This is a genomic window from Streptomyces sp. CBMA123 (genome assembly GCF_014596465.1).
Lineage (GTDB): Bacteria > Actinomycetota > Actinomycetes > Streptomycetales > Streptomycetaceae > Kitasatospora.
This window is the reverse complement of the sequence record NZ_MECK01000235.1, coordinates 1-54,368: the sequence shown is the minus strand read 5'-3', so window position 1 is coordinate 54,368 and position 54,368 is coordinate 1. Positions and strand designations below refer to the sequence as shown.

51 protein-coding genes and 2 pseudogenes are annotated in these 54,368 nt (G+C 70.7%); 23 read left to right on the top strand and 30 right to left on the bottom strand.

Going from position 1 to position 54,368, the window contains the following annotated elements:
- The 4 genes from BG452_RS24810 to rimP form a co-directional block, all read right to left on the bottom strand.
- On the bottom strand, positions 1-276 hold a 276-nt coding region (locus tag BG452_RS24810), incomplete at its 3' end, for a translation initiation factor IF-2 N-terminal domain-containing protein (RefSeq protein ID WP_188306573.1).
- A gap of 230 nt (positions 277-506) precedes the next feature.
- A complete protein-coding gene (locus tag BG452_RS24805) occupies positions 507-749 on the bottom strand; it encodes a YlxR family protein (protein ID WP_317621212.1) in 243 nt (80 codons plus the stop codon).
- A gap of 154 nt (positions 750-903) precedes the next feature.
- A complete protein-coding gene (nusA, locus tag BG452_RS24800) occupies positions 904-1,896 on the bottom strand; it encodes a transcription termination factor NusA (RefSeq protein WP_188306571.1) in 993 nt (330 codons plus the stop codon).
- Positions 1,897-1,949: 53 nt separating this feature from the next.
- Positions 1,950-2,489, bottom strand: coding sequence for a ribosome maturation factor RimP (gene rimP, locus BG452_RS24795; RefSeq protein ID WP_188306570.1), 540 nt, complete (start codon positions 2,487-2,489; stop codon positions 1,950-1,952).
- A 303-nt stretch (positions 2,490-2,792) separates the two neighbouring features.
- On the opposite strand from rimP, the gene BG452_RS24790 reads away from it, so the two are divergent.
- The 4 genes from BG452_RS24790 (at position 2,793) to BG452_RS24775 (ending at position 6,666) form a co-directional block, all read left to right on the top strand.
- Positions 2,793-3,770, top strand: coding sequence for a ferritin-like domain-containing protein (locus tag BG452_RS24790; protein WP_188306569.1), 978 nt, complete (start codon positions 2,793-2,795; stop codon positions 3,768-3,770).
- Positions 3,771-4,243: 473 nt separating this feature from the next.
- Positions 4,244-5,779: a recombinase family protein gene (locus tag BG452_RS24785; protein WP_188306568.1), complete on the top strand. Its 1,536-nt coding sequence runs from the start codon at positions 4,244-4,246 to the stop codon at positions 5,777-5,779.
- Between the two features lie 138 nt (positions 5,780-5,917).
- Positions 5,918-6,166 (top strand): hypothetical protein, encoded by a 249-nt coding sequence (locus BG452_RS24780; protein ID WP_188306567.1) that lies wholly within the window; start codon positions 5,918-5,920, stop codon positions 6,164-6,166.
- A 224-nt stretch (positions 6,167-6,390) separates the two neighbouring features.
- Positions 6,391-6,666, top strand: a complete 276-nt coding sequence (locus BG452_RS24775; RefSeq protein ID WP_188306566.1) for a hypothetical protein — start codon at positions 6,391-6,393, stop codon at positions 6,664-6,666.
- Positions 6,667-7,726: 1,060 nt separating this feature from the next.
- Here the strand turns inward: BG452_RS24775 and BG452_RS24770 are convergent.
- The 3 genes from BG452_RS24770 to BG452_RS24760 all read right to left on the bottom strand — a co-directional run bounded on the left by BG452_RS24770 (position 7,727) and on the right by BG452_RS24760 (position 9,633).
- The gene (locus BG452_RS24770; RefSeq protein ID WP_188306565.1) at positions 7,727-8,095 is read right to left on the bottom strand and encodes a hypothetical protein; all 369 of its coding nucleotides are present in this window, start codon (positions 8,093-8,095) and stop codon (positions 7,727-7,729) included.
- 1,105 nt (positions 8,096-9,200) lie between these two features.
- Positions 9,201-9,437: a hypothetical protein gene (locus BG452_RS24765; protein WP_188306564.1), complete on the bottom strand. Its 237-nt coding sequence runs from the start codon at positions 9,435-9,437 to the stop codon at positions 9,201-9,203.
- The gene (locus BG452_RS24760) at positions 9,430-9,633 is read right to left on the bottom strand and encodes a hypothetical protein (RefSeq protein WP_188306563.1); all 204 of its coding nucleotides are present in this window, start codon (positions 9,631-9,633) and stop codon (positions 9,430-9,432) included. Before BG452_RS24760 ends, BG452_RS24765 begins: the two co-directional genes overlap by 8 nt.
- A gap of 321 nt (positions 9,634-9,954) precedes the next feature.
- Here BG452_RS24760 and BG452_RS24755 point away from each other — a divergent pair, with 321 nt between their 5' ends.
- The gene (locus BG452_RS24755) at positions 9,955-11,769 is read left to right on the top strand and encodes an NHL domain-containing thioredoxin family protein (protein ID WP_188306562.1); all 1,815 of its coding nucleotides are present in this window, start codon (positions 9,955-9,957) and stop codon (positions 11,767-11,769) included.
- A gap of 56 nt (positions 11,770-11,825) precedes the next feature.
- Here the strand turns inward: BG452_RS24755 and BG452_RS24750 are convergent, their stop codons facing one another.
- On the bottom strand, positions 11,826-13,139 hold the full coding sequence (locus BG452_RS24750) for a M18 family aminopeptidase (RefSeq protein WP_188306561.1): 1,314 nt from the start codon (positions 13,137-13,139) through the stop codon (positions 11,826-11,828).
- A gap of 626 nt (positions 13,140-13,765) precedes the next feature.
- Positions 13,766-15,595, bottom strand: coding sequence for an acyl-CoA dehydrogenase (locus BG452_RS24745; protein WP_188306560.1), 1,830 nt, complete (start codon positions 15,593-15,595; stop codon positions 13,766-13,768).
- Between the two features lie 215 nt (positions 15,596-15,810).
- Between BG452_RS24745 and BG452_RS24740 the strand changes: the two genes are divergently transcribed.
- From BG452_RS24740 to BG452_RS24730, 3 genes are all read left to right on the top strand, one after another.
- Positions 15,811-16,314: an SseB family protein gene (locus BG452_RS24740; RefSeq protein WP_375896745.1), complete on the top strand. Its 504-nt coding sequence runs from the start codon at positions 15,811-15,813 to the stop codon at positions 16,312-16,314.
- A gap of 140 nt (positions 16,315-16,454) precedes the next feature.
- On the top strand, positions 16,455-17,414 hold the full coding sequence (locus BG452_RS24735) for a pirin family protein (protein ID WP_188306559.1): 960 nt from the start codon (positions 16,455-16,457) through the stop codon (positions 17,412-17,414).
- Positions 17,415-17,604: 190 nt separating this feature from the next.
- Positions 17,605-17,973 (top strand): hypothetical protein, encoded by a 369-nt coding sequence (locus BG452_RS24730; RefSeq protein ID WP_188306558.1) that lies wholly within the window; start codon positions 17,605-17,607, stop codon positions 17,971-17,973.
- Between the two features lie 98 nt (positions 17,974-18,071).
- Here the strand turns inward: BG452_RS24730 and BG452_RS24725 are convergent, their stop codons facing one another.
- A complete protein-coding gene (locus BG452_RS24725; RefSeq protein ID WP_188306557.1) occupies positions 18,072-18,893 on the bottom strand; it encodes a protein phosphatase 2C domain-containing protein in 822 nt (273 codons plus the stop codon).
- A 203-nt stretch (positions 18,894-19,096) separates the two neighbouring features.
- Here BG452_RS24725 and BG452_RS24720 point away from each other — a divergent pair, with 203 nt between their 5' ends.
- Entirely contained in the window at positions 19,097-19,240 is a 144-nt protein-coding gene (locus BG452_RS24720; RefSeq protein WP_188306556.1) for a hypothetical protein, read from the top strand.
- On the opposite strand, the gene BG452_RS24715 is transcribed toward BG452_RS24720, so the two are convergent.
- Both BG452_RS24715 and BG452_RS24710 read right to left on the bottom strand, forming a co-directional pair.
- The gene (locus BG452_RS24715) at positions 19,237-19,842 is read right to left on the bottom strand and encodes a TIGR03086 family metal-binding protein (protein WP_188306555.1); all 606 of its coding nucleotides are present in this window, start codon (positions 19,840-19,842) and stop codon (positions 19,237-19,239) included. The two genes, BG452_RS24720 and BG452_RS24715, sit on opposite strands and share 4 nt — an antisense overlap.
- A complete protein-coding gene (locus BG452_RS24710; protein ID WP_188306554.1) occupies positions 19,839-20,705 on the bottom strand; it encodes an alpha/beta hydrolase in 867 nt (288 codons plus the stop codon). The genes BG452_RS24715 and BG452_RS24710 overlap by 4 nt, the downstream gene beginning before the upstream one ends.
- Before the next feature lie 150 nt (positions 20,706-20,855).
- Between BG452_RS24710 and BG452_RS24705 the strand changes: the two genes are divergently transcribed.
- Positions 20,856-21,497 (top strand): TetR/AcrR family transcriptional regulator, encoded by a 642-nt coding sequence (locus tag BG452_RS24705; protein ID WP_188306553.1) that lies wholly within the window; start codon positions 20,856-20,858, stop codon positions 21,495-21,497.
- A 55-nt stretch (positions 21,498-21,552) separates the two neighbouring features.
- On the opposite strand, the gene BG452_RS24700 is transcribed toward BG452_RS24705, so the two are convergent.
- Together BG452_RS24700 and BG452_RS24695 are read right to left on the bottom strand one after the other, a co-directional pair.
- Positions 21,553-22,881, bottom strand: a complete 1,329-nt coding sequence (locus tag BG452_RS24700; RefSeq protein WP_188306552.1) for an amidase — start codon at positions 22,879-22,881, stop codon at positions 21,553-21,555.
- A gap of 25 nt (positions 22,882-22,906) precedes the next feature.
- Positions 22,907-23,137, bottom strand: a complete 231-nt coding sequence (locus tag BG452_RS24695) for a hypothetical protein (protein WP_188306551.1) — start codon at positions 23,135-23,137, stop codon at positions 22,907-22,909.
- A gap of 239 nt (positions 23,138-23,376) precedes the next feature.
- Here BG452_RS24695 and BG452_RS47775 point away from each other — a divergent pair, with 239 nt between their 5' ends.
- Both BG452_RS47775 and BG452_RS24685 read left to right on the top strand, forming a co-directional pair.
- Positions 23,377-24,339, top strand: coding sequence for an LAETG motif-containing sortase-dependent surface protein (locus BG452_RS47775; RefSeq protein WP_188306550.1), 963 nt, complete (start codon positions 23,377-23,379; stop codon positions 24,337-24,339).
- 100 nt (positions 24,340-24,439) lie between these two features.
- A complete protein-coding gene (locus tag BG452_RS24685) occupies positions 24,440-25,120 on the top strand; it encodes an LPXTG cell wall anchor domain-containing protein (protein WP_188306549.1) in 681 nt (226 codons plus the stop codon).
- Positions 25,121-25,455: 335 nt separating this feature from the next.
- On the opposite strand, the gene BG452_RS24680 is transcribed toward BG452_RS24685, so the two are convergent.
- The 10 genes from BG452_RS24680 to BG452_RS24635 form a co-directional block, all read right to left on the bottom strand.
- Positions 25,456-26,106, bottom strand: a complete 651-nt coding sequence (locus tag BG452_RS24680) for a hypothetical protein (RefSeq protein ID WP_188306548.1) — start codon at positions 26,104-26,106, stop codon at positions 25,456-25,458.
- Between the two features lie 131 nt (positions 26,107-26,237).
- Positions 26,238-28,394 carry a hypothetical protein gene (locus tag BG452_RS24675; protein WP_188306547.1) on the bottom strand — a complete coding sequence of 719 codons (2,157 nt, stop codon included), beginning with the start codon at positions 28,392-28,394 and terminating at the stop codon, positions 26,238-26,240.
- Positions 28,391-29,173, bottom strand: a complete 783-nt coding sequence (locus tag BG452_RS24670) for a hypothetical protein (RefSeq protein WP_188306546.1) — start codon at positions 29,171-29,173, stop codon at positions 28,391-28,393. The genes BG452_RS24675 and BG452_RS24670 overlap by 4 nt, the downstream gene beginning before the upstream one ends.
- A 438-nt stretch (positions 29,174-29,611) precedes the next feature.
- The gene (locus BG452_RS24665; protein ID WP_188306545.1) at positions 29,612-30,565 is read right to left on the bottom strand and encodes a hypothetical protein; all 954 of its coding nucleotides are present in this window, start codon (positions 30,563-30,565) and stop codon (positions 29,612-29,614) included.
- Between the two features lie 167 nt (positions 30,566-30,732).
- Positions 30,733-31,170: an NUDIX hydrolase gene (locus tag BG452_RS24660; protein ID WP_188306544.1), complete on the bottom strand. Its 438-nt coding sequence runs from the start codon at positions 31,168-31,170 to the stop codon at positions 30,733-30,735.
- A gap of 35 nt (positions 31,171-31,205) precedes the next feature.
- Positions 31,206-32,045, bottom strand: a complete 840-nt coding sequence (locus BG452_RS24655) for an SDR family NAD(P)-dependent oxidoreductase (protein WP_188306543.1) — start codon at positions 32,043-32,045, stop codon at positions 31,206-31,208.
- Positions 32,023-33,153, bottom strand: coding sequence for a hypothetical protein (locus BG452_RS24650; protein ID WP_188306542.1), 1,131 nt, complete (start codon positions 33,151-33,153; stop codon positions 32,023-32,025). The genes BG452_RS24655 and BG452_RS24650 overlap by 23 nt, the downstream gene beginning before the upstream one ends.
- Positions 33,150-35,072 carry a nucleotidyltransferase domain-containing protein gene (locus BG452_RS24645; RefSeq protein WP_317621211.1) on the bottom strand — a complete coding sequence of 641 codons (1,923 nt, stop codon included), beginning with the start codon at positions 35,070-35,072 and terminating at the stop codon, positions 33,150-33,152. Before BG452_RS24645 ends, BG452_RS24650 begins: the two co-directional genes overlap by 4 nt.
- 283 nt (positions 35,073-35,355) lie before the next feature.
- The gene (locus tag BG452_RS24640) at positions 35,356-35,505 is read right to left on the bottom strand and encodes a hypothetical protein (protein WP_188306541.1); all 150 of its coding nucleotides are present in this window, start codon (positions 35,503-35,505) and stop codon (positions 35,356-35,358) included.
- Positions 35,506-35,537: 32 nt separating this feature from the next.
- A complete protein-coding gene (locus BG452_RS24635; protein WP_317621210.1) occupies positions 35,538-35,966 on the bottom strand; it encodes an ATP-binding protein in 429 nt (142 codons plus the stop codon).
- A 224-nt stretch (positions 35,967-36,190) separates the two neighbouring features.
- Here BG452_RS24635 and BG452_RS24630 point away from each other — a divergent pair, with 224 nt between their 5' ends.
- The 5 genes and pseudogenes from BG452_RS24630 (at position 36,191) to BG452_RS24610 (ending at position 41,604) form a co-directional block, all read left to right on the top strand.
- Positions 36,191-37,555: a hypothetical protein gene (locus BG452_RS24630; RefSeq protein ID WP_188306540.1), complete on the top strand. Its 1,365-nt coding sequence runs from the start codon at positions 36,191-36,193 to the stop codon at positions 37,553-37,555.
- A gap of 160 nt (positions 37,556-37,715) precedes the next feature.
- A complete protein-coding gene (locus BG452_RS24625; RefSeq protein WP_188306539.1) occupies positions 37,716-38,690 on the top strand; it encodes a hypothetical protein in 975 nt (324 codons plus the stop codon).
- Between the two features lie 304 nt (positions 38,691-38,994).
- Positions 38,995-39,960 (top strand): hypothetical protein, encoded by a 966-nt coding sequence (locus BG452_RS24620; RefSeq protein WP_188306538.1) that lies wholly within the window; start codon positions 38,995-38,997, stop codon positions 39,958-39,960.
- Between the two features lie 32 nt (positions 39,961-39,992).
- Positions 39,993-40,211 (top strand): annotated as a pseudogene (locus BG452_RS24615) (transposase); the annotation flags it as partial.
- Positions 40,212-40,566: 355 nt separating this feature from the next.
- A complete protein-coding gene (locus tag BG452_RS24610; RefSeq protein WP_188306537.1) occupies positions 40,567-41,604 on the top strand; it encodes a RelA/SpoT domain-containing protein in 1,038 nt (345 codons plus the stop codon).
- On the opposite strand, the pseudogene BG452_RS24605 reads toward BG452_RS24610, so the two are convergent.
- The 5 genes and pseudogenes from BG452_RS24605 to BG452_RS45940 form a co-directional block, all read right to left on the bottom strand.
- Positions 41,596-42,436, bottom strand: a pseudogene (locus tag BG452_RS24605) (IS5 family transposase). The gene BG452_RS24610 and the pseudogene BG452_RS24605 overlap by 9 nt on opposite strands.
- A 181-nt stretch (positions 42,437-42,617) precedes the next feature.
- Positions 42,618-44,201, bottom strand: coding sequence for a relaxase/mobilization nuclease domain-containing protein (locus tag BG452_RS24600; RefSeq protein ID WP_223242679.1), 1,584 nt, complete (start codon positions 44,199-44,201; stop codon positions 42,618-42,620).
- Between the two features lie 103 nt (positions 44,202-44,304).
- Positions 44,305-44,748 (bottom strand): plasmid mobilization relaxosome protein MobC, encoded by a 444-nt coding sequence (gene mobC / locus BG452_RS47770; protein ID WP_188306536.1) that lies wholly within the window; start codon positions 44,746-44,748, stop codon positions 44,305-44,307.
- Between the two features lie 364 nt (positions 44,749-45,112).
- Entirely contained in the window at positions 45,113-46,612 is a 1,500-nt protein-coding gene (locus BG452_RS24590; RefSeq protein ID WP_317621209.1) for a DUF3631 domain-containing protein, read from the bottom strand.
- 127 nt (positions 46,613-46,739) lie between these two features.
- Positions 46,740-46,958, bottom strand: coding sequence for a helix-turn-helix domain-containing protein (locus BG452_RS45940; protein WP_317621208.1), 219 nt, complete (start codon positions 46,956-46,958; stop codon positions 46,740-46,742).
- A gap of 652 nt (positions 46,959-47,610) precedes the next feature.
- Between BG452_RS45940 and BG452_RS24580 the strand changes: the two genes are divergently transcribed.
- Positions 47,611-48,906 (top strand): tyrosine-type recombinase/integrase, encoded by a 1,296-nt coding sequence (locus BG452_RS24580; protein WP_188306535.1) that lies wholly within the window; start codon positions 47,611-47,613, stop codon positions 48,904-48,906.
- 71 nt (positions 48,907-48,977) lie between these two features.
- Here the strand turns inward: BG452_RS24580 and BG452_RS24575 are convergent, their stop codons facing one another.
- A complete protein-coding gene (locus tag BG452_RS24575) occupies positions 48,978-49,604 on the bottom strand; it encodes an ATP-binding protein (protein ID WP_188306534.1) in 627 nt (208 codons plus the stop codon).
- Between the two features lie 229 nt (positions 49,605-49,833).
- On the opposite strand from BG452_RS24575, the gene BG452_RS24570 reads away from it, so the two are divergent.
- The 5 genes from BG452_RS24570 to BG452_RS24550 all read left to right on the top strand — a co-directional run.
- A complete protein-coding gene (locus BG452_RS24570) occupies positions 49,834-50,643 on the top strand; it encodes a hypothetical protein (RefSeq protein WP_223242677.1) in 810 nt (269 codons plus the stop codon).
- A gap of 203 nt (positions 50,644-50,846) precedes the next feature.
- Positions 50,847-51,605, top strand: a complete 759-nt coding sequence (locus BG452_RS24565) for a YcnI family protein (RefSeq protein ID WP_188306533.1) — start codon at positions 50,847-50,849, stop codon at positions 51,603-51,605.
- 82 nt (positions 51,606-51,687) lie between these two features.
- Positions 51,688-52,365, top strand: a complete 678-nt coding sequence (locus BG452_RS24560; RefSeq protein WP_188306532.1) for an SCO family protein — start codon at positions 51,688-51,690, stop codon at positions 52,363-52,365.
- Complete coding sequence (locus BG452_RS24555; RefSeq protein WP_317621207.1) at positions 52,362-52,892, top strand: copper chaperone PCu(A)C; 531 nt, start codon at positions 52,362-52,364, stop codon at positions 52,890-52,892. Before BG452_RS24560 ends, BG452_RS24555 begins: the two co-directional genes overlap by 4 nt.
- 13 nt (positions 52,893-52,905) lie before the next feature.
- The coding region (locus BG452_RS24550) for a copper resistance CopC/CopD family protein (protein ID WP_188306531.1) at positions 52,906-54,368 on the top strand (1,463 nt) is incomplete at its 3' end.

Here is a 54,368-nt window from a genome sequence, read left to right as displayed (position 1 = left end):
GCTGGGGCGCGGACCCGGGGTCGGGGCACCCGGCTTGGGTGCACCCGCGGCACCTGCCGCGGGCTGGGGCGCCGCGGGCTTCCGCGGGCCAGGCTTGGCAGCGCCACCACCGGTGGGGGCCACACCAAGCGCGTCAGTCAACTTGCGTACGACCGGCGCCTCGATGGTCGAGGACGCCGAACGGACGAACTCACCGAGCTCGGTGAGCTTGGCCATGACGGCCTTGCTCTCCAAACCAAGCTCCTTGGCGAGTTCATAAACCCGGACCTTAGCCACTTCACTCCTGTCTATGAGTCCGGGGGTCTCGTCCGCCGGACTGTCGCTACTTCATGGGCGTACCCATCGCGTACTCATCGCGTACTCATCGAGTGCTCATCGCAATCTCGACCTACTTCCACATCGCGAGGTACCTGACTGGTGGCACGGCGCGCGGCTGCCCAAGCGCTGTGCTTGTTGCGGTGGTTCTCCGCCGCGATGAGCGGCGGTTGTCGCGTGAGGCGGCCCGCCTAGGAGGCTCCGCCCGCCCGCTCCTCGATGAACCCGCGGAGCCGCTCCGTGTCGAGCGTCCCCTGGAGCCGGAAGGCCCGGGGGAACGCCCGACGGCGGACCGCGAGGTCGAGGCAGGCCGGATCGAGGTGCAGGTGCGCGCCCCGGCCCGGCAGTGCGCCACGGGGATCAGGGACGCAGACGCCCTCGACCGCCGTGACACGCAACAGCTGGTGCTTGGCCGCGCGCTTGCGGCAGCCCACGCAGGTGCGTTCCGGGCGTGCTCGGACGTGCGTCCGGCCAGACGAAGGCAAGTCTACCCCTCCGAAGGGAGATGGCGCCGCCCCGCAGATCCCGGAGGACCGGCGGGGGCGCCGGGAACAACGCTGACTACCGGGCCGGGGGCCCTCCGTCTTCCTACTGGGGCTCGCCCTGACCCTCGGTGTCCGGCCGGATGTCGATCCGCCACCCGGTGAGGCGCGCAGCCAGACGGGCGTTCTGCCCCTCCTTGCCGATCGCCAGGGACAGCTGGTAGTCCGGCACGATCACCCGGGCGGAACGCTGGGCGGCGTCCACGATCTCCACGCTGGTCACCCGCGCGGGGGACAGCGCCGCGGCGACCATCTCGCCCGGGTCCTCGGACCAGTCGACGATGTCGATCTTCTCGCCGTGCAGCTCGCCCATCACGGCGCGCACCCGGGAGCCCATCGGTCCGATGCAGGCGCCCTTGGCGTTCAGCCCGGCCCGGCGCGACCAGACCGCGATCTTGGTGCGGTGGCCGGCCTCACGGGCGATCGCCGCGATCTCCACGCTGCCGTCCGCGATCTCCGGGACCTCCAGCGCGAACAGCTTCTTCACCAGGCTCGGGTGGGTGCGCGACAGCGTCACCGACGGGCCGCGGACACCACGGCGCACCGCCACCACGTAGCACTTCAGCCGGGTGCCGTGCCGGTAGTCCTCGCCCGGGACCTGCTCCTGCGGCGGCAGGATGGCCTCCAGCTTGCCGATGTCGACCAGCACGCTCTTCGGGTCGTTGCCCTGCTGGACGACGCCGGTGACGATGTCGCCCTCCTTGCCCGCGTACTCACCGAAGGTCTGGTCGTCGGCGGCGTCGCGCAGGCGCTGCATCATCACCTGGATGCCGATGCTGGACGCGATCCGGCCGAAGCCGTTCGGGGTGTCGTCGAACTCCTTCGGCTCGACGCCCTCGTCCAGCTCCGCCGGGTCCTCCATGGCCCACACGGTGACGTGGCCGCTCTTGCGGTCCAGCTGCACCCGGGCGCGACGGCGCGAGCCCTCGGTGCGGTGGTACGCGGTGAGGAGGGCGGACTCGATGGACTCGACCAGCAGGTCGAAGGGGATGTTCTTCTCGTTGACCAGCGTGCGCAGGGCACTCATGTCGATGTCCACGGCTACGCCTCCTCGTCTTTCGTCACGTTCATGATGGTCGTACGGCGGCCGGCTCACTCGGCGCCGTCGTCCCCCTCGTCGAAGTCGGCGGCCTCGTCCAGGAGCTGCTCGTCGTCCTTGCGGTTGAACTCGACCTGGACCCGCGCCCGGGCCACCTCGACGTACTCCAGGCGGCGCTCCTTGGGACGGCCCCGCCCCTTCACCGGCTGCACCTCGACCAGCGCGCCGGCCTCGTCCGCCTCCAGCACCCGGGCGACCAGCTCCCCGCCGTCGACCAGGTGGATCTTGGCGAGCCGGCCCTCGGCGCGCTGCCAGTGCCGCGGCAGGACCAGCGGACGCTCCGCCCCCGGCGAGCCGACCTCCAGCAGGTACGGCTCGTCCCCCATCACGTCCGAGGCGTCCAGGGCCTCACCGACCGCCCGGCTGAACTCGGCGATGGCGTCCATGTCCACGCCGCCGTCGGTGTCGACGTCGATCTGCACCTGCCGGCGGTTGCCCGCCTTGGTGACCTTGACGTCCTCCAGGTCCAGTCCGGCCTGGACGGCCAGCGGCTCCAGCAACGCGCGCAGCCGGTCGGTGTGGGTGGTGCTCATCCGGGTGGACTCCTCGGCCGCGTCTGCTGTTGTCAGAGGTCGCCCCGCACCCTCCGCGCCCCTCGGGGCGCACACCGGGTCACGGCAGCTCGGCCCAAAGCCTAGCCGGTGAAGCCGCGAACCACCGATTCCGGACCTCCCCCGACCAGCCGCACGCCACTCACTGCGAGCAAGCTCACACCGCCCCACCCACCGCACCGAACCCTCGAACACCACCCGCAAACGTGGGGGTTCTGCGAAGATTCATTCCCTCGAGGGCAGGCGGGGAGGCCGTCCTCCCGTACCCGCTCCGGAGTGACCCCGATGCAGCCGCCCAGCCGAAGGACCTTCCTGGCCCTCGGCCTGATCACCCTCACCACCGCCTGCACCAACTCCGGCACCGACCCCGACGGCGACGTCCTACCCGGCGCCAAGGGCCCCGGCCCCGACCCGGACGCCCCCGTCCGCCTGCGCGCCGTCGCCGCCACCGACACCCTGCTGGCGGCCTACGACACCCTCCTCGCCGCGCCCGGGGCCCAGACCGCCCTGCTCAGGACCCTCCGCGCCGAGACCGCCCAGCACCGCGCCGCCCTCGCCTACGGCATCCCGGCCGCCTCCGTCCCCCCGACACCCACCACCACGACCCCCACCACACCCCCCAGCGGCACCCCCACCCCCGCCACCCTGGCCACCCTGGAACGCCAGACCGCCCAAGCCCGCCTGGCCGACCTCGGCGCAGCCCGCCCACCCCTCGCCCGCCTGCTCGCCTCGGTGGCCACCGCCAACGCCCTGCACGCCGCCGCCCTCGGCGCCCCCGCCGACCAACCCGCCCCGGCCACCACCCCCACCCCCACCCCCGGCGCGGCACTCCCCGCCCTCCAGCAGGCCCTGAGCGCCGAACACGCCGCCATCTACGGCTACGGCGTCGTCGGCGCCCACCTCCCCGACGACCAACAGCGCGCCGACGCTCGCACCGCCTACGCCGCCCACCAAGCCCAACGCGACGCCTGGCAACGCCTCATCACCGGCCTCGGCGCCACCCCCGCCCCCGCCGCCGGCGGCTACCAACTCCCCTTCCCCGTCACCGACACCACCACCGCCACCCAACTCGCCGCCCACCTGGAAACCCGCCTTACCACCGTCTACGCCGACCTGGTCGCCGAGTTCCCCACCCCCCACCGCCCCACCGCAGCCACCGCCCTCCGCGACTGCGCCCTCCGAGCCCACCACTGGGGCGCCCCCGACACCCCCTTCCCCGGCATCCCCGAGCCCCTCCCCACCCCCACCACCACCCCCAACTGACCCACCCCCCGCTCCCCCACCCTCCCTCCACCTCCCCCGCCCACCCACCCCCTCACCCGACCAGGCGAGAGGGACGCGCTGCGGAAGGGGGCGGCGCAGGGGGTGGCTGCGGAGAGGGGCGTGACGGGTGATTTTCAGACTGCCAACGGTCTCAACCCCCCGCGATGAGGGTCGGCAGTCGGAAAATCACCCAGCCCCCGGAGCGGCCACCCCCGGAGCCGCCCCCGGCACCCACCCACCCGAGAGCCCACCCCCACGAACACACCCCCGCGTCAGCGTCCCCCCACCCCACATGAGGTTGGATAACCCCCATGGCATCTCGTGCACGCGTACGCGCCCCCGAACTCGTCGGCGCCGGCGGTTAGCTCAACACCGGCGACAAGGACCTCACCCTCGCCGACTTCCGGGGCAAGATCACCATCCTGGACTTCTGGAAGTCCTACACAATGTAGGGATCTTCAGAGGGGGCGTACGTGCACCACCACACCCTGTGTGACCTGTACCTTCGGCTGTCCTTGGACCGCGACGGCAAGACGGCGATCGAACGGCAGGAAGCCGACTGCCGCGCATGGGCCGAGCGCAACGGCCTGACGGTCCGCAAGGTCCACATCGACCGGGGTCGCTCCGGCTTCAAGGACGTTGAGCGCAAAGGCTTCGACTCCGCCCTTGCCGCCGTCACGGCGGGCGTCGTCGGGACCTTGATCGTGTGGAAGCTCGACCGCCTGTCCCGCAAGGGCATCGGCCAGGTCGGCAAGGTCCTGGACGACATCGAGAAGGCGGGTGGCCGTCTGGTCTCCGTCGTGGACGGTCTCGACACCTCGAACGACTCGGCCCGCATGGTCGTCGCCATGCTCGCCGAACTCGCCCGCTCCGAGTCGAAGAACCTCGGCACCCGCGTGGCCCACGCGAAGCAACACCTGCGCCGACAGGGCCAGTGGATCGGCGGACAGCCTCCGTACGGGCTGCTGGTCGACCCCGCCACGAAGAAGCTGGTGCACGACCCCGAGACGGCCGTCTACGCCCGGCTGATCGCGGATGACGCGTTGGCCGGCAAGTCCCTCGTACAGATCGCCCGGCTGCTCAACGAGTACGACATCCCCTCGGCTCGGGGTGGCCAGTGGAACGCCGCGAGCATCATGAACCTGGTCAAGTCGCCTGCCTTTGCCGGTCTCATGCCCGAGACCGAAACCATCGAAGCGGAAGACGGCAGCCGCAAGTTCACAAGCCGCGTGTTCCCCTACCGCGACCCCGAGACGCTGGACACCGTGAGCATCGGCGAAGGGATCATCACGGTCGGCGAGCGCGAGCGGATCATCCGGCAGCTCGAATCCCGGACCCGCGCCCACGCTGGCAAGCGGATGCCGAAACCGAACGGCACGGCGCTTCTCACCAGCCTGATCTTCTGCGATGTACCGGGGTGCGGTCGTCGGATGCACAAGGTCGGCAACAGCTATCAGTGCATGGCTCGCCGAGCAGGCAACCAGTGCCCCGGGGCCAGCGCCATGGCCGACCGGGTGGACGAGTACGTCTCCGAGTGGTTCCTCTCGCTGCTCCCCACGCTGGATCTCGATGACCCCCTGCTGGTGGCGATAGCCGACCGTTGGACGAAGCGGACCGACCCCGAAACCTTCGCCAAGCGGGACGCGATCGCCTCCGAAATCACCGATCAGGAAGCCCGGTTGGCCGACCTGGAGGATGCCCGCTACGTTCGTGGCGAGTTCGACCGCCCCGGCGCCCTCGACCGCTACGACCGCCTCGCCGCCCGGCTCCAGAGCCGTATCGATGGTCTGCGCTCCGACCTCGCCAACATCCCGCTCCCTGCCGTCGACATCACTCCGCTGCTGGACAGCGAGTTGTTGCTCCCCGCCTGGGCGGCTTCAACGCAGGACCAGAAACGGGACCGCCTGTCCCTGGCCATAGACGGCGTGCTCATCAGCAAGGGCGAACGCGGCAAGCGCTTCGTCCCGGAGCAGCGAGTCCGTATCAAGTGGGCCGAAATCAAGCAGTAGCGAGGGGCAAGCCCTCTCCCCTACCTAGAGCGCCCAAGACAGCCCCGGCATGGCCCCTGAGCGTGCCGGGGCTTCTTCATGCCCGCAGACGGCCGCACAGCGGGCGCGGAAGGGGCCGCTGGAATGCAGGATCGAACCATGGCCTCGATCGTCGTGCTCTTCGAGCTGGACGCCGACCAGGCCCCGCCCGCCGTCCTCATGGTCCACGCAGCCGGCGCCGACCCGGACGCCCCGGAGGACCCCCAGGACCGGACGCTCTGCGGTCGAGACACCACGCCCATGGAGCACTCCCATTACCGGCCTGAGGGGCCCGGAGAGCCCTGGTACCCGATCTACCTACGGGACAGGCGCTGCGCGGCCTGTGAGGAGGTCCTGAGGCGGGTCTGAGGGCCCCGGGAGCCCGCCTGTGCCCAAGTTGCCCCTCGCCGCACTTGCCGGTCAGGCCGTTCGGGGTGACGCTGGATAAGGACCTGGCTAGTGATCACCGGCCACTCCTCCCTGAGAGCCTGGAGGTAGTGGTGCCAAAATCATTCCGACTTCGGTATCGGGGCCTGCATGGCCGTATACCTATGAACGTGCGGCTGCCTGGCGTCATAAAGACGAGGCATGCCGTGGTCCACATCACCGCCGGCCAGGTTATAGATGCAGCTCCGAGTGAAATCTTCCCCGGTGGCCAATCGCTCGAACAGGACTTCATCTACAACCTAGGCGACGCCGACGTGTGGATCAGCAACATCTCACCCCACGGTGAAAACGATCATTTCTCCGGCGAGCCTGGCGGCGTCGAGTTCATCCTGCATGTGGACTACCCGGAACCACTTGACGTCGCTGTCACGATCTGTGTCGATGACGCGCCGCCTGTCTCTATAAGCGACGCCGACCGCTGAACCTGCATCGCTGCTCCGGTCAGCCTCAGGCAGGGGAGCTGACACCTTGGCTGTGTGAGGCCGCCCTGAGGCGGCTCTGAGAAGTACGCCGCGCAACAGAAGATGCCCGCCGGCGCACGAGCATCGGCGGGCAATCCTGAGGGATCAGAGAACGTCCTCATGGGGGTTGTCGAGCCAGCCCTCTGCGTTCACATGAGCATGCCACCAATCAGCCGGGGTGGCAGCAGAAGCGCTTCCCCCGTTTGCGTGGTGCGAGGAGTGGTTCCACCAGGCCGAGGTGACATCAGCGCTGCTGCCCCCCACTAGCGCAGACTCTGTCATGGCGGGGGGCGTCGACACTGGAGTTGTATAACTGGCGGTCGGCCGGGCGGCGCTGTCCACGCCTGCGTTTGCGAGCGCCACGCCGGTGCCGAGGCCAACCAGCGCGGCCGTCGCCACGCCTATTACTGCACGCTTGATCACGATGGTCCTCCAAGGGCCCGAAGCGGTTCGGTGTCCAACAGTCGACCGGCCTCCGGTAGACGATTGATCAACGCGGGGCTATACGGTGCTTGCCACCGATGCTCGCCGAGGTCATGTGCATGCCAGTGCAGCGGGAAGCCGTGGTGTTCTGGTGTTTTGATACCCGATCCCGAAACACCATAGAGATTTCTAAAGAGAGCCGGGATCAGCCTTCAAAACAGCAGAACGCCAGGAAGGGCTTGCGCTCTAGAGGGGGCAGAGCCGCAGCGCCCCGGGGAACGGGGGGACACGGGGGAGCCCCGGGAAGTCGTTGCGCTCTGGGGAAGGTAGGACGGCGGGGAGTTCCGCACACCCCTCTGTGGCAGGTGGTCAGAGAACCCAGCCGTGGCCTTTCGCCCATGTACCACGAGCCCCGCGCTACCGGGGTTGCCGCCGGAGTCGTGCGGCGAAGGGGCCGCGTCGCCCACGAGTAGCCATTGCCGAAAGCGGGCGTGGACGACGCGGCGGCTCCGCCAGCTAGCTTCGGCGGGGGATGTTCTCCACAAAGACGCGAAGCAAGTGTTCGAAGTCTCCGCGCATCCGCCACAGACTGATGCGGTCATCTTTCGACATTCCCATAGTCGCGATGTCGTCTAGAAAGTCTGCCAGCCCTGCCGCTTCGACTTGAAGTTGACGAAAGTACTGTCCCGCTGACTGGGGCACGGACCACGACATCGGGCTCGTGGGCTTCGAAGTATGAAGCGGCGTCTAACCGTAGGTGCGCACGGCGCCGCATCGTCGCCCCGTGGATGGCTACGGGCATCGCGGGTAGTGCATCTATCAGGCGCTTCGTTCGCACATAGATCTCGCGGTAGATGCCGGTCATCTCGTCCCTGTCGCGGGGCGTACCTAAGTAGATGCCGCCGTTCACAATCTCGGCCTGAACCGCTAACTCGACGTCGCTGCCGTTGATCTGATTCTCAGTCACGATCCTCCCGCCCTGTCTGCAACAGGATAGGGCGGATGCCCGATACCACATAACTGTAAATTAATTAGGGTGCGGCTTGGTGAACCATGGCATGAGGCCACGGATCACGTGATCCGTGACTCAAGGGGGGAGGGGGTCATGCGCACACGGTGCCTTGACTGTAGGGGGTGGGCCACCCGCAACGGCCGGTGCGACGAGCACCACCAGACCTATGAGGCCGGTCGCACGGTGCAGTCACATCGCAAGCGGCGGGCAGCCATAGCGGCTGGTATGGATGCGGCGGCGCGTCTGCGCAAGGCGGTGCGTCGCACTGGACATGGTGACTGTGCCGCGTGTGGTGGGCGGTTCCTGCCCGGCGGCGTGGACATCGACCACCGGCAGCCGCTCGCACTCGGTGGCGAAGACGTGGACGGCAACGTTCAGTGCTCTGCAAGTCGTGTCATCGGACCAAGACTCGACGCGACTTCGACCACCAGCGTCCGCCGTTCTAACGGCTCGTCCTGGGCCTGAGTGGGGCGCTCCGGAAGTTCACAGCCTGGCCGCTCAGCGATCCCGGTCCCAGCTCGAAACACGCGCCCTGGGTGTGATGCCGTTTTCATGCCCACAAACGATCAACTAGCCACCCTTGCAGTGGAGTCCATACCGAGAGGCTCGGAAATTGGACTCCCAAAGACGCCGCAAAGCACGGTTAGCGCGTGCTTAGGCACCGGCAACAGGCTGTGAACCAAGTGACCCCCGGGACACCCTCGCCGTGAGGGGCCCGGGGGTTCTTGCGTTTCGGGCACGAGGAAGCCCCGGCCGCCCGTCGTGAACTGAGACAGGGGCCGGGGCCGACCCGGCTGCGCTCGGCGTGCCTTCCCCGGCAGCGGGAGACGTGGCCCGGCCGCTCTGTGGAGGACGCATCGGCGACCGGGCTCGGAATCAGGGCAGGGCGTTCCCGGGACCGTCCAGCCAGGCCGTCTGTCCGGTGGGGGGCACCGTGAGCCCGTACCGCTCGTATCCGGGCTGTCCGGCGACTGCCCGTCGGTTGTGGGCGGCCTCCATCTCGTCCCAGAGCCGCCAAGACCCAGACCGCCGGACCTCGAGCCGGGATTCCCCGGGCGCCTCAGCGTCTCGGGTAGTGGTTGGCGTCGCGCACCTTCGCCAGCAGCTCGGCCCGCCGTCGGCAGTCCTCCGGCGAGAGCGGCGCCTCGCTGAACTCCTCCGGGGTCAGAACCGGCCGGGACTCGGTGCGCCGCTTCGGGGGCCAGGGGTGGACGTGAAGCCACTCGAACGGGTCCACCGGGCCCGCGTCCTCGGCGGGCTCGTCCGGGGCGGTCTTCGGGGCGTCCTGGTCACTCACCGGGCATCCCCGGCCTCGCGCACTCCCCGTCCTGGATGTGCTGGGCACGGTTGCGGGTGAGCATCCGTCGAATGGTCGGGTACTGCTCGTCCGAGTACTGGGCTTCCGCCCGGTCGAAGTAGTCGCACGTCACGCACGCGTCAGCGTCCGACGCCAGGCCCTCGGACGGCTGTCCGGCGATCTCTCGAAGACTCACGACGCGCCCTCGCAGTCCGGCGCGTGAAGCTGCCGCTTCTCCTCGCCGGCCATCCATAGCCCAAGGACCTGGACGTCCTAACGGTGGCGGATTTACTCGGCTCTGATCCGGGTCGTAGCCCGCAGCCTCCGTGAGCACACCGAAGGACGCCTCAGGCAGCACCAGCACCCGGCGGCAGGTCCGTGAGCCCCAGCAGCATGACCCCCCTGGCGGCGCTCCCCCGGCTCCTGACGTGCCTCACCTCTGTCGCCAGCCGGGTGCCGCTTCCCCTTCATGGCCCGCACGGAATGCTTCCACGACCTGATGGGGTTGGATGAGGACATGGCTTCTCGTGCACGTGTCCGCGCCCCCGAGCTGGTCGGCGCCGGTGGATGGCTCAACACAGGCGGCAAGGAACTCAGGCTTGCCGACCTGCGAGGTAAGTGTGTCGTACTAGACTTCTGGACCTTCTGCTGCATCAACTGTCTGCACGTCCTCGACGAGCTCCGCGAGCTCGAGGAGCAGCACCGCGACACCGTGGTGATCGTCGGGGTGCACTCGCCGAAGTTCGTGCACGAGGCCGACCACCAGGCCGTCGTCGACGCCGTGGCCCGCTACGAGGTGCACCACCCGGTGCTGGACGATCCGGCGCTGGCGACCTGGAAGCAGTACGCCGTCCGCGCCTGGCCGACGCTCGTCGTGATCGACCCCGAGGGCTACGTGGTGGCCCAGCACGCCGGTGAGGGCCACGCCCACGCGATCGCCCGCCTGGTGGCCGAGCTGGAGGCGGAGCACGAGGCCAAGGGCACCCTGCGCCGCGGCGACGGCCCGTACGTGGCGCCGGAGCCGAGCAGCGACGACCTCAAGTTCCCCGGCAAGGCGGTGCGGCTGCCGAACGGCCACTTCCTGGTCGCCGACTCCGGCCACCACAGCCTGGTCGAGCTGGCCGAGGACGGCGAGACGGTGGTGCGCCGGATCGGTGACGGGCAGCGCGGTCTGGTGGACGGCACCAGTCCGCGGTTCAGCGAGCCGCAGGGCCTGGCGCTGCTCCCCGAGGGTGGCGACTACGACGTGGTCGTCGCCGACACGGTGAACCACGCGCTGCGCGGTGTGCGGCTGGCCGACGGCAGCGTCACCACCCTGGCCGGCACCGGCCGTCAGTGGTGGCAGGGCTCACCCACCGCGGGCCCGGCCCGCGAGGTGGACCTCTCCTCGCCGTGGGACGTCGCCTGGTTCGACGGCCGGGTGTGGATCGCGATGGCCGGCGTGCACCAGCTGTGGGCGTACGACCCGGCGGCCGGTACGGTCGGCGTCGCGGCCGGCACCACCAACGAGGGCCTGGTGGACGGCCCGGTCGCCGAGGCCTGGTTCGCCCAGCCGTCCGGCCTGGCGGTCTCGGCGGACGGCGGGAAGCTCTGGGTGGCCGACTCGGAGACCTCGGCGCTGCGTTTCGTTTCACGTGAAACCAGGACCGTCCACACCGCCGTCGGCACCGGCCTGTTCGATTTCGGTCACCGTGACGGCGCCGCCGACCAGGCGCTGTTCCAGCACCCGCTGGGCGTGACGGTGCTGCCGGACGGCTCGGTGGCCGTCAGCGACACCTACAACCACGCGCTGCGCCGCTTCGACCCGGCGAGCGGCGAGGTCACCACCCTGGCCACCGACCTGCGCGAGCCCTCCGGGGCGGTGCTGGTGGACGACGACATCGTGGTGGTCGAGTCGGCCCGGCACCGGCTGACCAGGCTGCGGCTGCCGGAGGAGGCGGTGCGGGTCGAGTCGGTGGCGCACCGCACCCAGCGGGCGGCCACCGAGGTCGCCCCCGGCGCCCTCCGGCTGGACGTGGTCTTCGAGGCGCCGAGCGGCCAGAAGCTGGACGAGCGCTACGGCCCGTCGACCCGACTGCTGGTCAGCTCGACCCCGCCCGAGCTGCTGGTCTCCGGCGCGGGCGCGGACACCGACCTCTCCCGCGAGCTGGTGCTCTCCGACGAGGTCACCGAGGGCGTGCTGCACGTCTCCGCGATGGCCGCCTCCTGCGACGACGACCCGGCGATCGAGTTCCCGGCCTGCCACGTGCACCAGCAGGACTGGGGCGTGCCGGTGAAGCTGGTCGCCGACGGCGTCCGCCGCCTCCCGCTGGTGCTGGCGGGCATGGAGTAGCCGGGCAGCGCGGAGGGGGCCCGCCGAGAACGGGCCCCCTCCGGGTGTCGGCGTCCTCAGCCCTCCAGGAACGCCTTGATCGCGCTCGCCAGCAGGTACGGGTCCTCCGCCCCGCACAGCTCGCGCGCCGAGTGCATGGACAGCGCCGCGATGCCGCAGTCCACCGTCTTGATGCCCAGCCGCGCCGCCGTGATCGGTCCGATCGTCGTACCGCAGGGCATCGCGTTGTTGGACACGAAGCTCTGCCACGGCACGCCGGCCTTCTCGCAGGCGGCCGCGAACACCGCCCGGCCGACGCCGTCGGTCGCGTAGCGGTTGTTGACGTTGACCTTGAGGATCGGCCCGTTGTTCGGCAGCGGGTGGTGGCCCGGCTCGTGCCGCTCGGAGTAGTTCGGGTGGACGGCGTGGCCCATGTCCGAGGACAGGCAGACGGTGCCGGCCAGCGCCCGGGCGCGGTCCTCCGGGGAGCCGCCGCGGGCGTGGACCGTCCGGTCGAGCACGTTGCCGAGCAGCGGGCTCTGCGCGCCGGTGTCGGACTCGCTGCCGGTCTCCTCGTGGTCGAAGGCGGCCAGCACCGGGATGTACGGCAGCGCGACCCCGCCCTCGGCGGCGGCGACGGCCACGGCGGCCAGCGCGGCGGTGGCCGCGTGCACCGACAGCAGGTTGTCCAGGCGCGGGCCGGCCAGCAGCTCCCGGTCGCGGCCCAGGTAGGAGGCGGGCTGGACGTCGTGGGTCATGAGGTCCCAGCCGGCCACGTCCTCGGCGGCGAGCCCGGCCCGCTCGGCGACGTAGGCGATCAGCGAGCCCTCGTCGACCGGCCCGAGACCCCAGATCGGGGTGAGGTGCCGCTGCCGGTCGAGCTTCATGCCGTCGTTGACCTGGCGGTCCAGGTGGATGGCGAGCTGGGGCACGCGCAGCAGCGGCTCGTCCAGCTGGACGAGCCGCGCGCTGCCGTCCTTCAGCGCCAGTCTGCCGGACAGGCCCAGGTCACGGTCGAGCCAGGAGTTCAGCGGAACGCCGCCGTAGATCTCCACCGCGACCTGCCGCCACCCGGCCGAGCCGGCGTCCGGCACCGGCTTCACCCGCAGGTTGGGCGAGTCGGTGTGGGTGCCGACGATCCGGAACGGTGTCTGCGGCCCGACCCCCTCCGGCAGGTACCAGGCGATCAGCGCGCCCCCGCGGATCAGGTAGCGCCCGCCGGCCGTCGCGTCCCAGGCGTCCGTCTCCGCGACCTGACGGAACCCCGCCTTCTCCAGGCGCTCGGCGGCGCTCGCGACCGCGTGGTACGGGGACGGCGACGTGCCGAGGAACGCGATCAGATCGTCGGTGTGCGTCCGGTCGAAGAATGCCTGGCGGGCGGCGGTCGACATACTGCTCCAGGGTCGAGGGAGGGCCGAAGCCGGATGGGGGATCGGCTTCGCACCTTGAGCATATGCCCGTACACGGACATGGCATTCGTGACCTCGCATGCGATGCGGAACACCCACACAACCCCGAACCCGCACCTCACCGACCCCCCTTCACCGCCCGGTCCCCCGCCGTCGCACACCGTCAGCAGGCCCGTCCGGCCGCCCTCCCAGCCGACCCCGGAGGAGTCCCGCCGGGCCGCGCGGCCCGTGGCCGACCGTCAACAGGGCCGAGCGGAACGGAAATCCCGGGAACCCGTCCCCCTTCCCGGCGGCCGGTGATCACACTCGTCCCAGTGAAGTCCCCCGGGAGAGGCCTCCGTTGACCACGACGACGACGGCCTCCTGGCCTGCCTCTACCCGGCCCTGCGCGCCGCCCGCACCGACCCGCTCACCGCGCTCCGCGGCACGTAGTTTCAGAACTGTCCGAAAACACTGAAACCCCGAGAACACCGGAACCACGCGGAAACACCGAAGGGCCCGGTGGCAGCCGGGCCCTTCGGTGTGAGGGTGTCGTCAGGCGGTTCAGGAGGTGCCGCGCGCAGCGTGTCCCACGAAGGGAGGTGGCGGGCGACGGGTGGGTACGGGCCTTAGAAGGCCTCCTCCGCCAGCTCCATGATCTCGTTGTCGATGCCCTCGGCGATCGCCCGCTGCGGGGCGATGGTCGGGAGGACGTTCTTGGCGAAGAAGCGGGCGGCCGCGACCTTGCCCTGGTAGAACGGCACGTCCTTCTCGGAGGCGCCGGCCTCCAGCTTGGCCAGGGCCACCGCGGCCTGGCGCAGCAGCAGCCAGCCGACGACGACGTCGCCGGAGACCATCAGCAGGCGGGTGGTGTTGAGGCCCACCTTGTACATGTTCTTGACGTCCTGCTCGACCGAGGTCAGGTCGGCGATGAGCTTGCCGACGATGGCCTCCAGGTCGGCGGCGGCCTTGGCGAGCAGCTCGCGCTCGGCGGCCAGGGCGTCGCCGCCCTCGGCGGAGGCGAGGAACTTCTGGATCTGCTCGGACAGCGCGGCCAGCGCCTGGCCGCCGTCCTTGACGATCTTGCGGAAGAAGAAGTCCTGGCCCTGGATCGCCGTGGTGCCCTCGTACAGGGTGTCGATCTTGGCGTCGCGGATGTACTGCTCGATCGGGTACTCCTGCAGGTAGCCGGAGCCACCGAAGGTCTGCAGGGACTGGGCGAGCTGCTCGTAGGACTTCTCCGAGCCGTAGCCCTTGACGATCGGCAGGAGCAGGTCGTTGAGGCGCTCGGCGGCCTCGTCGGTCTCGCCGCGCAGCTTGGCGGCGGTCATGTCGTCCTGGACGGACGCGGTGAACAGGACCAGCGCGCGCATGCCCTCGGCGTAGGCCTTCTGGGTGAGCAGCGAGCGGCGCACGTCGGGGTGGTGGGTGATGGTGACGCGCGGGGCGGTCTTGTCCAGGAACTGCGAGATGTCGGCGCCCTGCACGCGCTCCTTGGCGTACTCCAGGGCGTTCAGGTAGCCGGTGGAGAGGGTGGCGATGGCCTTCGTGCCGACCATCATCCGGGCGAACTCGATGATCTTGAACATCTGGCGGATGCCGTCGACCTTCTCGCCGAGCAGCCAGCCCTTGGCCGGGTGCTTGGCGCCGAAGGTCATCTCGCAGGTGTTCGAGGCCTTGAGGCCCATCTTGTGCTCGACGTTGGTGGCGTAGACGCCGTTGCGCTCGCCCAGCTCGCCGGTCTCCCAGTCGAAGTCGAACTTGGGGACGATGAACAGGCCCAGGCCCTTGGTGCCCGGCTTACCGCCCTCGGGGCGGGCCAGCACCATGTGGATGATGTTCTCGGACATGTCGTGCTCGCCCGAGGTGATGAAGCGCTTCACACCCTCGATGTGCCAGGAGCCGTCCTCCTGCTGGATCGCCTTGGTGCGGCCGGCGCCCACGTCGGAGCCCGCGTCGGGCTCGGTGAGGACCATGGTGGAGCCCCACAGGCGGTCGGTCATCCGCTTGGCGACCTCGAGCTGCTCCTCGGTGCCCTCGTCGGCGATGACGCCGGCGAAGGCCGGGCCGGAGGAGTACATCCAGATGGCGGGGTTGGAGCCCAGGATCTGCTCGGCGAAGGCCCAGATCAGCGAGTTCGGGGTGACCTGGCCGCCGATGGACTCCGGGATGCCCAGGCGCCACCACTCGGCGTCCATGAAGGTCTGGTAGCTCTTCTTGAACGCGGCCGGGACCGGCGCGGTGTTGGTCTCCGGGTCGAAGACCGGCGGGTTGCGGTCGGTGTCGGTGAAGGACGCGGCGAGGTCGTTCTCGGCGAGGCGGGCGATCTCGCTGAGGATGTTCTTCGCGGTCTCGACGTCCATGTCCGCGTACGGGCCGGTGCCGTACACCTGGTCGCGACCGAACACCTCGAAGAGGTTGAACTCCACGTCCCGCAGGTTGGACTTGTAGTGACCCATGGCCGTTTTCTCCGGTTCGTCGCTTCCGGGAGACCGCCGCGTTTCGGGCGCCCCGTACCCACCAGTAGGCATCATGATGCTACCCAGCGGTAACTTGGGCAAGCCCCCGGCGGTGAATCCGCTATGAACGTGGTCACGTCCCACAAGCCGGGGCGGCCACTCCTTGTCAGGATCGACGCCAGCGCGGGCGGGTGCGCTCCCGCTAGCCTGTCCGTGTGTACGGATATGACCAGAACGCATACCCGGGTGACCCCTACCAGCAGCAGGCGGGTCCGCAGCCGGGCATGAACGGCATGCCCGGACCGGACGCGTACGGCACCCAGGGGCAGGCGCCCCAGCAGTCCCTCTACCCGGAGCCGTCCCCGCCGTCCCTGGCGGACGCGGTGCGGGCCTTCACCACCGGCTCGATGGCGGTCGAGGACTTCCAGGCCATCTTCATCACCTCGAAGGTGCACTGCCCGCGAGGTGAGCGCCCCGGCTTCCTGGCGCTGCACAACACCCCGACGCCGGTGATCCCGATGTTCAGCTCGCTCAAGGAGCTGCGCCGCTACGCCGGCAAGGACTCCAAGCACTTCACCGTCACCGGCGCCGAGGTGCTGGACCTGCTGCCGACCGGCTACGGCTTCGCGCTGGACATGGAGGGCGAGCACCGGATGGTGTTCGACGCCAAGGCGGTCGAGCAGATGGTCGACTTCACCATGCGCCGGATGTACGGCTGACCCATCCTGAGAGGGAGTCCCCGGGCCGGAAGGCCCGGCTCCCCCGTCACTACATAGTTCAACTTTCAACTTGCTTGTTGTTGAGGATTGAACTAACCTCGTGCACGTAGGCCAGAGAACCCCCCTCGAAGGAGGCCGACATGCCCGCCGTGACCGTCGACAACCCGCTGACCCTCCCGCGCGTCACCACGCCGGACCCGGCCGTCGCGAACGCGCGGCCGGTACTCACCGTCGCCACCGCCCCCGAGGGCTACGAGGGCGAGGGCTTCCCCGTCCGCCGTGCCTTCGCCAAGATCAACACCAAGTACCTCGACCCGTTCATCATGATGGACCAGATGGGTGAGGTGGACTACGCGGCCGGCGAGCCCAAGGGCACCCCCTGGCACCCGCACCGCGGCTTCGAGACCGTCACCTACATCATTGACGGAACGTTCATTCACCAGGACTCGCACGGCGGCGGCGGCACCATCACCGACGGCGACACCCAGTGGATGACGGCCGGCTCCGGCCTGCTGCACATCGAGACCCCGCCCGAGTCGCTGGTGAAGTCCGGCGGTCTCTTCCACGGCCTCCAGCTGTGGGTCAACCTGCCCGCCTCGGACAAGATGATCGCCCCGAAGTACCAGGACATCCGCGGCGGCAGCGTCAAGCTGCTCAGCACCGAGGACGGCGGCGCGCTGCTCCGGGTGATCGCCGGTGAGCTGGACGGCCACCAGGGCCCCGGCACCACCCACACCCCGATCACCATGATCCACGCCTCGATCAGCCCCGGCGCCCAGATCACCCTGCCCTGGCGCGCGGACTTCAATGCCCTCGCCTACGGCCTGGCCGGCAGCGGCTCGGCGGGCACGGAGCACCGCCCCTTCCACCGGGGCCAGGCCGTCGTCTTCGGCGACGGCGACTCCCTCACCATCCGCGCCGACGAGAAGCAGGACTCCCGCGACACCAACTTCGAGGTCGTGCTCCTCGGCGGCCTCCCGATCCGCGAACCCGTCGCCTGGTACGGCCCGTTCGTGATGAACAGCCACCGCGAACTCCAGCAGGCCATGGAGGACTTCCAGGCCGGCCGGCTCGGCACCATCCCGACCAGCGCCAGCTGACCCACCGCGCGAAGAGGGCCCGGACCACACGGTCCGGGCCCTTTCGCATGCTCCGTACCGGAAGCGCTCCGAAGCCTCATCTCCCCCTTGCCGCACGGGTATTGACACCAGATCCAGGCGCGTCGGGATAATGCGATTGGTCTGAACCACTGGCCAGATTGGTCGAGACCACAACGGGAGGAACCCAGCCATGCGCCGTACCGTCCGGCGGCTCGCCGTACTCGCCGCAGCCCCACTGATCGCCCTGACCGGCGCCACCGCGGCCCAGGCCCGACCGGCCATCGACACCAGCTCGTACACCGTCTACGACACCACGGGCACCTGCTCGATCTACGTGCACTTCTACTACAACGCGCACTGGTACGTGGAGTACGACCTGACCAACTGGAGCAACGGCACCCAGGGGTGCGAGGCCGGCGCGTACACCAGCGACCAGGGCTGGGTCGGCCAGATCACCGGCGGCGGGTACTCGACCAGCGACGACCCGTCCCGCTACGTGCGGCCGTGGGTCCAGAAAGTCGGCGACGCGTCCAGCTTCGCCTGGGGCTACAACCGCTGACCCGAAGACCCGGGCCGCGACCCCGCCCGACCGCCCGACCGCCCGACCGCACGAACCCGACCGAGCGCACGCCCCCGACTGAGCGACGCCTCCGCCGCCTACAGCAACGCGTAGACGGCGGAGGCGTCGTCGTGGGTCTTGCCGCGCGGCCAGCGCTCGCAGCGGGCGTCCGCGCGCTCCACCTCACGGACCTGGGCGATCAGCTCACCCGGCCCCGACTCGGCGAGCAGCTTCAGCACATCGCCCCAACTGCCCATCCCGAAGCGCTCAGTGTACCGCGAGGCGCCGTCGGTGAGGGCGGCCAGCGCGTGCAGCCGGTCCAGCCGGACGAAGCCGGTCTCGGCGTGCTCCGCGGCCCGCGGAACGGCGGCGGCGATCCACGGGCCGGCGCCCCGGTTACGGGCGGCGCGCACCGCCAGCGCGTACTCCAGGTGCAGCGCGGCCCGCTCGGCCGAGCCGGGGACGGTCGCCCAGACCTGGCGGCGCAGCTCCTCCCCGCCGGGGAAGCGCTGGTTGTCGCCGATCACCCGGGGCGGGCCGTCCTTGAACTCCAGCACCAGCAGCGAGTCGCCGAGCACCAGGTACTCCAGCGACTCGCCGTGCCGCCGGGCCGCGACCACCATCGCCGCGGGCGTGTTGGCGTGGCCGAGGTCGCAGCGGCCGCCGTGCAGCGCGGCCGTCTCCACGATGGCGTCGGCCAGGCACTCGGCGATCGAACGGTCCACCCGGTCGGTGAGCCGGGCGAGCAGGTGCACGCCCAACCGGCGGACGTACCAGGCGGTTCCGTGCCGGCACCCGGACTCCAGGCCGGCCGGCGCACTCGCGCCGTCCAGCAGGACCAGTGCCTCCGGTGAGGCCGCCACGAAGTCCTCGCTCTCGCGGTCGGGCCGCCGTGCTTCCCCTGCGAGCTGTAGCTGCATCCCGACAGTGTGGCCGCCTCCCCCGGCCCGCGCCCAGACCCGTGCACGGTTGGGGTGCGGGCCGGGGCCCGGTGTCCGGTGGCAGCGGGGGCGATTCGGCCATACCGTCGGATAACGACCGGACAATTCGGCCATTCAGGGCCGGTCGGGTTTGGGACCACCTTCGGGTGCCCCGGCGGCCCGGGACTGACGAGGAGCGGAAGATGTTCTGGCAGTTCATCGTGCTGGTCGCCGCCGGGCTCGGCTTTCCGACCGCCGCACTGTTCTTCCTGATCGGCGGGCCGCGCTTCCCGGACGAGAAGCGCGGCGACGAGAAGCGCGACTTCGACTCCCGGCGGGCCGCTTAGGCCTTCCAGGCCGGGTCGCGCCCGAGCAGCGCCAGGGCCCGGTCGAACCGGCCCTCGCCGTCGGGCGCCAGCCCCGGGCGGAAGGCCCGGCCGGGCGCGCGGGCCTCCGGGGTGTCCGGGACGGCCTCGGAGACCGCCAGCAGCGCGTCGGCGAGGGCGTCGTCGCCGTCCACCGCCGCGACCAGCCGCTCCGCGCCGCCCAGCGCGGCGGCGACGTCCCAGCCGTGCACGAGGGTGTCCACCAGGTGGAAGCCGAGGGCCTGGGCGAGCGGGAAGGGCCCGCCGTCGCGGATCTCCGGCAGCCAGAGCGCCCGTTCGGCGGCGGCCGCCTCCCGGAAGGCCGCGGTGAGGTCGGCGCCGGTGCGGCGGAAGTCCGCCGCCGGGTCCGCGCCCAGCGGGGCGTCCGCGAAGAGCGCGAGGTCCGGCCCGGCGCCGCGGGCGGCCGCGGCGAAGCCCTGGTGCTGGCCCACGCAGTGCTCCAGCAGCCGGCGCAGCGTCCAGCCGGCGCACGGGGTGGGCAGGTCCAGCTGGTCCGGCCGGACGGTGTCCACCACCTCGACGGCCAAGTCCATGGCCCGTGCGTGCAGTTCGACGAGTTTCATGCGGCAGTTACCCCCAGTCCCGCAGAGATGAATCCGATCACCTGGTCAACGACAGCCGGTTCCCCGATGATCCGGCGGTGGCCGAGCCCCCGGGTGACCACCAGGTCGAGTCGCTCACCGTACGCCCGCGCCAGCCGGTGCGCCTGGGCGATCGGCACCACGTCGTCGCCCTCGTCGTGCACCACCAGGACTGGCAGGCTGATCGCCTCCGCCCGGAGCGCGGCGTCGTAGCGCTCCCAGACCCCGGCGTCACCGGCGAACAGGTCGCGCTCGATCCGGCTGCGCAGCGCCCGCTCGACGGTGGCGTCCAGGCCGAGTCCGGCGCAGAAGGCACCCGGGAAGAAGCCGACCTCGGACACCCCGGAGACGGCCGCCAGCCGCCCCGCCCGCAGGCCGTCGCCGAGCGCCCCGAAGGCCGCGCAGACACCCAGCGAGTGGGCCACCACGGCCTCGAACGGCCCGTACCGGTCCTGGAGTCGGAGCGCGAGTTCGCGGTACTCCAGCACGCTGGTGCCGCGCCCGCCGGAGTCGCCGTGGCCCGGCGCGTCGAAGGCGACGGCGCTGAGGCCGAGGGCGCGCAGCCGGGGGACGAACGGCGCGAAGCGGGAGGCCCGGGAGCGCCAGCCGTGCAGCAGCAGGACGGGGCGCTCACCGCTGCCCCAGCGGTAGCCGACCACGGGTTTGCCGTGCACGGCGAGCGGTTCGCGGGCGGCCCGCCGGTGGACCTCCTGCTCGGCGGTCCGGACCCGGCTGCGCCGCAGTGGGTGCCGGAATAGTTCGAAGGCGGCTCGCCCGGCCAGGCCGGGGGCGATCCGGACGGTCGGGTTGAGGGCGGTGCGGATCAGTGCCTGGGCGGGGTCCATCGGGTCTCCCTGCTCTTCGCTCCTGGGCCTTGCGCTCGCTCCTTGCTCGCGGCGAGATATTAGCACGACCGTTCGTGCAGTTTTCAGAACGACCCACGGACGGCGCACTACCCTGGGCGACACCCCCCGCGAGAGGAACGAGGACGCACGATGGCCGGACCGACCACGGACGGACGGGTCCTGCGCGGCGAGGAGACCCGCCGGGCGGTCCTGCGCCGCGCCGTCGAGATCGCCTCCGTCGAAGGCCTGGACGCCCTGTCCATCGGCCGCCTCGCCACCGACCTCGGACTCAGCAAGAGCGGCGTCTTCGCCGGCTTCGGCTCCAAGGAGGAGCTACAGCTCGCCACCATCCGCGCCGCCCGCCGGATCTTCGCCGACGCCGTCGTCGCCCCGGTCGCCGACACCCCGCCCGGCCTCGCCAAAGCCCGGGCGCTGTGCGAGAGCTGGCTCGCCTACTCCCGGGCCCGGATCTTCCCCGGCGGCTGCTTCTTCTACGAGGTCACCGCCGAGTTCGACGCCCGCCCCGGCACCGTCCGGGACGCCCTGGCCGACTGCGCCCGGGAGTGGCACGACACCGTAGTCGAAGCCCTCGCCGAAGCCCGTACGGCCGGCACCCTGCGCCCCGGCACCGACCTCGGCGACCTCGCCTTCGCCCTGATCGCGGTGCTGGAGACGGCCAACTCCCAGGCCGTGCTGCACGAGGAGGACATCCCGTACCAGCGGGCCGGCCGCCTCCTGCTCCGCCTGCTGCGCGCCGAGGCCACCGACCCCGCCGACCCGGCCCTCGCCTGAGGCCGGTCTTCCGACTCCCGCCTCCGGGGCGACGCCGGGGGCTTGAAGGCGGGCCCTAAGGCCTCACCAACACCCGCTCCAGCAGGGCGGCTTGGGCCAGCAGCCGCTCGTCCCCGCCCACCGCGCCGACCACCTGCAGCCCCAGCGGCAGCCCGTCCGGAGTCCGCCCGGCCGGCAGGCTCAGCGCGGGCAGGCCGAGGAAGCTCCACGGCAGCGACATCACCGCGTCCCCGGTGCTGTGCAGCCCCTCCGGCGCCCCACCGGGCGCGGACGGCGCCAGCCACAGGTCCACCCCGGCCTCGGCGGCCGCCCCGGCCACCCGCTCGCGCAGCCGCTCGCGGAACTGCAGCGCGGCCACCCGGTCCTCCGCCGCGACCCCCTGCCCGACCCGGATGCTCGCCACCGTCTCCGGCCGGTACAGCCCGCCGAACCGGGCGAACCAGTCGGCATGACCGCGGGCCAGCTCGAACCGGTTGACGGTCTGCAACTGCCGTGTCACCTCGGCGAAGTCGGGGAACAGCGGCACCCGGCGCACCGTCACCCCGGCCCGCGCCAGCCGTTCCAGCCACTCCTCGAAGACCCGCCGCGCGGCCGGTTCGGCCCGCTCCAGGTACGGGCCGTCCGGCACCCCGACCACCGGCCCCGCCGGCCCCGCCGTCTCCGCCGGCTCCGCTCCCCCGGTCCGCCAGTCGTCACAGAGCAGCGAGGCCGCCAGTGCCGCGCCCGCCAGGTCGGCGGTGAACACCCCCAGGGTGTCGAAGCTCGGCGCGTTCGGGATCACCCCCGCGATCGGGATCCGCCCGTACGTCGGCCGGAAACCCACCACCCCGCAGTACGCGGCCGGCCGGATCACCGACCCGACCGTCTGGGTGCCGATCGCCAACGGCACCAGCCCGGCCGCGACCGCCGCCGCCGAACCACTGCTGGAACCACCCGGGGTGTGCCCCGGACGGTGCGGATTGCGGGTCGGCCCCGGGGCGCTCGCCGCGAACTCGGCGGTCACCGTCTTGCCCGCGACCAGCGCCCCCGCCGCCAGCAACCGGTCCACCACCACGGCCTGCGGCCCCGCCAGCACCCCCGGCGGCAGGGCCGACCCGCCGTGGGTCGGCAGCCCGTCCACGTGCACGATGTCCTTGACCCCCACCGCCACCCCGTACAGCGGCGGCCGCCCCGCCGGAACGGGGTACCGCGCGGCCAACTCCCGCGCCCGCTCCCGCAGTCGGGCATGCCGCCCGGACTCCGCCACGAAGGCGCGGAGCAGCGGGTCCACCCGCTCGACCAGCGCGCAGAACCGGTCGACGTACTCGGGCAGGGCGGACGCACCGGAACGCAGCGCGGTGGCCTCGACGGTCAGCGACCGGGGCCGGACCAGGGACTCCTCCATGCCGAGCACGGTAGCGGCCGGTCGCTCACTGGTGCTCGGCCGACAGGTACGGCGCCTCGCGCAGGAAGTACGCCCCGCAGGTGTGGCAGCACAGCTCCGGGGTCCGCCCCCAGTCCACCGCCTCCCGCACCGGCGCCCCGGAATCGAGCTCCCGGCCGCACATCGCCACGCTCTGCCCGCCCCGGACCATGTGCCACAGCCGCACCCCGGCGGCCTCCCCCTGGGGACCGTACTCGGCTCGCATCTGGTGCATCATGCCCCCATCGTCCGACCGCCCCCCGCCCCCGGCAACCGGGGCCGCCTCGCCGGTTCGGACCTCCCCCGTACACCAACGACACAAGGCCCGCCGGGCCTCGTTCGAACCGCGCCACCCCCGTCCGGATCCGGCCACCGTGGCTCGATAGTGTGCGCGATCGCGACCCGGACCGGCGCCCCGCGCCCGGGCCCGCGTCGCCCACCACGGCCTTCCCCCACTCCACAGCTGGAGCACCGATCGTGCGCTCTTCCCGTCTCCTGGCCTCCGCGGCCCTGGTCGCCCTCACCCTCGGTGCCACGGTCGGCGCCGCCACCGCCGGCGCCGTCGGGATCCCCGTGACCCCCTCCACCACCGCGGCCCCGAGCGCCCCCACCGCCCCCACCGGCGGCCCCACCACCCTGCCGCCCCACCTGCCGACCGCGCCGATGCCCTCGCCCAGCGGCCCCTGCCCGGGCGGGTACCACGTGGAGAACCTCAAGGTCACCGGCAGCGGCCTGGCCGGCGTCACCCTGACCAAGGGCGGCAGCGCGCAGGAGGCGACCGTGACCTTCGAGAACGACACCCCCGTCGACCTGAAGAAGCTCAGCACCCACTTCTTCGTCACCGACATCGGCGAGGACGGCGCGCCCAACCAGCCCACCTGGGGCAAGGACGCCTTCACCGTCCAGCTGAAGCTCCCCGGTGGCGACTGGAAGCCCATCGGCCAGGACGCCATCGAGAACAACATGACCTACCTCCGCGCCGACCTCGGCACGTTCAAGCTCGCCAAGGGCGAGAAGCTCACCCTCCAGGTGCGCCTCGCCGCCACCGGCAAGGCGCTGAGCGCCGACTACTTCGCCCAGCTCGACGGCGCCTCCGAGTCCTTCCTCAGCAAGGACGTCCCCGGTGTGCGCCAGGGTCCGGAAGGCAGCTGCACCGGTTTCACCGGCACCTACCGCGTCGCCACGCCCTTCAAGGTCGTCGACGGCACCCCGGCTCCGGCCACCACCGGTACGCCCTCCGCCCCGGCCACGGCCGCCGCCCCCGCGCCCGGCGCCACCACGGCCACCGCCACCGCCTCGGCCTCGGCCGGTCCGGAACTGGCCCACACCGGTGCCGACTCCACCACGCTGCCGATCGCCCTCGGCGGCGCCGCGGTGCTGGCGGCCGGCGCCGGTACCCTGTTCGTCCTGCGCCGCCGCAAGGCCGGCGCGCACAGCTGATCCTCCGCCAAATGAACCGAGGGGCCGCGGACAACCGTTCGGGCCCCTCGGTGGTCTTCCCCCGGAGAGCGAACCCCGACCCCACCGCTGGAGCCCGCCGATGCGTCCCGCCCGCCTTCCCGCCGCCTGCACCCTGCTCGTGCTCACCGCCGGTCCGGTCGCGCTCGCCACGGCCCCCGCCCACGCCGCCGACACCCCCTCGGCCGCGCCGTCCACCGCCTCCGGCGACTGCCCGGAAGGCACCACCGCCGACCCGATCCCGGCCACCGGCACCAGCGACGCCCCGGGCGAACTCTCCGTCACCTTCACCAACACCAGCACCGCGACGGTCAAGCAGCTCGCCACCACCGTCGCCCTCGCCGACGCCGGCGGCGGCAGCCTCCCCCTCGAACTCCGCGCGGGAGCCGGCGCCTGGAAGCCCCTCACCGTCACCGGCACCCCGGTCAACACCGGCGGCTACCAGCTCCCCCAGGGCCAGAAGCTCACCCTCCAGGTGCGGCTCGCCGCCGGAGCCCCGCACGGCGACCACCGCCTCACCTTCACCGCCAAGTCCGAGGTCCTCCCGAGCGGCTCCGCCCCGGCGAAGAAGTACACCTGCCCCCAGCTCACCGCCACCTACACGGGCCCCCTCACCCCCAACGACCACACCCCGGCCCCCACCCACCTCGCCGACACCGGCGCCGGCACCGCCACCCGCCCCCTCGCCATCGCCGGCACCACCACCCTCCTCCTCGGCGCCACCCTCCTCCTCCTCACCCGCCGCCGCCCCACCACCGACTGACCACCCCGGCCACCGGCCCGGGGCGCCACAGATGCGGCCCCGCACGACCGAGCCGCCGCCACCGATCACCCCACGACAGCCCCGGCGCGGCGGGCACCGGCTACGAGGCGACGCGGAGCAGGGCGTTGTCCTGCCACTTGAGGATCTTTTGATCCCCACAAGCCCATGACCTGCGGGTTCAGCCACAAAAGTGCCGCTGACCAGGCGAAACTACCTTCAGTAGTTCGCACTGGTCAGCGGCACTTTTGGCCCTCATGTGCCCCTCATGTGCCCCCGCGATGGCTGGGGAGACCAGCCGGTTCAGCACGGGACAGCGGTGATCAATCAGTGTGCAGTCACCAGTTTCCAGCTTCGCGTTCTTGAGCGGGACTCCCAGCGGGGCGCGTGTTGCCGTGGATGGCGTGGACGAGCTGTTCGAGTACGCCTGCGGCGCGAACGGCGGTTGTGGGGTCCTCCAAGACGCGCAGGAGCTCGTCCACCCGGGCCAAGACGACATCCTTCTCGTCTGTGATGAGCTCTCTCTGCTCGTGGCGCAGGGCGGTTTGCACGCTCCTGAACGCCGTGATCACTGCTTCGGCCTTCACCTTGGGGTCGCTGGCCATGAACATCAGGTCCGAGTATCTGTCGATCCACCATGGCAGACCGAGGGCCTCGTCGACCAGGCGCTCGCGCAGGATGTTGAGTCTGACGGACTCCAGGTGTTCCTCCGTAGATCGCTGCCTTTCGGCGAGCTTCTGGCGCTCGACCTCCTCTGCGATGTCCGGCTCCAGCGACAGTCGGGCCCGGGCCGTGACCGCGATCCGTGGATCGGCTTCGAGCTTGTCGGACAGGAAGGCGTTGATCGCATCCTGTGCAGCTTCGACGTCCCCCGGCAGGAACTCTCGGCTCACACGTTGAGCCTGGCGACGCAGAAGTGAGCGTGCCACGGCTTGCGGGTGCAGCGGAGGCACCGCGAGGTTCGCGACGACGGTGAACGAGTACTCCACCGTCGCCGCGAACCACAGAGTCCGACGCGAACTCTCCAAGCGGGCGTCAAATCGGTATGGAAACTCGCCCATCGAATCTGACTGGTCGGTCTTCTCGACCGCCAGCGATCGTCCTGGTCGCCGCCGCCACCTCACGTCTCGATGCCAGCGGTGCTGGCTTGCGTGGACTTGGCGCTGAGGATGGCCTGTGCGTACTCGAAACGGAGCTCGTTCCGCAGTTCGCTGTCTCCACCGAGGATTCGGTTCAGATCGCTTCCGAGGCAGCCGACCTCCTCCTCAAAGACAACCGAGATGAGATCACGGACGGCACTGGTCGGGAGCTCCTCCGCTTCGGCTGCGCGGCACCAACTGTCAACTGCTATAGCGGCCTTGGCGCGGATGGCAGGGTGCCGCCAGGCTGCCCGCACACCATCCTTGAGAAGCACCCGTACCGCTCCGCCTTCCGGACCGTCCAGTTGTAGAAGGCCCAGGACGAGAGGGGCCCCAGCGCCAACTGCTCCAGGCGAGTGGCCGGCACCGTGTTGCCCCACAGCCAGGACGTCGATGAACGCCGAGGCACTGCCAACACCAGAGGCGGCATCATGGCCGGGGAGCGGGATCCAGTCCACAAGGGACTTCAGGACCTGCGCGGCGAGCCCTGTGTCGTGGAGAAGGTCCACCAGCGCGTCAAGTGCGGCCTGCGTTGCCGATGCGTCACCGGGCTTGTCCAGAACGTACCGCAGCCGGGTGAGCGCGATGTGTGGGAAGTCTCGGCCAAGGCGACGGCTGCAGATCCCGGCGACGGCCAGTTGCCGATCGACCCTCCGCTTCCCCTCGGCCCAGCCACGGAGCCGCTCCCGAACAGCGGCTCCGACGAGTGGGTGTACCGCGAGATCGTCGAGCACGTCGAGCGCCAAGGTCTTTCGGCTATCTTGCGCGATCCACTTGTCGAGAAGTTCCAGGATCGTCTTCGGCCCCTCGGATTCGGCGAGGGCCGTCAACGAGGCGGCCAAGCGTTCCCGGTAGGGCTCGGCAACCGCCCCCGCCGCGCTGATTTGCTCTAGCCACTTGGTCAACACGGGCACGAGCTGGGGCCGCGTGTACCAGACGTGGCGAAGCAGGGCACGATCGATCCCTGGCCGGTACTGGCTGATGGAGGCGGTCCCGTCTTCCCGGAACGCGATCTCGGCAGTCTTGCAACGCTGCTCGGCGTCGGGCCCGGCCAGCGGACCGCCCGGAGGAGCTGGCCAACCGATCTCCGGTTGGCACAGCAGACTGTCGGAAGCATCCAGGATCACCCGGGCGGGGCACTCGTCCAGGAACGAGGCGGCGATGCGCAAGGCCCGTGGGCGAGGCGCTTCTTCCTCTTCGCCACCAAACCACCGATGGATGACACCTTCCCAGTTCTCGTACTCGCCCCGAGCGTTCGCATCGTCATGACCAGTAGCCCTGGCCATGATTCCGGCCAGTCGCTCCGCCTCACTCGGGGAGGTGTCGGGCGTGAGCAGGTTGTGGAACACGCTCTCTTCGACATGGAGCCACTTGGCACGCTCGGCCATCTCCGGGTCAGCCGACAACCTGCGTTCCACCACACCCGCGGCGCTCGGCCGCCTGGCCTCCCGCACGAGGACAGGCCCACGGTCGTCTCCCTCGGCTACCGGCCCCCATGCCTGCCGGCTCACGAGGACGACCAGGACTGTACCGGTACGAAATGCTTGCCTTGCATACTCGGCCAGTTGCTCCCGGAACTGGTCGGACAGCAGCTCGCTCTCCCCGGCAAGGTTGAGCAGGTAGCCGGTGTGGCGCTCCTTTGGGATCAGTGCGGCGTCCGGCTTCTCCCAGTCGGCCAAGAGTTCGAACAGCCGGGCTTGCTGGGGCAGGCAGTCGTCCAACAGCCGCATCGCGGTGGTCCGGGCGCCCACGCCTGGCTCCGTCACCAATGCCAGGACGCTACGGGCCCTCTCGCCCGACGTGACATCGGCTTTGAGTTGTAGCACGGTATCTGCATAACCGCCGGGCGCTTCGAACAGCTCCGCCAGGAGAAGGTCCGTGCGGGAGATCGGGCGCGGCTGAAGGTACGCGAGGCCCTGCATGTACTTGGTGACATACAGATCGCGGCCGGCAACGTTGGCGTCGCCGCCGATCTCGTTATCCGACACAGTGATGGCGGGAGTCTCCGGTTCCTCTTCCTCACGAGACTCCGTAACGCCCTCCGGGCGCGGTGCCGCACTGTGCGGGTGAACTTCGGGCGCTACGGGTGGACCGGCAAGCGGCTCATGTGCGGGCCCGTAGGAGTCGTCAGCGTTCACGCCTGCCCTCCGGTGATCCTGTCGCGGCCGGTGAAGTTGAAATCGCCACCGCCAGTCTTGATACCCGAGAACTTCAGCCCGCTGTTGATCACTACCCCGGACGCCGAGAACCGCGGATCACTGCCCAACTCCTCAACCAGCCTGTGCAGATCGCTCTCGGCCTCAGCACTCCGGGAGACCAACGGCTGCAAGTCGCGGGCCACGCTCCTCGTGAAGGCCCGAGCAGCACTCTCGCGCTCGGCGTCAGGTGTCTCGAGCAGGTCCTGGTGGATTCCATCCAAGCGAACCAGCACCGCGTGATCGTCCGGCGTCCCGTGCCGGCGCACGAACTGAGAAATCCGGTCCTTGGCGAGCTGCCACACGTCCGTACTCATGGCCCCGACGAAGGCACCAGCCGCTGCCGTGACGATCTCTGCTGGTGTTGTCACAAATCCCCCCTGAGCTTGGATCGCGATCTTTCGGCGTGCTGCACTACACCCACATCGAAGACAGTGCCGCCCCTGCACCTGTTCCGACATCGAAGAGTCGATCACCCGGGCCAGAGGTGTCCAGAAGTCCGCACTTCGGCGGGGATTCAGGCTCGTGCGATCAAGCCATTTCCCAAAACAGTGACCGGAGCGATTCGCTCCGCCCAGTGGAGCATCGAGCCAGTACTGCTGGCCTCGCAATATCTGCCAGAGTCGATCCAGGCATTGGAGGGGTGGGATATTCGTTCGATTAGTTCGTTTAACAGGTGACGCCTGGATCATCTGGAGCCACAGCAGGCTCAGCAGGCTCATACGTCAAGCCCGACTCACTGAACCCTCTCCGACCAGGGCAATTGCCCGAGGCTCATGACGAGCCCTCGCCGTGGCGCGGGCAGAGATGATTGTCCTTAAAGCACCGACCGCACGTGGACCAGTCGTCAAACTGATTTACGTGAAGGTGACTACTGTTCGCTGGATTCTTGCCCCGATCAGCAGCTTGCGGACCTACCGACTCATGGTCACGTTCGGAGCCGATCTCCCGTACGAAGCCGCATGGCAGATGGTGCGACTCAGGTATCACATCGATGAACTGCCCTACGTTCGATTGGCTGCCGAGCGAGCACGGATGAACGTCTCCCCTCAGTCAGCCGAGACGGGCCCACTCCCGAAATAGTCGAGATCACTTCCACTCGAGGCGCTCCGCGTAAGCTCGAACGCCTTTCGGACAGCCCTCACTGCGAGCCGGCATTGCTACGAAACCGTCGCAAGTCGTCCGAGATCGTCCGACTCCTTCCGCGCGCGCATTACCGCCCGCACTCGGGCAGCACCGCTGGCGGCAACTGCGGCACCACAGCTGACCGAGGCCGGACGCCTGCCGAGACCCGCGCAGGCGCGGCAGATGCCCGGCTTCGGTACGGGGTCGTGGCACTTGGCGCACTCGGCGTACCGGGGCTTGGAGGGCTGCTGTGGGGCTTGGACGGGCGGCAACTTGCGCTTCAGGCGGCTGCGGAGCACGCCGACCGGGGAGTGCAGGGGCACGGGCAGGCCAGGAAGCAGGGCCTGGGCGAGCTCCTGGGCGGTGCTGCCGCGCTCCAGCCACTGGGCGACGAGCGGCGCCAGGTCGGTGGCCTCGGCCTCGCCCAGCCGCAGGCGCGGCTCCGGGCGGATCACCCGAAACAGCGTCGCCACCGCCTCACTGATCTGGTCGTCCGGCATGGCCGGAGGCTTCTGGTCGATTGCGTGGCCCTCCTCCCGCCCTTCCCGGTCGGCAGCCTCCCCGCCGGTGGCCGACTGCTGGTCGACCCGCTCGGCGGGGTGGGAGGGTTCTTGGTACCGCTTCTTTACAAGAGGGGCGCCAGCACGGCCGACGGTCGCTTCACCGGAGACCGGGCGGGGGACACTCGGCACCGCCAGCTGCGGGGTGTCGTACACGTGGGTCTCGGTGCGGATGGTGCCGTCCGGCATCCGGATCTTCTCGACCCGGTAGTGCCCGGCCTCGGTCAGCTCCTTCAGGGCCTTGCGGATCGCGCCTCGGCCCTGGGGGCTGGTGTCAGCCATGTGCCGGCCGTCCTCGCGCCAGCCGTCAGGGCGGGAGAGCAGGTCCGCAAGCAGGCCGCGGGCGGTGTAGGACAGCCGCCTATCCTGCAGCAGGCCGTTGGGCAGCACAGTGAAGTTGCGCGCGTGGGCGCTACGATGGACACGCATTGGGAGGTTGCACTCCTGTTGCCGGACCCCGGGGTGTTACCAGCACCGCCGGGGTCGCCTATTTTCGGTTGGACCACGGAACGTACCACGTCACCCGCCACACCAAGGTCCTTTTGCCGCAGCGGCCTTGATCACTTTCAAGGGCCTGTTGGGTGGCCGGGCCATCCTTACGATCGGCGGGTGGCGAGGAGTTCTCCGCGCTCGACGGCCTCGCGCAGGACGGCCGCGAAGTCCTGAGGCAGGAGGTTGACCGCGTCGAGGGCATCGGCGGTCAGGGGGATCTCTTCGAGGAGGTACTCGCCCCGGCCTTCCTGGCTGAACTCCGGGCCGGTGCGGTCCTCGAAGCTCCACTTCTTGATGGTGGCGAGGTAGAAGTCCTGGCGTTCGTCGGCGGTCTCGATGGTGTGGAGGAGGCTGACGATCTCCGCCTCGCCCGCGATCTCCTCGCGGACCTCGCGCAGCAGGGCCTCCTCGGGGCTGACGTCGGTCGGTTCGATCTTGCCGCCGACGATCACCCAGTACGGGTCAATGCCAGGTCGGATGCGCTTGATCAGCAGCATGGTGTCGTTCGGGGTGAGGAGGACGGCGCGGACGCGGTGCTGCATGGGGGCCTGCTTTCTGTTCGGTGGTGCGGGGCGGATCAGTGGAGGAGCCAGCCGCCGTCTACGTGCAACGACTGGCCGGTAATGAAGGACGCGCTGGGGCCGGCGAGGAAGGCGACCGTGGCGGCGACGTCCTCGGGGCGGCCTCGGCGCTGGACGCACTGGCGGCGGACCTGGTCCTCGGGGCGGCCTCGGCGCTGGACGCACTGGCGGCGGACCTGGTCCTCGGGTCGGGCTCGGTGGTGGGCGGGCAGGTCGTTCTCCGCCTCGACCTGAATGGCTCCGGGTACGACAGTGTTCACGCAGATCCCGGCCGGTCCAAGTTCCCTGGCCAACGACCTGGTGAGGCCGAGGAGTCCGGCCTTGGCGGTGCTGTAGGCGGTGAGTCCGGGGCGTCCGACGCGGGCGTTGACGCTGCCGATGTTGACGATCCGGCCCCATCGGCGCGCGGCCATGCCCGGGGTGATGGCACGGCAAGTGCGGTAGTGGATGGTCAGGTTGGACTCGATGGCGCGCGCCCACTCGTCCTCGCCGAGCTCGTCCCAGGGGATGCGGGGGTAGGCGCCCGCGTTGTTGACGAGGACGTCGATGGGCCCGAGTTCGGACTCGACCTGGCTGGTGAGTGCGGCGACGGCGTTCGGGTCGGTGAGGTCGGCGCTCACCTCGATGCCGTGCAGGCCCTCGCGCCGCACGTCGGCGAGCACGGTGCGGGCCTGGTGGATCTGCGCGAGGTGGTTGACGGCGACAGCGGCTCCGGCGGCGGCCAGGGCTCGGCTGATCGCGGCGCCGATCCCGGTGGCTCCGCCGGTCACCAGGGCCACCCGGCCCTGGAGCGGGAGGGCGGCGATGGGCAGTTCAAGCGGCGTGGGTGTGGTCATCGTCCGTCCGATCGTCGGGGCCGGTGGCCGGCGCGGGCTGAGTGCGGGTGAAGGTCTCGCAGACGGTCTCGGGCTGCTGGGTCTCGGCGAGCTTGGCCAGGAGCAGGAGGAGGTCGTGGCCGGTGAGGCGGCCGGGCGGGATCACGCCGAGGATGCGCAGGGCGAGGAAGTGGCGGATCGGGGCGAGGAAGCGGCCCGGGTCCAGCCCGGCGGCAGGCGCGAGGTCGGCGCGAACTCGCTTCAGCAGGCGGTCGATCGCGGCCTGGCGCCCGGCGCCTACCGCCCAGGTGTAGCGGACTTCCAGGCGGTGGTGGCGCTCGTCGTGGTCGACGTGTTCGAGATGTGGGGTGGTGACCGGCGGCAGGTGCAGCGGCAGGGTGCGGGCGTACACGTCGGGCTGGTAGGTCGGTACGAGCCAGCCGCCCATGCCGAGCAAGTACCAGAGGAGGATGGCGATTTCCCCGGCGAGCGTGTTGCGGCCGGCGTACTCGAAGTCGAGCCAGCACAGCGGGTCGGCGATGTTGGGCTCGGTCGGGTCGCCCTGGGTGAGCGCGGTGACCCAGGTACGGGTGGAGCGGAGCGCTTCGCGGGCTTCCCAGATGAGGGCGGGCAGGTCGAGGCGCATCGGGACGCCGTTGACGACGAGGATGTGGCTGGTGAGGGCGTGCACGGGCAGCGGCTGGTCGGTGCGTGGAGCGGGGACGGTGAGGTGGCCGGACAGGTACCAGGTGTCGATCCGCCCGCCGGGGCGGATGCGGTCCAGGTAGAGGCCGGGCACGCAGTCCGAGAGCGGCGCGGTGCGACCGCTGTCGGCGACTGCGGCGAGCAGGCTGTCGCAGACGGCGTCGATCAGCGCGGTGACCCGGGGCAGGGCGCTCGGGTGCCGGTCGGCGGTGGCGATGACGTCGCCGAGCAGCATGCTGCACCGGCCGGTGGCGAACACGTCCTCGTAGGCGACGACGTGCTTGCCCGCTGCCTGGCTGCGGCCCAGCAGGCGGGGCACCGGCAGCGTGCGTGCGGTGGCCTGCCAGCCCTGGACCTCGGCCTCCGCTGCGGCGGGGGCGAGGATCTTGCGGAAGGCCGGGACCGAGGCGGCGGGACTGTTCATGCGCGGCTCGTCGGTAGGGCAATGGTGGCCAGCCAGTGGCCCAGGACGATGTTGGCCAGGTCCACCGCCTTCTCGCGGTCCTCGCGGGCCTGGCGGCGCAGGTCGGCGTCGGTGGCGGGCTCGCGGTCGAGGAAGACGCCCAGCGCGTCGTCGTCCGAGGCGCGCTCGGTGCCCTCGAAGCGCAGCATCACCTTGGCCAGCAGCGCGGTGATCTTGAACAGGGCGCGGAGGTCGGGGGCGCCCTTGAGGAGCTGGCGGCGGATCTCGATGGCGGCCTGCACGCCCGCTTCGACGCTGGCCGCCACGTCGCCGGCTGCGTCCGGGGCAGGCAGGGCCAGGCCGGGGCGGCACCACAGGGGTGTGAGGGAGCCGGAGCCGATCAGCATGAGGACGTGCAGCAGGCGGGAGGTGACCGCCCCGGTGCGGCACTCGTCCTGGGTCAGCACGGTCAGACCGAGCTTGACGCCGCCGAGTTCGGCTTCGAGTTCGGCGAGGGCCGCTCGGAGCCTGGGGAGGCTGCTCTGTTCGGCGACGAGGAAGACGTCCAGGTCGGACCAGCCGTGCTGGTACTTGCCGCGCGCTCCGCTGCCGGTCACGGCGAGGAGGTCGATGACGGGCGGCACCTGGATGGTGGTGCGGTCCAGCAGCTCGGACAGGTAGGACTCAAGGTGGACGGGCAACCCCAGGGTGTTCACCGGCGTGGTGGCCGGCCTGCGCAGTGGCCATCGCCGGGCCAGGGCGATCCCGTCGAGGCGGCGCTCCAGGTGCAGGCGGCTGTGGTTGTTGTCGATGACCTCGTGCGCGAGCGAGGCGATCCCGGCCGCGCCACGACGAGCCTTGATGGCGTCGCGCTCGACCACGTCCTCGGGCCCGGCGGTGCCGCGTTCGGCGCGGACCTCCGGGGTCGCGTCGACGTAGACGACGGTCAGCTGCTCGCCGAGCATGCGCCGCAGTTCGGCGGTCGCGTCCTGATCGTGCAGGGACTCGATGGTGACGTGGTCGAGGAAGTGGTGGGCCGCGCAGAACCGGTCGAGGCCGTCGACCAGCAGCTCGGCCCGCACCACGGCCGGGAGCCCGTACGGATCGGCGATGCCGGCGTGCTGGGCGGCGTCCTCGATCAGGTAGCCAATCTTGAGGCGGGCGTATCCGTGCCTGACCCGCAGATACTCGCCCGCCGTGCTCTTGCCGCTCTCCGACATGCCACCGAGCGCGATCACCCGCACCCCGGGCAGGGCGCGGCGCGGAACGAGCGGGACGACCGGGTGCACGCGTTGGCGGATGTCGTCCTGGACGGCCATGACCCGGCGCTCTCCGACCACGATGATCTCCGCCCACCTGCCCTCGGCGACGAGCCGGTGCATCTGCAGGTGGAGGTGTCGCTGGTAGTCCGCGTAGGTCGGGGTGACGTGCCGCTCGTGGGAGAGGCTGCGGGAGGTGCCGATCACCGGGTCATCGTCGTGCAGGAGCACGATGCCGTGCTCGGCGGCCTCGACGGCACGCACGTCGACGGCGTAGGCGTCGAGCAGTTTCCGGGCCCGGTCAGCAGCCTCGTCGGGGCTGAGGCGCTCGCGCACCGCGACGGTGGCGGCCAGCGAGGCTTCCAGCATCGGGATGCCCCGGTCCATCAGGCGCACGGGTGCCGCGGCGGGCTTGCGGGAGCGCTCCAGGTAGGAGCTGGCGAGGACGTCGGCGACCTCCTCGATCGGGCCGTGCTCGAACCACCAGGTGCCCATGCCCATGGCCTTGATGGCGTCCCAGCGCGGGTCGTAGTCGTCCAGCCCTCCGGTGGCGTGGGCGGTGGGACCGAGGCGCCGGGCCAGGATGCCGATCTGTTTGGTCTTGCCGACGTTGTCGGGACCGCTGAGCGCGATCGTGACGGGCTGGGAAGGCGTGGGGTCGTGCTCAGGGGAGATGGACACGAGTTCCTCCGAGGGCCGGATCGGGCTACCGGCCCGGGTACGGCGGCTGCGGGACCGGCGGGGCCGGGGGCGGAGGCGGCGGGGGCGGCGGGGGCTGGGGGGCCTCCGAGATCGGGGCAGCGGTTTGCGGCACGGCGAATCTCCCTTCGGCGTGACGGGTTTCCGGCCTGGCGGGTCGCCGAGGCCGGCGAAGGTGGGCGGCTCCGGCTGCGGGGGTTCACCCGGAGCCGCCGGTCCCGCCTCGGGCCGGTGCGCGGTCGAAGCCGAGGCGGGGGTACTGGGGTCAGGCGGGCGGCGGCGTGTCCGGCACCGACGCGGAGGCACCGGCCCGGTCCAAGGCGTCCGCCTCGACGGCGTGCTGGACCGGAATCGACAGCAGCCCGAGGACGACGGCGTGGCCGAGCACCCACTGCCGGGCGAGTACGTCGCTCACAGGGTCGCGGTCCGCGCTGCGGTGCCGGCCGCTCACGCCCGGCCCACGGCGATGTCCGCCCACGTCGTCTTGCCGTACGGCTCCAGGTCGGCGCCCCAGACAACGGCCAACCGGTCGACCAGGGCCAGGCCGCGGCCGGACTCCGCGTCGTGGGCGGAGCCGACCAGGACCGGCAGGGCACGGGATCCGTCCCGTACGGAGATCCGCACGGCCTGGCCGGCGCGGTTGGTCACCCGGGCGATGTTGACCCGCATGGTGGTCAGGCAGCCGGTCTTGGCCGCGTTGGAGACCAGCTCCGTGACGACCAGCTCGGCGTCGTCGGCCAGGTGACCCAGCTCCCAGTCCGCGAGCGCGTCGCGGACCAGCCGGCGCGCCGTTGAGGCGGACTGCGGCGCGTACGGCAGCTTGGCCGTGGTGAGTCGTGCGAGTGGTTCCGTTCTGGTCAGCGTCTCGGTGGTCACGGTCCGCTCCTGGTCGCCAGGGCTGCCTGCTCCGGACAGCAGGGGCTGTCCGGGCGGCAGCGGTCGGAGTCAGCCGCCCGGGGCTTCCCCGGAGCCGGTGTCGACTCGCGACCCGAGCGGCTGACACCAAGTCAACCGGCGTTCCTAAGCCCAAGTCCCTACCTCGGAGGCCCGGTTGTCTTTACCGTGTTTACCGTCACCCCGCGCCGAGGAAGGGAGTGGTCATGGCACAGCCTGTGACGAATCACCAGCTCGAATCGGCCATCAACGACGCTGACATGACCTTCGATGCCCTCGCCCGGGGCGTCGTCCGCGTGGCGGCCGAGGTCGGCGTCCCCCTGCGGACGAACCCGTCGACGGTCCACAAGTGGCTGCGCGGCGCCGATCCGGAGGGCGATACCCCCGCATTCATCTGTGAGGCGCTGTTCCGCAAGACGGGACGGCTCTACACCCCGGCCGAACTCGGGCTACGGTCAGTGGAAGAATCCGATCCGGGCCTCGGGCTGTCCATCGGCCCCGACCCGGTGGGCGTCCTCGCGCGGGTGTGGAGTGCTGATTTGGACCGACGAAAGTTCCTGGCCGCCTCGGCGTACTCCGTCGCCGCGATGCACCTGCCGTTGGACTACGTCCGCGAGAGTGCCGAACGCACCGCGGCCGTCCGGGGCGGCGCCGTCGCCGGAGTCGCCGAGGTCGCCGCAGTCCGCGACATGATCAGCATGTTCACCGAGATCGATGAGCGCCACGGTGGCCAGCACGGCCGCTCCGCCCTGATCCAGTACCTGCGCTCCGACGTCGCCGCCCTGTGCCGGGGCACCTTCCGCACCTACGAGGACCGTCAGCAAATGCTCTCCGCCGCAGCGGTCGGCGTGCACCTGGCTGGGTGGAAGGCGTACGACGCCGGCGAGCAGGGCCTCGCCCAGCGCTACTACCACCAGTCGTACGCCCTCGCCGTCGAGTCCGGGATCGTCGGCCACGACGCCTTCGTCCTGCGCACCCTCGCCCAACAGGGCATGAAGCTCCGCCACCCGTCCAAGACCTTTGCCCTGTCCGAGACCGCTCTGTCGCGCGTCGTCGGCCGCGTGGACGCCTCGACCGAGGCGCTGTTCACCATCACCCACGCCCACGGCCTGGCAGCCACCAACCAGCGCCGCCCCGCCGTCCAGGCCGTGCAGCGGGCCCGGGACCTACTGGAGGCCGCAGGCGGCGACGCGATGCCCTACTGGGCCCTCTCCTGGGGCCCGGCTCGCGCCACGGTCAACTCCCGCAGTGCCAAGGTCTTCTCCCGGCTCGGCGACCGGAAGGGCGCTGCGGAGAACTATGCGGCAGCGGCGGCCAACCGCCCGGCCACGACCTACACGAGGATCCTCGCGCTCGACCTGGTGGCCCAGGCCAAGATGGAACTCGCGGACGGCGGCATTGAGCAGGCGTGCGGCACCTGGAACCGCGCGCTCGACGCCATGGCCGGCGTGCAGTCCGTACGCACCCGCCGTTCGGTCCTGGAGATGCGCAAGAGCCTCGCCCAGTTCAAGAGCCGCGGCGCCTCGGCCGCCCAGGAACTCGACGAACGGGCAGCCGCTTTCCTGACGTGATCAGCCTTGCACAGCCCCTCCCACGAGCTCGCCCAATCAAGCCTCTGGGCGGGCCTCAGGGCTCAAACGTCGCCGCTCGCGGCGACGACCGCGAGCTGCTGCCCAGTCGGCGTGATCGTCTATGGCCTCGCCAGCCCGAGGCGGCGCGGTAGGGAGCATCATGCTCGATCATCAGCTCGTTGAATTCCGGCTGCGCCCCCGTGAATCCAGGCCCTACGGTGAGAAGATGACCGCGCCATGGACCCCATTCACCCACCGCGACGGCGCGCCCGCTCCGTTGCTCGTGAGCGTCCCCCCCGGGTTGGAGATGCCACTGCGGAAGTGGCTGCACAGTGCTGCCTGGCATCAAGACGGGGACGCGACGCGGCGCGTTGCGGTGCGCTGTGACCTTGTGCTGGTCCGGGATGACGATCAGTACAACGACAGGCACGTCGACTACGCCGAGCGCCTCGCCCACTGGACACCTGTGGAACAGCTGCTCGAAGCCGTCGATGCCTTGCTTGACCTGCTGACTGCCGACCCCGCCCCGAGCCCGTGGCCGAGTATTCCACTGATGCCCTCCGTACTCGAATCATTGACCGGCTTGCAGCCCGTGACGCGGCGGGATCTGCAGGTGCTTCTCGACGACGCGCGTTCGCGGTACACGATCCGCGAGGACGGCAAGGCCCTGGTGGCGCGAATCGACCCAGGGGTTGAGCACGCCGTACGCGACGCGGTGGCGAACGGCAGCCGACCGGAGCGGGGGTCGGCGTCCGAGCATCTCCAGGAGGCGTTCGCCCGGGCCAACGCGGTCACACCAGACCCGGTGGTGGCCTACAGCGAGGCGATCAAGGCGGTCGAGTGCGCGGCGCAAGCGACGCTGCAGCCGGCCCACGCCCGGGCGACGCTCGGCACGATGATCGGCGAACTGCCCAAGCTCAAGGAGAAGCTGCTCTTCGAGATCGAGGGCAGGAACCCGGGGGACGGAATCGAGATGGTGGGATCGATGATGTCGCTGCTGTGGAGCGGGCAGACCAGCCGACACGGCAAGCAACATGCAACGGACCGGGAAACGGTTACGGAAGCCATAGCGGCGGTACACATCGCCGCGGCCCTCGTGCAGTTCTTCTCCACTGGAGCGATCCGTCGCAAGTAGGGCCGCCGCGTCGAGAGGGTCAAGGGTCACCGCCTGGGCCTGGCGGGGTAGGCGAGGGAGGACGGGAAGCCGCCGTCGCGGAACCCAAGGCGGTCGTCTCCGTGTGCCCCTTGAGGTCTGCCTGGATCCGCGATCCGGCCGGGCAACGAAGCTGACCTCTGTCTGCTTTCATGACTCAAGTTGGGCACACCGAATTTTTGCGGGAAGGGCAGCGCCGATCGCGCTCCGCCTACCAGCAGAGGGAAAGCTCTGAACTGGATCAAATCCGCCGACACGCTCGGGAGTTACGCCCACACTGTCATCCATGCGGATCTGGAACCGTCTCGCCCCAAAGGCGGGGGCGTACTGGCGGCTCACCCTCTTCCCGGTGGGGACTGTCATCAACACCTGGGGCAACCTCTACTACAACACCCCGTACCGGTATCAGGGCCTGTTCCTGTTCCTCGTCGGCGGTGCAATCGCTTTCTACGGCCTCTGGGGTGTGGACACCCTCCCGCTGTGGGACGTCCTCGCGGTGCGACTTGGGACACCGAAGTGGCGCCACCTACGCGGCAACATCCGGCTCCTCCTCGGCGCGGCTGTGCCATTGATCTTCCTGCACCACGCCAGGTTCTCGATCGGGCGAGTCATTCACGGGGCGGCGCAGCCGGGCGACTTCGAGCTGGCAGCCGGGGTGCTGGTCTGGATCTGGATCATGCTGTCCTGCGGGGTGAGCAGCGTCGAGCCGAAGGACGCGCCCTTCGAGAGGCTCCCTGGCCGAATAATGCGCGCGGCTCGTGTCCGCGTTGCCGCCAACTGGGCCGGTGTGGTGGCCGCCGGCCTGTACTTCTACCCGCGGCTACTGAGCGCGTACCCCGCGCAGGCAGTGTCGCTCGGCGTCACCTTCGCGGTCGCCCTCATCGTGATCATGCACAAGGTATACGCGAGGGTGCGGAAGCTCTGCACGCAGGTCCACGCCGCGTCGCAGGCCTTGCGCCGGGACCTTGATGAGCTGGCCGCAGCAGACCCCGCGGCCCCCGCGACGAGCCTGCAAAGCGCCGCCCGGCGCAGCTGGGATACCCTCTCCCGTTCCCTTCACACCAGGCTCGACTCCGGGTACCCCCGGTTCGGAGTGCCGTTCCTGCGCGAGGAAGTGGTCACCGATCTGGAGGCTCGGGTTCTCGCGGCGATCGATGCGATGCCCGGCGAGCCCGATGCCGGTAAGCAGGTGCACGAGGACCTAGCTGCAATCATCAAAGCATGCGGCGAACGGATCGACGTAGTGGCCTAACTGATCGTTTCAAAATGAGTTGAGCTGCGCTCTTGCGCTCGGGATCTTGGTCGGCAGGCTGTCCGGGGCGTGTTGATCTTCTACCGGATGACCTATGGGAGCGGGTGGCTCCGCTGCTGCCGCCCGCTCCCGAACGACGCCACCGCCACCCCGGGCGACTACGAGTCCCGGACCGGGCGGCCCTAGCCGGCATCATCTACGTGCTGCGGACCGGTGTCGCCTGGCGCGATGTCCCCGCGCAGGCCGTCGGCTCCGGACCTCGACCTTCCTTCTCCCCCAGAGCTGCCTCAGCAGCCGTTGAGCTGGGCGAACACCCCCTCGTCCCTGACCCGCATCTCGAGGACCACGAGTGACGCGGGAGCACGACGGTGCCCGCCACAATGGCAGCACCCAGCTTCTCGTCCCGGTGAGCGAGGTGAACCACCACACCAGCCAGTCTGGTGTCTTTCCCCGCACGGGCGTCGGGCTTCACCAAGATCCCGACTGCCGTGCGTCCGTATCGACCGGTAGCCGCCGGATTGTCTCCTCGATCTCCGAAAAGGGCCGCGCGCCGACCGCGGCGATAACCGTAGGCGGGCGTCGGCGTGGCCCTGTACGGTCGCGACCATGAAGAAGTGGGTGGTCCCTGAGAACTCGAACAAGCGCGTCCAACGCGCGAGCCGGACGATCGGTAAGGGGACGGGCACTCCCGAGGAGATCCGGGAGGCGCGGGACGTCCTGAGCAACTACCGTCTCGCCCACGCATTTCCTCTGAACGCGGTGACCATGACCGTACGGCAGCGAGCGCTCGATGTGAACCCGAACGCCGTCGTGGCCGAGCGCCGGAAGCGCCTGCCCACGATCCTGGACAAGCTGAAACGCCACCCCACAATGAGCGTGACCACCATGCAGGACTTGGGGGGCTGCCGGGTGGTCTTCGACACCGTCGCCGAGGTAGACGAGTTGGTCAGCGTCCTGGTGGACTTGCCGCGGAGCAAGAACCGCGTCAAGAAGGTCTACAACTACCTACGTGATGACCCGGGGCCACGCGACTCTGGCTACCGGGGCGTTCACCTGGTGTACGAGTACGGAGCCTCAAAAGAGGAATACCACGGCTTGCGGATCGAGCTGCAGGTGCGCACGCTGCTCCAGCACGCCTGGGCGACCGCCGTCGAGACCATGGATTTGTTCTCGGGCAGCGAGCTGAAGTACGGGAAGGGCGACGCGGACGTGCTCAGGTTCTTCGCCCTGGTCGGCTCGCTCATGGCATACGAGGAAGGCACCATCCCGGTACCCGGCGCAGAGGGGACGCGGGAGAAGTTGGCGGCCGAGTTGGCGCGCCTGGAGGCGAACGTCGGCGTTCTGGAGCGGCTACGGGGCTACGCGGCGATCGTGGGCGAGCACGCCAAGACAGACCGCCGGAACACCCTGACCCTCGAGCTCTGGCGGACCAAGGGACAGCTCACAGTGACGGTACACGAGACGCTGGCCGCCGCCGAGGCCCGGATCACCGAGTTGGAGGCATTGGACGACGAGGACCTGGACGCGGTGCTCATCAACATTGCCCGGATCAGCCAGCTGCGCGACGCGTACCCGAACTACTTCGCAGACACCGGCCGTTTCACCGAGTTCGTCGTGGCATGCCTAAAGACCGCTTCAGAATGACTTTCGAAGGCGTCTGAGGCAGATGATGCTGCAGGCAAGGTCGAGTAGTCCCTGGTGGAGATCGGCGCGTCGCTCGTAGCGGGTGCGGAGGCGCTTGAACTGGTGGAGCCAGGCGAAGGCGCGCTCTACGACCCAGCGGACCTTGCCGAGTCCGGAGCCGTGGGCGACGCCGCGTCGGGCGATCATCGGCTTGATGCCGCGCTTCCACAGCAGGCGGCGGTACTTGTCGAAGTCGTAGCCGCGGTCGGCGAACAGCCTCCGGGGCTGCGGCGCGGGCGTCCTCGCAGTCCTCGGATCGGCGGTATCGCGTCCAGCAGGGGTAGTAGCTGGGTGACATCGTGGCGGTTGCTTCCGGTGAGCGTCACGGCGAGCGGGGTTCCGCAACGGTCAACGATCACATGGTGTTTGGAGCCGGGGTGGGCGCGATCGACAGGTGAAGGGCCGACATGATCCCCCCTTTGAGAGCCCGGACGTGCGAGCCGTCCACGGCGCAGTCGTCCAGGTCCAGCAGGTCCGCGCGGCGCAGTTCGGTCAGCAGTGCGGTGTGCAGGCGGGGCCAGACGCCGGCCTCGGTCCAGTCCCGCAGCCGGCGCCAGGCCGTGACTCCGGAGCAGCCGACGGCCTGCGCGGGGACATCGCGTTAGGCGACACCGGTCCGCAGCACGTAGATGATGCCGGCTAGGGCCGCCCGGTCCGGGACTCGTAGTCGCCCGGGGTGGCGGTGGCGTCGTTCGGGAGCGGGCGGCAGCAGCGGAGCCACCCGCTCCCATAGGTCATCCGGTAGAAGATCAACACGCCCCGGACAGCCTGCCGACCAAGATCCCGAGCGCAAGAGCGCAGCTCAACTCATTTTGAAACGATCAGTAAGACGTGTCCCTTTGGTGAGCTGAGCAGTTGATCGGATGTGTCTGTCTGGTTGGTGATTAGTGATGCGATGCGGGACCGGACTGCGCTGACTGGGGCCTGCAGCTAGCTTGGCGGGGCGCGGGGCAGTGGGTTCTCGCTTGTTGGGGTCAGCGTCGGCGGATGGGGTCGTTCGCGGCCGAGCCGGTGGCCGGTACAGGGGCGGCGGGCATGGCGGTGGCGCGTGCCGCGGTGGTCTTGGTCCGGGCTGCGGTGGTGCGCTCGCCGGTGGCGTTCTTGCGACTGCGCGCCCGCACGGACCACAGGAGGTGCTGGGCTGGCGAGTTGGCGCCCGCAAGGTCATGCGGCTGGGCGGCCTGGGCGAGGGTGTCGCCCATGTCGTGGCCGGCTTGTTCGGCGTCGGCCAGGACGGTGGCGAGTGCGGGCCAGGCAGGGTCGGTGGTGATGCTCTTGGCGTGGTCGGGCAGCACGGTCCGGACGGTGTGCTGGTAGCGGCTAAGGGTGCGGGTGTCGGGGGTGCGGTGGGCGAGGTCGGCCAGCGGCTGGGAGGCGGCCTGCTGGTAGGCCGTGTTGAGGTGGGTACTGGTCTGCCAGGCGGCTTCCGCCTGCTGCTGGTGGCCGCGCTGGGCATGCCATTCGGCTGCAGCGATCACCGCAGCGGCGATGACGAAGAGGACCAGGGCGAGGGCTTCCCCGTCCTTGGTGCCGCCGGTGTAAAGCAGTTCGCGGGTGACTCGGTGCAGCGCGCCGGCCTTGCGGTGGTGGGGTGTGATGCGGGAGCGGTTGGCGCGTTCGAACACCTCTGCGGCGGCTCGGAGTTGTGGGCGGTACGAGGGCGGGCTGAGGGCGGCGGTGATGTCGAGGAGTTCGCCGAGGGCGGCGATGTGGGCTTGGCCAGCCTGGTCGTCGCTGGTGCGTAGGGCATGGGGGACGGCCTCGGTGGTGTGGGCGGCGCGCTGCCAGACGGCGGCCCGGTCACCGGCGCCGGTGGCGGGTTCGATGCCGGCAAAGCGCTGGCGGATCTTGGGCAGGGACAGGTCGGGGGCGAGCTTGCTGCCGCTGAACCATGCCGTCTCGCCCGGCAGGGTCACGCTGTAGCCCCCGATGTCGCCGGACGGCAGCCGCCGCAGCTTGACCTGGACACCGAACTCTTCGAGAGCGAGGAAGAACTGCTCCTCGCTGCTGGAGGCGGCAACCGCCAGCCGGACCTTCGTCCGGAGCTGTTCGCGAGCGGTGGTGGTGTGGCCGAGTCGCTTGGCGCGGTGCTGCTCGGCCTGGGTGGGGCGCATGGCGGCGGTCCCGTCACCCGGTCGGAGCCGCCGGAGGCCGTAGTCGATTTCGATCTTGCGGGCCTCGCGTTGGGCACGGGTGAAGTCGCGGCCGTTCTCCGGCGTGCGACCGTCCTGGCGCACCAGGGTCGCGACGATGTGGATGTGGTCGGCGTTGTGCCGTACCGCGACCCAGCGGCACGCTTTGGTGTCGCCCTTGGGGGCGATCCCGGTAGCGCGCAGGATGCGCCGGGCGATGGCGGCCCACTCGGTGTCGGAGAGGATGCGGTCCTCGGGTGCCGCCCGCACGGAGCAGTGCCATACGGTCGTGGGCGGCCGGTTCTCGGGCCCAAGGGCGTTGACGGGCAGGTCGAGTTGGGCGGCGAGTTTGGCGATGGTGTCCCTGGGGCCGCGCTTGCGGTCTGGGGCGGGGTCGGGGGCGAAGCCGTTCCACGAGGCGATCATGTGTGGGTCCTCGTGCTCGTCGGCCCTGCCCGGCCCGTAGAGGTACTGGATGAGGGCGTAGGTGCCGCCGGGGTTGTGGTCGATGCTGGGGATCAGCTCGCGTTCACCTTCCGATGATCGAGGCGGCGGCCGTGTCGATGCCCTCCAGGGTCTGCACGACGCGGTCGAAGACGTGCTGCAGGTGGGGCGGGGGTGTGCCGCCGACCCACAGGTTGTGGGCGATCTGGTTGAGGTTGTTGCCGATGGCGGCGGCCTGCCGGTCGGCCTCCATCAGCTCCTCCAGGAGGCGGCGGATGTCGGCGACGGCGGCCTCGGGGTTGTCGCTGCGGGCTGCGGCCACGGTGACGGCGGCGGCGTAGCCGCCGGGCTTGAGGCCGCTCGCCGAAGCAGCGGCCTGGACGTCAGCCCATTCCTCGTCACTGAAGACCGGATGGCAGCGGTTGCGGCGGCGAATCTTCAGGTACTGGCGGTGCCGAATCTCGGGCAGGACGCCCGGATCGCGCTCGGCGCGGCTGACGGAACCGACCGGCTGCGGCACATCTTCCACCGGCGCCCCTGGGCCGGAACCGGTCGCCGCTTCCGCCACCCCCGGGGCGGAAACGGCGACGGCCGTCGCCCCCGTGGGGGCGACGGCGCCGTGTGGATTCCACACGGCCCAACTTGCTGCCATGTGGCCCTCGGCTCCTTGCTGCGATGGGGAGTTGACGTCGATGGTCGGGTCGGTGTCTCGGTGCACTCATGGGTCCTTACGAGTCGGGAGGTGGTCGGGGTGCCGCCCCGGGCCCGTTCGGGGGCCAGGGGCGGCGGGTACCGGCGGACCGGTTGCACTCGTCGCACTCGTCCCCGGGCAGGCCGGACGGGCGCGAGAGCGCAGAGGGTGGGACGAGTGGGACGGGCTCAGCGGGGCTGGGTCAGGCCGCGCTGTCTCCTTCGGCCTGCGGCAGTGCGGGCTCGGGGCAGTAGCGTCGCCACGGGTCGAGGAAGTCGTTCCGGACGAAGCCCTTGGCCTGCCGGAAGTCGGGGAAGCGGATGTTGGACGAGGAGACGCCGAAGTCCTTGAGCAGGAGCTGAAGTCCGCGCGCGGTCAGACCACTGACGCCGAACCCCGCCCATGGTGCCTCCTCCAACGCCCGCAGCTGGGCGAGGAGTGTGGCGGTCGCGAGCGCGGACGGATCACCGAGGGCGGTGAACACGGTCCGGATGTCCTGCAGGATCCGGATCTTGGCACCGTCCCCGTCGCCGTCCAGCCCGGCCTCGTGGGCACACATCGCCGCGCACGCGGCGCGTGCGGTGGCGGGCCAGTGACCGCCAGCCAGGTCAGCGACGATCACCAGCGGCTCCCACGTATCGGCGGCACGATCGGTCACCGGCATGGCGGGCAGCATCCCCACCGCCTTCGGCAGCAGCGGGCGGAGCCAGTCGGCGACGCGGTCGCGCAAGTCGTGGAGCGGTTTGGTGTCGAGGGCCGAGCGAAACGGCTGCACAGTCTCACCCGGTGCACGGCGGCGCATCCGGACGACCACCGAGCGGTCCATGATCGTGTCCGGAAGGTTGCCGATCCCCGCCAGGGCGGCCATCGCGAAGGTCGGGAACTTGCCCGGCCTCATGTCCGGTCCGTTGCCGACCATGCGGACCGCCGGGCGGTTGCGCTGGTGACCGGCGTTCAGCACCCCACGCAACTCCTCGTTCCGCTCGGCGGCCTTCGACGTGCCGAACAGCGTGTCGGCCTCATCGACAAGCAGGGTCGGCGGGTCCTCGGTGATCGAGCGGAAGACGGCGGGCAGGCTGGCGTTCACCGTGATGAGCGGGTCGTGGACCGTCTCGGTGACGATGTCCAGCAGCCGCGACTTGCCGCAGCGCTTCGCCGGACCGACCACAGCCAGCCGGGGCGCGTGCTGCCACGCCGGCTGTCCGTGCGTGGCAGCCACCCACAGCGTCACCGCATCCAGCGCGTGCCGGGACGGCAGCACCACGAACCGGGCGAGCGTGGACCGCAGCTCATCCAGCAGCACCGCGCCCGGGTCGGCGCGGACCACCGGGACCACCTCCGGACCGAACCGGACCGAACCGTCGTCCGGACCGGACGGGACCGGACCGTCCGCAACACCGGTCCCCGTCACCGGACCGTCGATCCGGACGGTCCCCGTCTGCGGACCGGCGTTCCGGGACGGACCCGCAGGCTGGTCCGCCGGTCCGTCCCCGTCCGGCGGAACGGTCCGCTCGGTCCGCGCCTGCGGACCACCCTCCGCCGAGATGGTCCGGGACCGGTCCCCGTGTTCCGCCACAGGCTGCGGACCGTCCCCGGGTTCGGCCCCCGTGTCCGGTCCGTCCGCAGCGGACGGACCGGGACCGTCCGCAAATTCCGGGACCGACACCGGTCCCGTCGAAGGTGTGGAGGACATGCTCTCCAAGGAGTCTCCTAACTGCGGTCCCGGACCATGGAGTACGGGACCGCCGAGTTGAGCGGTGATGTGAGGAAGGGACGTACGGCCCACGCGCTGGGCGACGGGGGGCGGAAGCTGACCGTGCAGGCGGTGCTCAGGCGGCGGCGCGGCCTGCGCTCAGGTTGTCCAGCCATGCCTCGACCTCGGTCCAGCGGTAGCGCAGGTGCCGGCCGATCTTGATCGCCTTCGGGCCTTGGCCCCGGTGCTTCCACCCGTAGATGGTGTCGAGGGGCACCTGAAGGTGGTCGGCGAGCTCCTGGGCGGTGGCCAGCGGGCGGCGGTCGGTCGTGGTGGTGCGGAAGGGCTTGGTCACGGATCTCCGGTGGGCAGGGAACAAGGGCAGACCGAAATAGGCGATCCCTTTCGGGCCGCCTGCTCGGGTGAGCGGTGGAAGTTCAGCAGGAGGTCGGCCGATTTCAAAAAAGCGGCCAGACCCCCTCGCGGGAGTCTCCTGTGAAACGTGATCCGGGCGAGTATGACCGGCCTGCGGCTCGGAACCTAAAACGGACCGAGAATCGCCCACCATGGCTGGGTGCACGAAGTCGTCGACCGCAGGTGACGGCGCCCATTAAGACCGTAGGAGGCGGGATATCTTCCGTGCAAGGACTTCGGGAAGATCACGGAAAAGATCTTGATGAGCGCGCCAGAGCAGCGTGCTTGAGCCACCGGCAGCAGCCCCCACAGCGAGGGCACGTGACCCAGGCCACCGCCACATGACCCCTCGCGAAGGCTCGCGGATTTCCTGGGACTATCTGACACTATTTGGCACTATCGGCCACTGACGGGACGATCGAGCACCGTCCATTTGACAAACTCCCGCTGGTCGATGAATATCCAACACCCGCCCGAAGCCAGCGCTGATCGCGGCTTATCGGATCTGCGGTTCTCCCGCGAGGAAAATCCCCCCATTACCCCACCGCCGCCCACCGGCCGCGTATCTCCATGCCTCCGACCGAAGGAGCCGAATGACCACCGTCTACGACACCTGGCACAAGACCTACCCCCGCCCGACCGACAAGCCCTGCCGCGAGCACAAGGGCAAGTACCCGAGCGCCGACCACGGCAAGGGCAAGCGCTGGCAGGTTCGCTACCGCGACCCTGACGACGTCCAGCGCAAGGAGGACTTCGAGCTCAAGACGAAGGCCGACGATCGCGCCGCCGACCTCAAGGTCACGCTCAAGGACGGCACCTACATCGACCCGAACGCCGGGAAGACGACCGTGGCCGCGTACGCCGAGACGTGGCTGGAGGCCGCCACTCCTGGCCCGACCACCCTGGAGCGCTACGACGGCGTGGTGCGCAACCACATCGTGGCCCGCCTGGGGAAGTTGGAGCTCCGGGCACTCAAGCCGACCACGATCAAGCGCTGGATAAGGCGACTTCAGGACGAAGGGTTCGCGCCGTCCAGCATCGGTTGGTACGGCTCCATCCTGATCATGATGCTGGATGCGGCAGTTGACGACGGCGCGATCGCTACCAACCCCTGCCGGGCGAAGTCGGTGAGCTTCCCGAAGGTGGAGAAAGAGCCGGTCGTGCCGTGGTCCGTGGAGCGCGTCCACGCGGTCATCAACGGCCTGCCGGAGCGCTTCCAGGCCGGCGGCTCTGTCGCGTTCGGCTGCGGGCTCCGACAGGGCGAGGTCTTCGCTCTCGCCGTCGACGACATCGACTTCCGCCGCCGCATGGTGACGGTACGTCGGCAGGTGCGCTTCGTGGCCAAGACGATGGTGTTCGCACTGCCGAAGGGCGGCAAGGTCCGACAGGTCCCACTGCCCGATGGACTGGCGAGGGCGCTCAAGGCCCACATGAAGAAGTTCCCGCCGACCCGGGTCACCCTCCCCTGGCGTCTCGCCGATGGCGACGACCACACGACGAACCTGCTCTTCACCGACGACAGTTCCAAGCCGTACCACCGCAGCGTCTTCAACGCGGGCGCATGGAAGCTCGCGCTCGTCGCGGCCGGGGTGATCCCGCCGCGCGAGAAGGGGGCGAAGTACTTCCAGGCGGCCCCGGACGACGGCATGCACGCCCTGCGGCATGCCTACGCCTCGGTGCTGCTGGATGCCGGAGAGACGATCAAGGCGCTCGCGGCCTACCTCGGCCACAGCGACCCGGGCTTCACGCTCCGGACCTACACCCACCTGATGCCGACGAGTGAGTCGCGGACCCGCTCCGCAATCGACCGGGTGCTTCCTGGTGCGAAGGCGGGGCACCACGCGCCGAAATCCGAGGGCATGTGCCCCACGTGTGCCCTGGCAGCCTGATCCCGGCCTCGCGTTCGCCGCGACCTGGGCCCAGGAAGAGGCCATTCGTGCAGGTCAGAGAGCCACACCCCCTACGACGCCGCGCGGAGGAGGGCGCCGTCCTGCCACTTGAGGATCTTGTCGAAGCTCACGATGGCCCCGCGGAGCGGGTGGTTGCGGAGCTGGACGTGGTCGGTGAGGGCGTGGATGAGGAAGAGGCCGCGGCCGGATTCGGCGGTGAGGTCGGGGAGGGTGTCCAGGTCGACCGGGCGGAGGCTGGGGGCCGGGGCGCGGTGGGGGAGGACGTGGGTGTCGTACGGGTGGCCGTCGCGGCGGGGGCGGTGGGCGGTGAGGACGCGGGCCGGGACAGTGGCGCGGGAGCGGCGGGAGCGGCGGGGCCCGCGGCCGGCGGCGGCGGGGTGGGTGACCGGGCGGCGGGCGGGCGGGGCGCTGGGGGCGGGCAGGCCGGGGCCGGAGTCGGTGACCTCGATCCGCAGGCGGTCGCCGTTGATGGAGGCGGTGACCTGGAAGCCGTCGTCGGGTCGGCCGGTGGCGCCGTGCTCGACGGCGTTGGCGCAGGCCTCGGTGATGGCGACGCCGAGGTCGTCGGCGATCTGCGGGTCGACGCCCGCGGTCGCCATCGCACCGAGCAGGATGCGACGGGCCAGCGGGACGCTGGCCGGGTCGCGCTTGAGGTGCAGAGTCCACCAGATGTCCACGGGAGGTCCCTCCTGGCTGCGGCTCCACATACAACTAGGTATCTCCGGGCGATTCGGCGGTGAACCGTGCCCGGGGGCGGCTACCGCCCGTTCGGCGGATGGACTGGGGACGGGGTCTGTGCCGAAGGGCGCATGCCGCGGGGTGCGCGCCGCGGCCGAACGGGGCATTCGTAGGGATTTCCCACCCTGCCCGTGTCGGCGGTGTACGCGATGAGATGATGTCCCGGCCATGACTGCCCTCCCCGCCACCCCGTTCCAGGGCACCCCTGTACCGGCTCGGCCGGTGGGGGCCGCCGCCTGGGACCTGCGGCTTGCCCGGGCGGTCCCGTTCGCGGTGGTGTGCACGCTGATAGCGGCCGCCGGGCACGCGCTGGCGGGTGGCGGGAACGTGCCGCCGGCCGCGTTGGCGACGGGTTTCGCCGCGGTGCTGGTGCTCGCGGTGGCGTGCGGTGGACGGGAGCGTTCGCTGGCGGCCATCGCCGGGGCGCTGGGCGCCGGGCAGCTGGGGCTGCACTGCCTGTTCCACGGTCTCGGCGGCCACGGCTTCGCGGGCATGGACCACGGTGCGATGACGATGCCGCAGGCGGCCGGCCGGCTGATCTGCAACGAGGCGCGTCCGGGCACGCTGGTCGGTCTGCCGGGCGGCGCCTCGCCGGAGCAGCTGGTGTCCTCGGCGGGGCTGGATCCGCACGCGTACGCCGCCGCGCCGTGGTGGCAGGGCGGCGTGCTGGGGATGACGCCGTCGATGCTGGCCGGGCACCTGGCCGCCGCGCTGGTGGCGGGCTGGTGGCTGCGGCGCGGCGAGGCGGCGCTGTGGCGGCTGGTGCGGGTGGCCGCGTCGGCGGCCCGGGAGCACTGGGCGACGCCGCTGCGGTGGGCGCTGGTGCTGGTGGCCGTGTTGCTGCGCGGTCTGTCCGGCGCGGCCGGTCCGGTCCGCCGGTTCGGTGCGGGGGGCGGCGGGAGCCGGCTCTCCGCGGGTGCGGTGCTGCGGCACAGCGTGGTGCGGCGCGGTCCGCCGTGCGGGGCCTTCGCGTACTGATCCGGTGTTTCCGCGCGCCCCGAGGTGGGGTGCCGGTGGCGTGCCGGTGAGGTGCGCGGTGTCCGGGTCGTTCCCGTCCGCCCACGGCGACGGCGGCCCCTGGCTCTGCCCCCACTCACGTCCGCGCGTGCGGCGCCGCCGAGGCACGGTTCCCCCGTTGCCCGGTGCGGCCGGCCGCCCAGCTCCGATCGGAGACCCCCATCATGCGTTCCCTTCCCACCCGTCGTATCGCCGCTGTCGCCATGACCGCCGCCGCCTCGGTGGTGGCGCTGGCCGGCCCGGCCTTCGCGCACGTCACCGTGAACCCGGGTACGGCCGCCCAGGGCGGCTACACGGCCGTGAACTTCCAGGTGCCGAACGAGAGCGACACGGCGAGCACGGTGAAGCTGGAGGTCAACCTGCCGCTGGACCACCCGCTGGCGTCCGTCCGGACCCTGCCGATGACGGGCTGGACGGCGACCGTCGAGAAGGCCAAGCTCGACAAGCCGATCAAGGTGCACGGCAGCGACGTCAACGAGGCCGCCTCCAAGATCACCTGGACCGCCGACCCGGGCACCAAGATCGCCCCCGGCCAGTTCCAGGAGTTCCGGGTCTCGCTCGGCCCGCTGCCGACCGACGCCGACAGCATGGCGTTCAAGGCGCTGCAGACCTACGACAACGGCGACGTCGTCCGCTGGATCGACGAGGCCCAGGCCGGCCAGCCCGAGCCGGCCCACCCGGCCCCGACCCTGAAGCTCACCAAGGCCGCCTCCGGTGACGGCCACGGCGTCACCGCCTCCGCCTCCCCGGCCGGCGGCGCCCACGGGGACAGCTCCGACCACGCCGCCTCCGCCGCCGACGACGGCAAGTCCAGCGACAGCACCGCCCGCACCCTTGGCGTGGTCGGCATCGTGGTCGGCGTGATCGGCACCGCCGTCGGCGTGCTCGGCCTGCGCCGGAAGAACAGCGGCTCCGCCTCCTGACCCCCGCGCCGGCGGGGCCGTACCCCGCACCCGTACCGGGTACGGCCCCGCCGGCGGTCCATCGCGCCTGATCGGATCCACCATGCCCCGAACCACCCGCCCGTCCCGCACCGCCCGGCTGGCCGGCGCCGCCGCGCTCGCCCTGGCCGCCGCGCTGACCCTGTCCGCCTGCGGCTCCTCCGGCGGCGACTCCTCCGCCGCCAAGGTCGTCCAGCAGAAGGAGGACACCCCGTACCAGGGCACCAAGCTGGCGAAGAACTTCGAGAAGCCGGACCTCCAGCTGACCGACACCTCCGGCCAGCCGTACGACCTGCGGCAGCAGACCAACGGCAAGGCCACCCTGCTGTTCTTCGGCTACACCAGCTGCCCGGACGTCTGCCCGACCACCATGGGCGACATCGGCGTGGCGATGAAGGCGCTCTCCGCGGAGGACCGGAAGAAGGTCAACGTCGTCTTCGTCTCCACCGACCCCCAGCGCGACACCCCCAAGGTGCTGCGCACCTGGCTGGACTCGATGGGCACCGACTTCATAGGCCTCACCGGGGACCTGGCGAAGGTGAAGACCGCCGCCAGGTCGCTCGGAATCATGATCGAGGACCCGGTGGTCAACGCGGACGGCACCGTCACCTCCACCCACGGCGCCCAGGTGCTGGCCTTCCTCCCCTCGGACGACAAGGCGCACGTCCTCTACATGAGCGGCACCGAGGAGAAGACCTACGAGCACGACCTGCCGCTGCTCGCCAAGGGGGTCGCGGCGTGAGCGAGCGAAGCGAGCCCACCGACGGGAGGAGTCCGGGGAACCGGCGGTTCCGCCGCTCGGCGCTGGCCGGCGCGGTGCTGGCGACGGTCCTCGGCGGCGGGGCGATACTCGCGGCCTGCGGGACGGGCGGCCAGGGCGGCACGTCGGCGGACGCCGGTCCGGCGAAGCTGAGCGTGGCCGACTCCTACATCCCGCTGCCCCCGGCCGGCGGGATGGGCGCCGGCTACCTGACCGTGCGCAACGACGGCGGGCCGGACCAGCTGCTCAAGGTGACCAGCCCGGCCGCCGGGTCGGTCACCATGCACCGCTCGACCGCCTCGACCATGGAGCAGGTGAACAGTCTGGACGTGCCCGCGCACGGCGCGCTGCAGCTCACCCGCGGCGGCACCCATCTGATGATCATGGACTGGCAGAAGGCCCCCGCCCTGGGCGACGAGCTGGAGCTCGACCTGACCTTCGCCAAGTCCGGCACCATCTCCGTCAAGGTGCCGGTCAAGGAGCTCACCTACCGCCCAGGCCAGAGTTAGGGGACCCGCCAGCATGGAGAAGGCCGCCCACCGCCGAACCGCCCGCCCCCGGACCGTTCAGCCCCCGACCGCTCGCCACCGGAGCGTCCCCCGGCGCGTCGCCGCCGCGCTGGGGACGCTCGGCGCGCTGCTCGCGCTGATGCTCGCCGGCGCCGCGCCGGCCTCCGCGCACGCCACCCTGGACGCCACCGACCCGGCGCAGAACTCGGTGGTCGCCACCGCCCCGCCGGCGGTGACGCTGACCTTCAGCGAGAGCGTCTCGCTGTCCGGGGACTCGGTCCGGGTGCTCGACCCGGCCGGCAAGGCCGTGGACACAGGCAACCCGGCGCACGCCGACGGCAAGGGCAACACCGCCCGGGTCGGCCTGAACAGCGGGCTCGCCAACGGCACGTACACCGTCGCCTGGCGGGCCGTCTCGGAGGACTCGCACCCGGTCGGCGGGGCGTTCACCTTCTCCATCGGCGCGCCCTCGGACACCTCGGTGTCCACCACCGCGCTCCAGGGCGCCAAGGCCGACACCCTGGTCGCCGCCCTGTACGGGACCGGGCGCACCGTCGCCTACGCGGCGTTCGCACTGCTCGCCGGGGTCGCCGCCTTCGTGCTGGTCTGCTGGCCGGCCGGCGCCGCCCGGCGTCCGGTGCAGCGGCTGCTGATGACCGGCTGGACGGCGCTGCTGGCCTCGACCGTCGCGGTGCTGATGCTGCGCGGCCCGTACGAGCGCGGCTCGGGCATCGGGCAGGCCCTCGACCTGTCGCTGGTGCGCGCCACCCTGGACGAGCGGATCGGCACCGCGCTGGCCGCCCGGCTGCTGCTGCTCGCGGCGGCCGGGATCTTCCTGTCGCTGCTGGTCGGGCAGCTGGGGCAGCCGCCGAGGCCGGTGGCCGCGGTGGTGGACGAGCAGGAGGACCGGGGCGAGGACGCCGAGGCCGCCGAACTGCGCGCGCTGGAGCAGCGGGCCGCCGAGCGGCCGCAGCGCGAGGCCCGGCTCGGCCTGGGCGTGGCCGGACTGGTGCTGGCCGTGGCGCTCTCGGCGACCTGGGTCGGCGCCGACCACGCCTCGGTGGGCATCCAGGTCTGGCTGGCGCTGCCGTTCGGCATCCTGCACCTGATCGCGATGGCGCTCTGGCTGGGCGGCCTGGCCTCGCTGCTGGTCGCGCTGCGCGAGGGCGTCGGCGCCGAGGTGGTGGACCGCTTCTCGAAGATCGCCTTCGGTTCGGTGGCCGTGCTGGCCGGCACCGGCATCTACCAGTCCTGGCGGGGCCTGGGCAGCTGGGGCGCGCTGACCGGCACCGAGTACGGGAAGCTGCTGCTGGTGAAGTCCGGCTGCGTGGTCGTGATGCTGGGCGTCGCCTGGATCTCCCGCGGCTGGCTGGCCCGGCTGCGCTCGGCCCCGGCCGAGGCGGCGGAGGTCGAACGGGCCGAGGTGCCCGAGCCGGTCGGCGCCGCGGCGCACGGCGAGGACCCGGTCCGACGGGC

What these genes read in the sequence shown, in the direction of transcription:
- BG452_RS24685 (WP_188306549.1), top strand. Translation starts at nt 24,440, where the DNA reads ATGCGTCCCGCCCGCCTTCCCGCCGCCTGCACCCTGCTCGTGCTCACC.
- rimP (WP_188306570.1), bottom strand. Translation starts at nt 2,489, where the DNA reads ATGAGCACCACCCACACCGACCGGCTGCGCGCGTTGCTGGAGCCGCTG.
- BG452_RS24560 (WP_188306532.1), top strand. Translation starts at nt 51,688, where the DNA reads ATGCCCCGAACCACCCGCCCGTCCCGCACCGCCCGGCTGGCCGGCGCC.
- BG452_RS24660 (WP_188306544.1), bottom strand. Translation starts at nt 31,170, where the DNA reads ATGCAGCACCGCGTCCGCGCCGTCCTCCTCACCCCGAACGACACCATG.
- BG452_RS24700 (WP_188306552.1), bottom strand. Translation starts at nt 22,881, where the DNA reads ATGGAGGAGTCCCTGGTCCGGCCCCGGTCGCTGACCGTCGAGGCCACC.
- BG452_RS24720 (WP_188306556.1), top strand. Translation starts at nt 19,097, where the DNA reads ATGTTCTGGCAGTTCATCGTGCTGGTCGCCGCCGGGCTCGGCTTTCCG.
- BG452_RS24715 (WP_188306555.1), bottom strand. Translation starts at nt 19,842, where the DNA reads ATGAAACTCGTCGAACTGCACGCACGGGCCATGGACTTGGCCGTCGAG.
- BG452_RS24790 (WP_188306569.1), top strand. Translation starts at nt 2,793, where the DNA reads ATGCAGCCGCCCAGCCGAAGGACCTTCCTGGCCCTCGGCCTGATCACC.
- BG452_RS24710 (WP_188306554.1), bottom strand. Translation starts at nt 20,705, where the DNA reads ATGGACCCCGCCCAGGCACTGATCCGCACCGCCCTCAACCCGACCGTC.
- BG452_RS24570 (WP_223242677.1), top strand. Translation starts at nt 49,834, where the DNA reads ATGACTGCCCTCCCCGCCACCCCGTTCCAGGGCACCCCTGTACCGGCT.
- BG452_RS24705 (WP_188306553.1), top strand. Translation starts at nt 20,856, where the DNA reads ATGGCCGGACCGACCACGGACGGACGGGTCCTGCGCGGCGAGGAGACC.
- BG452_RS24625 (WP_188306539.1), top strand. Translation starts at nt 37,716, where the DNA reads ATGCTCGATCATCAGCTCGTTGAATTCCGGCTGCGCCCCCGTGAATCC.
- BG452_RS24755 (WP_188306562.1), top strand. Translation starts at nt 9,955, where the DNA reads ATGGCTTCTCGTGCACGTGTCCGCGCCCCCGAGCTGGTCGGCGCCGGT.
- BG452_RS24665 (WP_188306545.1), bottom strand. Translation starts at nt 30,565, where the DNA reads ATGCGTGTCCATCGTAGCGCCCACGCGCGCAACTTCACTGTGCTGCCC.
- BG452_RS24780 (WP_188306567.1), top strand. Translation starts at nt 5,918, where the DNA reads ATGGCCTCGATCGTCGTGCTCTTCGAGCTGGACGCCGACCAGGCCCCG.
- BG452_RS24565 (WP_188306533.1), top strand. Translation starts at nt 50,847, where the DNA reads ATGCGTTCCCTTCCCACCCGTCGTATCGCCGCTGTCGCCATGACCGCC.
- BG452_RS24580 (WP_188306535.1), top strand. Translation starts at nt 47,611, where the DNA reads ATGACCACCGTCTACGACACCTGGCACAAGACCTACCCCCGCCCGACC.
- BG452_RS24730 (WP_188306558.1), top strand. Translation starts at nt 17,605, where the DNA reads ATGCGCCGTACCGTCCGGCGGCTCGCCGTACTCGCCGCAGCCCCACTG.
- BG452_RS24630 (WP_188306540.1), top strand. Translation starts at nt 36,191, where the DNA reads ATGGCACAGCCTGTGACGAATCACCAGCTCGAATCGGCCATCAACGAC.
- BG452_RS24745 (WP_188306560.1), bottom strand. Translation starts at nt 15,595, where the DNA reads ATGGGTCACTACAAGTCCAACCTGCGGGACGTGGAGTTCAACCTCTTC.
- BG452_RS24650 (WP_188306542.1), bottom strand. Translation starts at nt 33,153, where the DNA reads ATGAACAGTCCCGCCGCCTCGGTCCCGGCCTTCCGCAAGATCCTCGCC.
- BG452_RS24655 (WP_188306543.1), bottom strand. Translation starts at nt 32,045, where the DNA reads ATGACCACACCCACGCCGCTTGAACTGCCCATCGCCGCCCTCCCGCTC.
- BG452_RS24610 (WP_188306537.1), top strand. Translation starts at nt 40,567, where the DNA reads ATGAAGAAGTGGGTGGTCCCTGAGAACTCGAACAAGCGCGTCCAACGC.
- BG452_RS24735 (WP_188306559.1), top strand. Translation starts at nt 16,455, where the DNA reads ATGCCCGCCGTGACCGTCGACAACCCGCTGACCCTCCCGCGCGTCACC.
- BG452_RS24725 (WP_188306557.1), bottom strand. Translation starts at nt 18,893, where the DNA reads ATGCAGCTACAGCTCGCAGGGGAAGCACGGCGGCCCGACCGCGAGAGC.
- BG452_RS24695 (WP_188306551.1), bottom strand. Translation starts at nt 23,137, where the DNA reads ATGATGCACCAGATGCGAGCCGAGTACGGTCCCCAGGGGGAGGCCGCC.
- BG452_RS24750 (WP_188306561.1), bottom strand. Translation starts at nt 13,139, where the DNA reads ATGTCGACCGCCGCCCGCCAGGCATTCTTCGACCGGACGCACACCGAC.
- BG452_RS24670 (WP_188306546.1), bottom strand. Translation starts at nt 29,173, where the DNA reads ATGAGCCTGCTGAGCCTGCTGTGGCTCCAGATGATCCAGGCGTCACCT.
- BG452_RS24620 (WP_188306538.1), top strand. Translation starts at nt 38,995, where the DNA reads ATGCGGATCTGGAACCGTCTCGCCCCAAAGGCGGGGGCGTACTGGCGG.
- BG452_RS24600 (WP_223242679.1), bottom strand. Translation starts at nt 44,201, where the DNA reads ATGATCGCCTCGTGGAACGGCTTCGCCCCCGACCCCGCCCCAGACCGC.